This window comes from Rhodococcus sp. 05-339-2 (genome assembly GCF_002258965.1).
Lineage (GTDB): Bacteria > Actinomycetota > Actinomycetes > Mycobacteriales > Mycobacteriaceae > Rhodococcoides.
The window spans coordinates 225,781-282,039 of sequence record NZ_NOYW01000008.1 but is presented as its reverse complement, the minus strand read 5'-3'; the positions used below and the strand labels follow the sequence as shown (position 1 = coordinate 282,039).

The window sequence follows — 56,259 nt, the reverse complement described above, 5'->3', positions numbered from 1 at the left end:
GACGAAGGCGATGACGCCCTCTTCGTCGATCGTGGCACCCTGCTGGCGGACGACGAACGCCTTGGGGATTTCCTCGCCCTCGTCGTCGAGCACTCCGATGACGGCGGCGTCGGCGATCTCCTCGTGCGTGAGCAGCAATGCCTCGAGCTCGGCCGGGGGCACCTGGTAGCCCTTGTACTTGATCAGTTCCTTGAGGCGGTCGACGATGTAGACGACACCCTCGGGATCGACGACGGCGATGTCGCCGGTGTGCAGGTAACCGTCGGAATCGAGGGTTTCTGCGGTGGCGGTGGGGTTGTTGAGGTACCCGACCATCACGTTCGGTCCCTTGACCCACAGCTCGCCTGGCTTGCTCAATCCCTCAGTGGGCAGCTCGATCTCCTCGAGGGTGCCCGGGTCGACGAGCTTGTTCTCGGTGTTCGCCAGCGGCTGACCCACCGAGCTGAGCGGCATGTCGTCGCGATCGAACGGAATGGCGTGGCTGACGGGGCTGAGCTCGCTCATGCCGTAGCCCTGACGCACCCGCGTGTTCAGACGCTTCGCGACGGCCTTGCCGAGTTCCTCGTCCAGCGGTGCCGCGCCCGAGAAGATGGTGTGCACGCTGGAGAGGTCGTACTGATCGATCATCGGGTGCTTGGCGAGCGCGACGGCCACCGGCGGTGCGATGAACAGATACGTGAGCTTCTGATCCTGGATGATCCGCAGGAATTCGACGAGGTCGAACTTCGGCATCGTCACCAGGTGCGCGCGCAGCTTGAGCGCGATGTTGAGCAGCACCGTCAGGCCGTAGATGTGGAAGAACGGCAGCAGCGCCAGAATCGCGTCGTCGCTGTCGATCCCGACGCGCGGTTCCATCTGTGCCACGTTCGCGACGAGGTTGCGGTGGGTGAGGATGACGCCCTTCGGCACACCCGTCGTGCCGGAGGAGTACGGCAGCACCGCGACGTGCGTGGCCGGATCGAACGAGACCTCGGGGGCGGGTGCGCCCTGGGTGAGCAGGTCGCGCAGGTTCGGGTGGCCCTCTGCGCCGTCGAGCACGATGACGTGATCTGCGTCGAGGCCGACCTTCTCCGCGGCGGCCTTGGCCTGCGGGTACAGCGGGGAGACGGTGAACAGGAACTTCGCGCCCGAGCCGGTGAGTTGCTTGGCGATGTCCTCTGCCGTGTACAGCGCGTTGATCGTCGTCGCAGTTCCACCCGCGCGCAGGATGCCGTGCAGCACCGACGCGAACGCGGGCACGTTCGGCGAGTGGAGTCCGACGACGTCGCCGACCTCGAGTCCGCGTGCGGCCAGAGCGCCCGCGATGGCGTCGATCTGGCCGATCAGCGTCTTGTAGGTGGTGACCGCACCCGACGTTCCGTCGATCAGTGCAGGCTTGTCGAGGTCGGACTCGGCGATCGATCCGAACAGGAAGTCGTAGACGCTGAGTTCGGGAATCTCGACATCGGGAAAGGGACTGCGGAAGCTCATGGCTCTCCTTCGAAAAACTGCGGCAACAATGATCGAACCCTACAGTGAAAGCGGTCACAACGGACGTACGACCCTACCGCCGAGTCAGGTAGTGGAGGGCTAACTTCGCGACGCGTACGGTTTGCCCGCTGCGGCCGGTCCCCGGACGTGGCCCACCAGGCCCGCGACGGCGAAAATGGTCACCACGTAGGGCAGCATCAGCATGAACTCACTGGGTACCGGCGAGCCGATGATGCCCAATACGTTCTGCAGGTTCGACGCGAATCCGAACAACAGTGCGGCCAGCGTCGCGCGTACCGGATCCCAGCGCCCGAAGATCACGGCGGCGAGAGCGATGTAGCCGGCACCGGCCGTCATCTCCTTGCCGAACGCTCCGACCGAACCCAGGGTGAAGTACGCACCACCGAGGCCGGCGATGGCACCGGCGAGGCAGACGTTCCAGAATCGGGTGCGGGCGACATTGATTCCGACGGTGTCGGCAGCTTGCGGGTGTTCACCCACGGCGCGTAGTCGCAGGCCCCACTTGGTGTGGAACAACCCGAGGAAAACCAGAGCTACCGCGACGTACATCAGGTACACGATGAGCGTCTGCCGGAACAGCACCGGGCCGAGAATCGGAATCTGCGAGAGCACCGGAATGTCGATGCGCGCGAAGCGCGGTGGTGAGTTGAGTGTCTCGGCGTTCTTGGTGAGCACCACCGAATACAGGAAGCTGGTCAGTCCGACCACCAGCACGTTGAGCACCACACCCACGATGACCTGGTTCACGAAGTAGCGAATGGAGAACACGGCCAACAGGGACGCGGTCAACGCTCCGGCGATCAGTGCAGCGAGTAGCGCGACGTACGTGGAGCCGGTGATCGACGCGACGACGGCGCTGACGAACGCACCTGCCAGCAACTGTCCTTCGATGGCGATGTTGATGACGCCGACGCGTTCGGAGATCACGCCGCCCATGGCACCGAAGATCAGCGGGGTACTCAGAGCGACCGCGCCGATGAGCAATCCGGGAACGGGAATGGTCTCACCGTCCGCGGCCCAGGCCAGGAACCCGAAGACGAACAGCACGGCGAACACTGCGAGCAGCCACAGCGGTGCCGAGCGGTACTGCGAGGCCAGGAACGCCGCGTATGCGGTGATGACGGCCAGCGCGACGACCACTGCGAGACCGGTGCCGAACGACGGCACGCCCACGGCGGGCAACGCGAAGAAGTCACCCTCCGACGCCAACGCGAATGTGCTTGTGCCCGAACCCTTCTTGACGACGAACAGCACCAGAGCGAGCAGGGTCACCACCCCGAGGATCGTGGGCACCTTCCAGCTGCGACCCAGCACCGCCTCGGCGGGGGCACCGACGGCGTCGGTAGAGGTGGTCACAGCGCACTCACCTTCGCGGTCTCGGCTTTCGCGAGTTTCTCTTCACCTGGTTTGGGCAATCGGAACACCGCTCGCACCAGTGGCGGCGCGGCGATGAACAACACGATCACCGACTGCACGACCAGCACGATGTCGATCGGTACGCCCTCGGCTGCCTGCATTGCGAACCCGCCGGCCTTGAACGCGCCGAACAGAATTCCCGCGAAGAACACGCCCCAGGGTTTCGATCGGCCGAGCAGTGCGACGGTGATGGCGTCGAACCCGATTCCGGCGTCGATGTCGGCGCTGAAGCCGGTGGTGACGGTGCCGAGCACCTGCGCCACTCCTGCCAAGCCGACCAGGGCGCCCGACAGGATCATCGCGTACAGGTAGATCCGATTGACGTTCATGCCTGCGACGCGCGACGCGTGCGGATTCTCGCCGACGGCGCGGAAGCGGAATCCGAGACTGGACCGTTCGAGCAGCCACCACACCGCGACGGTCACGACGATCACCAGCACGAATCCGAGGTGCAGACTGTAACGGTCGCCGAAGAGCTTGGGGAACACCGCAGTCGACGCGATGGGCGGGGTCTTGGGGTTGTTCGATCCCGGTGCCTGCAGAGCACCGGGGGTACGCAGCAGATACGCGACGAGGTAGAACGCGATGTAGTTGAGCATGATGGTGACGATCACTTCGTGAGCGCCGGTGCGTGCCTTGAGGAATCCGGCGATACCGCCCCACACTGCGCCGCCCAGGACTCCGGCGACGACGGCCACGAGGAGGTGGATCCCGGCCGGCAGGTTCACTCCGAAGCCGACCCAGCCTGCGCACGCCGATGCGATGAGCATCTGGCCGCGGCCACCGATGTTGAACATTCCGACGCGGAAGGCCAGTGCCACACCGAGTCCCGCGACGATCAGCGGAGTGGCGAAGGTCAGCGTCTCGGTCAGCGGACGGATGCCGTTCTCGAATCCCGGACGCCGGAAGTTGTACACCGAGCCCTGGAACAACGACGAGTACGCTCCGGCGACGGAATCCCAGACTGCCTCGAGCATGTCCGAGGGACGGGAGAAGAAGTACCCGGCCGATTCCTGCACGGCCGAGTTGGTGGCGGCGATGAGCACGGCCCCGACGATCAACGCGAGCAGTACCGCGAGAACCGAGATGATCGCGCTGCCGGTGAAGATCTGCCGCAACACGACATGCGACTTCGACGGCTCCTGAGATACCGACGGCCGCTCGGCCTCACTCACCGCGTTCACCGCCCATCATCAATCCGAGTGTTTCGCGGGACGTATCCCCGGGGACGATTCCCACGATTGCTCCTCGATACATGACGGCGATGCGGTCGGCCAGTGCGGCAACCTCGTCCAGTTCGCTCGACACCACGATGACCGGGATCCCCGAATCCCGGGTGGCGACGATGCGTTTGTGCACGAATTCGATGGATCCGACGTCGATTCCGCGAGTCGGCTGCGCAGCGACGAACAGTCGCAGATCGCGGCTCAGTTCTCGCGCGAGCACCACCTTCTGCTGGTTGCCACCGGAGAGGCGTCCGACGGCGGTGCCGATTCCCGGTGCGCGAACGTCGAATTCGCTGAGCTTGTCCGATGCGAACTTCTCCAGATACTCGCGTTGCACCGCGCCGCGTCGCACGAACGGCATGCTGTTGGAGCGATCGAGCATCAGGTTCTCGGCGATGGAGAATTCGCCCACCAGTCCGTCGACGGTGCGGTCCTCGGGGACGAAGCCGACGCCTGCGTCGAGCACGTCCTGAACCGTCGACCCGACGAGCGAGTTGCCGTCGAGGCTGATCTTGCCAGATACGTTGTCCTGCAACCCGAGTAGGGCTTCGACGAATTCGGTCTGACCGTTGCCCTGCACGCCTGCGATGGCGAGGATCTCTCCCGCCGCGACTTCGAGGCTGACGTCGTCGACGGTCTTGTTGCCCTGGGCGTCGAATACGGACAGGTTCTCGATCACCAGTGCCGCGTCCCCGGGCGTGGCCGGGTCCTTCGAGACGGTCAGCTGCACATCGCGTCCCACCATCAGTGCCGCGAGCTCGGTGTTGCTGGCGGTCGGCTTCGCTTCGCCGACGACCTTGCCGAGCCGGATGACGGTGATCTTGTCGGCCACTTCGCGTACTTCGCGCAGCTTGTGGGTGATGAAGACGATCGTGGTGCCCGACGCCGCGAGTTCGCGCATGATCCGCATCAGATCGTCGGTCTCCTGCGGCGTCAGGACGGCTGTCGGCTCGTCGAACACGAGCACCTTCGCCTCACGAGAGAGTGCTTTGACGATCTCGACCCGCTGCTGCACGCCGACGGGGAGGTCGTCGACGAGAGCATCGGGATCGAGGTCGAAGCCGAACCTCGTGGATATCTCCCGCACCAGCTTCCGCGCTGCCACGAGGTCGAGTCGTCCACCGAGCGAGGTGGTTTCGTTGCCGAGCACGATGTTCTCGGCGACGGTGAACACCGGAATCAACATGAAGTGCTGATGCACCATGCCGATTCCGGCGGCCATCGCCTCGCCCGGTCCGGCGAAGTTCTGCTCGACGTCGTCGAGCAGAATCTGGCCCTCCTCGGCGCGATACAGGCCACTGAGCACGTTCATCAACGTGGACTTGCCTGCACCGTTCTCGCCGAGGAGACAGTGGATCTCGCCGGATTCGACGCTCAGATCGATGTGGTCGTTGGCGATCAACGAGCCGAATCGTTTGGTGATACCGCGAAGTTCGAGCTTCATATCCCTTTACGACCGCTTGGTGCTACTTGGGTGCCGACGGCGACTCGACGGTGATGGACCCGTCGATGATGCCGGCCTTGATCGTGTCCAGCTCGCCCTGCAGCGCGGGGTCGACCTTGGACTCGAAGTCGTGGAACGGTGCGATACCGACTCCGTCGTTCTCGAGAGTGCCCACGTACGGGGTGTTGTCGAACGCATCGGCACCGGAGTTGGCGACGACCTCGTCGACGCTGGTCTTCAGTCCCTTGGTCACCGAGGTGAGCAGCAGGTCACCGACCGAGGGGTCGGACTCGAACACGTCGGCGTCGGCACCGATGAGGGCGACCGGGCGCGAGGAGTCGCGAATGGCCTGTGCCGCACTCTGATAGATGGGACCGCCGACCGGGAAGATGACGTCCGCGTTCTGGTCGATCAGACCCTGGGCGGTGTTCTTCGCGACCTCGTTGGCGGTGAATCCGCCGGTGAACGAGCCGTTCTGCGAGGGTACGTCCCAGCCGATGACGCGGACCGCTTCGCCCTTCTGCTCGTTGAAGTAGTTCACGCCGTCTGCGAAGCCGTCCATGAAGATGGTGACGGTCGGCAGCTGGGAGCCACCGAACGTACCGACCACGCCGGTGGTGCTGTAACTCGCGGCCGCGTAGCCGGCGAGGAATGCGGACTGCGATGCGTCGTAGGTCAGCGGCTTGACGTTCGGCAGATCGATCGTGGAGTCGTCGATGATCGCGAAGTCGATGTCGGAGTTGGCCTCGGCTGCCACCTTGGTGGCGTCGGCCAGATCGAATCCGACGGTGACGATGAGATTGCAGCCCTGATCGACGAGGTTGTTGATGTTGGGGCCGTAGTCGGTGGGCGATGCGGACTCGACGGTGCGTGGCTCGACGCCGAGCTCTTCGGAGGCTTCGGTCAAGCCCTCGAACCCGAGCTGGTTGAACGACTTGTCGTCGAATCCGCCACTGTCGGAGACCATGCAGGGCAGGAAGTCACTCGATCCGCCTCCGCCCGATCCTTCGTCTTCGGGGGCGGATCCACAGCCTGCGATCAGGGCGATGGCACCGAGCGACGCGACGCCGCCGAGTGCTGCCTTCCGCGTACTCGTGCGGGTAACGAATGACAAGATGTCCTCCAATTTAGGTGTACTTCGTCTGGGTCGGGACGCTACTCGCGCGGGCGAGGGTGCGCAGGATTTCGGTCAGGCATCCCTGTCGGGCTCGGCCTTGTGCGGCTCGGCCTTCGCGGTGGAGACATCGTCGGGCAAGCTGCCGCCTTCACGGAGTATTCGTGCTTCGTCCTCACGCACCATCACTGCCGGCCCCGCTGCCACCACCGAGGGGTTCGGCGGAGTTCCGGGCTTGAACACGTTGAAGAATACGTTGAGTACCACCGCGACGATGCTGGCGGCACTGATTCCGGAGTGGAAGATCGTGACGAACCAGTCCGGGAACTCGTCCCAGAAGTCGCTCGCGACAACAGGTATGAGACCGAACGCCAAGGTCACCGCCACGATGACGACGTTGGAGTTGTTGTCGTAGTTCACCTTGCCGAGAGTGCGGATACCGCTGGCGGCGACGGTTCCGAACAGTGCGATGCCTGCGCCGCCGAGAACCGGAAGCGGGACGACCCCGACGACGGCTGCGAGAATTGGCGAAAGGCCCAGCAGTGCAAGCACGCCACCTCCCGTCGCCACGACGAAGCGGCTCTTGATGCCGGTCATCGCCACCAGACCGACGTTCTGGGCGAAGGCCGTGGCAGGGAAGGTGTTGAAAATCGGGGCGACGGCTGAGGAGACCATGTCGGCGCGCAGGCCGTCGCCGACGCGCTTGGAGTCGACGTCGGTTCCGACCACTTCGCCGACGGCGAGGATGTCGGCGGTGGTCTCGACCATGATCACCAGGATCACGATGGTCATCGACACGATCGCGCCGATTGCGAATATCGGGGAGCCGAAGGCGAAGGGTGTCGGGACGGCCACGACGGACGCATCGGCGACGCCGTCGAAGTCGGTCTTGCCGACGATCAGTGCCGCGATGGTGCCGACGACGAGTCCGAGCAGGATCGACAGCCGCGACAGTCCGGGGATCTTGGTCATCACCAGTACGGCGAGGAGGGTGAACATCGCCAGCCCGATGTTGCCGGGGTCCAGGTAGTTCGGGTTCGGGGCACCGCCCACCAGTTCCTGGCCGGTGATCCAGCGGGCGGCCACCGGCATCAGCGACAGTCCGATGACGGTGATGATGCTGCCGGTCACCAGCGGCGGGAAGAACCGAACGATCTTGGAGAAGAACGGGGCGATCGCCAATCCGATCAGCGCGGCCACGAGAACGGCTCCGAGCACGGTGCGCAGTCCGGTTCGCCCGTCGTCCGCGCCGGCGATGATCGTCAGAACCGTCGAGACCGATGCGAACGAAATGCCCTGTACCAGCGGCAGTTGCGAGCCGAAGAACGGGATGCCGATCGTTTGCAGCACGGTGGCCACGCCACTGACGAACAGCGCGCAGGAGATCAGCAGGGCCTGATCGGCCCCGGAGAGTCCGGCCGCTCCGCCGACGATGATCGGGACGGCGATGACGCCGCCGAACATCGAGAGGATGTGTTGCAGACCGTAACCGAACATCTGCAGCACCGGTGGGCGAGCGTCCTCGGGCCTGGTCATGAATGTCAGGCTAGGAACCGGACGTTACGGGCAGCGGCACCCACCCATTTCCGGCGAGTTACGCTTGCTCGGCCTTACCCGCCTCCACCAGATGCTCGAACGCCTTCAGGTTCGCCAACGATTCGCCGCGCGATACCCGCCACGCCCATTCCCGTTTGATCGATTCGGCGAAGCCCAGCTCGAGCAGCACGTTGAAGTCGCCGTCGGCGGCCTCGAGGGTCTGGCCGAGAATGCGGTCGAGTTCGTCACCGTTGACGGCGTGCAACGACATTCGGCCGACGAGGTAGATGTCGCCGACCTTGTCGATCGTGTAGTGAACTCCGTACAGGCGACGGTTGCGTCGGAGCAGGTATTTGTAGACGCCCTCGAAGTTCTCGTCGGGTTTGCGGCAGACGAACGCCTCGATGCGCACCCCGTGATGCCCGACGGTCAGCATCGTCGTGGTCTTGAGTTTGCGTTCCCCGGGCAGTTCCACGGTGAACACCTCGCCCCGCCGGGTGTAGTCCAGCTCGCGGTCCTTCAGTGCCCGGTCGATCAGTTCGGCGGTCTCGCTCATGCAGTCACAGCTCCTGATCTGCGTAGTTTCGACAATCCTCGGACGCGTCGCGGAGAGAACTCGCTCGGTCCCTCGCCTCGGTCGAAGTGGAACTTGGCCTTGCGGTAGCTCTCGATGAGTCCGTCGGCGGTGTGCTCCCACGAGAAGTTGCGGGCGTGCTGCGGTGCCGCGGTCGCCATGTCTGCCAAGGCAACTGGATCCGCCAGCATCGACGAGAGCGCATCGGCCCAGTCCTCGGTGCGGTGGCCCTGAACCAGGCGTCCGGTCTCGCCCGATCGCACCGCCACGCCGAGTCCGCCGACGTCCGCGGCCAGGACCGGAGTGCCGCAGGCCTGGGCTTCGATCGCGACCAGGCCGAACGATTCGTTGTAGCTCGGAACGGCGACGATGTCCGCAGCCCGGTAGACCTGGGCCAGGCGCGCCGACGGTTGCGGCGGCATGAACGTCACTCGGGCAGTTATCCCCAGGTTCTCGGCCAGATCGATGAGAGCGTCCGGTCGATCCAGTCCGCTGCCGGACGGGCCGCCGACGATGAGGACGCGCAGCGGTGTCGTCGGATTGCGCTGCAGAACTTCGGCAGCCGCGGCGATCAGCACGTCGGGGGCCTTGAGCGGTTGGATGCGTCCGACGAATGCGACGATCGACTCGTCGGGATTCAATCCGAGCTCGGCGCGCGCCGCACGCTTGTCACCTGGATTGTATTGCGCCAGATCGGCTCCCGGCGCAACGACGTCGATCGAACCCTGCGACGCCCCGTAGATCTCGACGAGAGACTTCGCTTCCTCGGTGGTGTTGGCGATCAGCCGGTCCGCCTCGGCCACCACCTGCTGCTCACCGATCTGACGCGCGGCGGGTTCGGGTGAGTCGCCCTGCGCCAGAGACGCGTTCTTGACGGCGGCGAGAGTGTGCGCGGTGTGTACCAGCGGCACTCCCCAGCGATCGCGCGCCAGCCAGCCGACCTGACCCGAGAGCCAGTAGTGCGAGTGCACCAGATCGTAGTAACCGGGTTCGTGGCGAGCTTCTTCTCGCAGCACCCCGGCTGCGAATGCGCACAGCTGAGTGGGTAGATCGTGCTTGTCCAACCCCTCGAACGGACCGGCGACGATGTTGCGCACCAGCACTCCGGGAGCTGCCTCGACGACGGGCGCGTCGGTCGACGCCGTCGCACGGGTGAAGATCTCGACCTCCACGCCGCGCTTGGCCAGCTCTTTCGCGCTCTGCAGCACGTAGACGTTCATGCCGCCCGCATCGCCCGTTCCCGGCTGCGCCAGCGGGGAGGTATGCAAGGACAACACAGCGACCCTGTTCAGCTGGCGTCCAGTCACTTCTTCAGTGTGCACGCCTCCACATTACGTCTCGATAACTACCCCTTCCGACGACCGGGCAGACTCGGACCGTCCACGAACTCGGTCACCTCGGTGAAGAAGCGCTGCGGATCGGCGACGAACGGCCCGTGGTCCACACCCTCCCAGTACGACGCGACCGCCGTGGGAATCAGCTCCGCAGCGTGCCGTCCGGCGGAGACGTCGACGACGGTGTCCTCGGTCCCGTGCAGCACCAACGCCGGGATGTCGAGGCTGCGCAGCAGGTCGTCGTGGCCGACCGCTCGATCGAACAGGGCTGCGCGAACCCGTGGCCTCGTGGACAGCGTCAACCCGAACAACGCCTGCGCCTCCGTGCCCTTGCCTTCTGTCGGCCCGGTCAGCGCGTGCCCGAAACTCCCGAGCGCTTTGATCGCGACGCGGGGCTCCTCGGCCATCGCACCGGGGATCGCAGCGCGCATGGCCGTTCCGACGCGGCCGCCTGCCTCTCCCCTGCCGATGCTGGTGATCGCACCGACGAGCACGATGCCCGCCACCGCGCCCGTACCGTGTTCGGCGAGGTAGTCGCAGATCACCAGTCCGCCGTACGACCAACCCAGCAGCACCGCGTCGGATGTGATGCCCTCGGCGGCGAGTACCGCGTCGACATCGCCTGCCCATGTCCTGGGATCGTCGTAACCGGCAGGCGGGGCGTCGGAATAGCCGTGTCCGCGCAGATCGACGGCGACGACGCGGTAACGCTCCGCCAGGTCGGCCAGCAGTCCCTCGCCCCAGCAGGCCGAGCTCTGCGCCCACCCGTGCAGCAGGATCAGTGGTCGCGCTGCTGGGTCACCGCTGACGCGGTAGACGATGTTGGCTCCGTCGATGCCGGTGGCCTGGCGAATCGGTCCTGCTGCACGGGTGCTCGTATCGGGCTGGCTCATAGTGGGTCAACCTACGCGGCAGCCTTGCGCATCGAGGCGAGCGGATCGGAGTACAAGGCGCTCAGAGAGACCACGGTTGCGGCGTACTCCTGCACTTTGTCGCCGAAACCGCTCACCCGAATATCCCTGCGCTCCAACGTCGAATGCGTCGCGAAGGCCTCCCCCACGTGCGGAATTCCGGCCGGGTACGCGGTGAACGCCTGGCCTCCGAGTACCACGCGGTCCGGATTGAACATGTCGCGCAGCAGCGCCACCGTCCGCCCCAGAATCTGCGCTCGCTCGACGAGCAACTCCCGCGCGGCCTCGGAGCCTGCCTGCGCCGCCTGATACACCGCGCCGATACTCGGGTGAGGCTGCGGTCCGACTATTTTGCGATCGACGGCGGCGGCAACCACGGCTCGATCGCTGACGGAGGCCTCGAGGCATCCCCGATTGCCGCAGCTGCACAGCGCCGACGATCCGGTGGGCAGGTGTGCGATGGACCCCGGGCCGCTCGTGGGGGTGTGCACGCGGCCGTCGATGGTCAGCGCCATGCCTGCGGTCTCGCGTGCGTAGAAGTACAGAGAAGTTCCGCTGTTGCTCTGCGACGCAACACTGTCCGACAGGCGCGGTGCGAGGAGCAGCTCCGAGGCCGCCATGGCCTCGACGTGCCCGGAGACCGAGATCGGCAGTCCGAGTCCACCGCCGATGATTCCGGCGACGCGGCCGTTCTCCCATCCCAGCCGCGGATGGTCGACGGTGCCGGTCGCGGTGTCGACACGTCCACCGATCGCCACCCCGACCCACAGTGGGGTGCGGCGGTGCCAGCGTCCGGCGAAGGCACCGGCACTGCGGGTGATCGACGCCAACGCTGTCTCCGAAGACCCGGCGGGCGTTGGTATCTCGATGGCACCGAGGATGCGTCCCCGCAGATCGCTGACGATGATGCCGGTGACGACGGCTCCGATGTGGATGCCGATGGTCGAGAACGGTTCGTGGTTGACCTCGAAGGGCACCCGCGGGCGGCCGATCGCCCCCGGTGCCGTCAGGTCTGCGCGCTCACGGAGCAGCCCGACGGTGAGCAGGGCCGACACCTGGCGATTGACTGTGGCGATGCTCGATCCGGTTGCGCGAGCGGCACGCTCGCGCGAGATGGGCCCCTCGACGCAGGCCACCCGAAGCACCGACGCGGCGGGACTGTCGGCGATCCGCAGATCCGGTGCGACGAGTTGGACGCGCGATCGAGGCCTCGGGAGAGACCGCCGAGAGGTAGGGCCGGTGTGGTGGTGCAGGGTTGATACAGACATCCGTTGTGATCCTCAGCAGTGGCAGATTTCCGTCGTGAATGGACAACGACGGAAGTGCGAAGTGATGCAGGTCAAGGAAGGGGCGCGGTGGTCGTACGGAACCACGACGCGCGAATCGACTGTCTGCAGCTCGAAACGGAGAGCTAGAGACGGATTCCTTGGCCGGGACAACACAGTTCCCGAGGAAGCGGCAAGCGAGAACCGAGAGATGCGGTCACATAGGTGACCCGCATCGCGGTGGTCTCACTGGCGGACATGGAATCAAAATTAGCACCCTTGCGTCCGATGTCCAATCGGGCATCGGACAGCACGGGGCACGCCGGGCATAGAATTTCGCCATGACCTCGTCCGAACACATTTCCCCCGATGCCCGAATCGCCGTCGTCACCGGAGCGAGCTCCGGCATCGGCGCGGCCACCGCCCGCCAACTCGCCGCCGACGGCTTCCACGTCGTGATCGGTGCCCGCCGACTCGACCGGCTCGAGGAGTTGGCGTCGGAGATCGGTGGCACTGCCCTGGAACTCGATGTGACGGACGAGGATTCGGTCGCCGCCTTCACCGCGGTCGTTCCCCGTGTCGATGTGTTGATCAACAATGCCGGGGGCGCGAAGGGCTTGGCCCCGGTGATCGACGCCGACCTCGACGACTGGCGCTGGATGTGGGAGACCAACGTGCTCGGTACATTGCGGGTGACGAAGTCGTTGCTGCCCAAGCTGATCGACTCCGGGGACGGTCTGATCGTCACCATCACGTCCGTGGCTGCCTTCGAGGCCTACGACAACGGATCGGGCTACACCTCGGCCAAACACGCTCAGGCGGTGCTGCATCGGACGTTGCGCGGCGAGCTGCTGGGCAAGCCGGTGCGATTGACCGAGGTCGCGCCGGGCGCCGTGGAAACCGAGTTCTCGCTCGTCCGGTTCGACGGCGACGCCGCCAAGGCCGACGCGGTCTACCAGGGCATCACACCACTCGTGGCGAGCGATATCGCCGAGGTCATCGGCTTCGTCGCATCTCGTCCGTCGCACGTCAACCTGGACCAGATCATCATCAAGCCCCGGGATCAGGCCGGTCCGGGGCGCTTCTCCCGCAAGTAGCGGCTTCGCCGCAGGTGAGCGGAACTTCGTAGTGGGCTACGAAGTTCCGCTCACCTGCGCGTAGTGCTCACAGCGCCGACATCGACTCCCACGTCGGCCAGTCGATTGCCCAGTCGTACAGGTCGCCGTCTGCTGCCGAGAGGTCGATGCGCGTGCCGGTGACCTCGACGGGATCGCCGTACATCGCCGTCTGGAAGTACTGCTGAGCGTCGGCGTCGGAGAGATTGATGCATCCGTTGGTGACGTTCGAGGCCCCCTGCACTCCGGTTGTCAGCGGATTGGCGTGGATGAACTCACCGTTGTTGGAGATGCGCACCGCCCAGCGTTCGCGGACGTTCTCGTAGAACGGCGGGTTGGACATCAGGAAGTCATCGTGCTTCTCGGTGACGACGTGGATACCGCTGCGGGTGACGTTGCGGTCCTCGTTGCCCTCGCCGTAGCTGACCGGAATGTCCATGATCGTCGCGCCGTCGCGGACCACCTGCATGCGGTGGCTGGTGGCGTCGGCGACGACGACCTGACTGCGTCCGATGCTGAAGTTCAGGGTGACATCGTCGGCTCCGTATGCACCGTCGCCGTAGTTCACGCCGTACAGGTTGGCAACCACCGAGACGGTCGTGCCGGGAGCCCAGTAGTTGGTGGGACGCCAGTGGATGCGCGAGCCGTTGTCGTCCGGAAACCATGCCCACGCGCCGGGAGTCGGCGGGTTGGTGGTCACCGTCAACGCCTTCTCGACGGCGGCCTTGTCGGCGATCGCCGAGTCGAACTGCAGGATGATCGGGGCGGCGATGCCGACCTCCTGGCCGTCGCCGATGTTGGTGCTCACCGACGTGCGGCTGTCGGGTTCGACGGTGGTGAAGGCACCGGTGATCTCGACGGCCTTGTCGTCGCTGCCCACGGCCGAGCCGGACCACGTGTACTGCACGCCGTAGCCGAGAGGCTCGGTGATGGCGTACGAGGTCTTGTCGGGCGAGAGCGCGCCCTGGACGACCTTGCCGTCGGGGTTGGTCAACGCGACCTGGGTGAGCGTTCCGTCGGCAACGGAGACCGAGATCGGTGCGACGGGACTGACGTCGACGGCACCTGCGACCGGGTTCTCGGTCACCCGTGCGACGGGCGCTGCTTCCGTGGTCGGGGCTGCCGTGCCCGAGCCGGCATCGCCCGATCCGACGGTGCAGCCTGCCACGAGTGCCACCAAGGCGACCAGCACGGCGATCAACCACACCGTGCGAGTCCGTTTTGTCTGTTCTACCTGCTCATGCACGTTATCCAACGTACCTGCGTCGGCGAACCACCCCGATTTTTGGGGGCAGTCTCACAGCTGCAGGAGTGGAGCCCGCGGAATGACTCACAGCTGCAGGAGTGGAGTTCTGCGGAACGACTCAGAGTTTGCGCGTGCGCAGTTCGTGCCCCTTGGACGTCAGACAGCGCCCGGAATCGAGGCTCCAGTCCCACCCGTGCAGATTGCAGGTGAGCTTGTTGCCCTCGACGATGCCGAACTTCGTCAGGTCCGCTTTCAGGTGCGGGCAGCGGCGTTGGATCTCGTAGCCGCCCATCGTGATCGTGGCGGTGTCGTCGTGCGCCTCGGCGAACCAGCCGTCGGCGTAGGCGATGCGCTCGTCGGTGAGGCACTTGAAGAACGTGTAGAGGAATTCGTTGTAGCCGCCGACGCGTCGGGCACGGAAGCGGGTGGACAGGAAGATCGAGTTGACCCAGTCCGGCTCCCGGTCGCGTATCGCGGTGCGCACCAGTTCCGGCGGGATGGTGAAGCTGTAGCGGAACTTCTCGTTCGAGATCGGTTCGCGCACAATTCTTTTCGGAAAGTCCAGCACGACGGTTTCGTCGCCCATGGTGATTCCGACGGGATAGCCGATGCCGTCGCAGATCAGGTCCGTCTGCGCCATGATCGGCTCGAACAGGCCCCTCATCGGCTCGAGCAGTGGCTCGCCCTCGGCCGGAGCCCACGCCGCCTTCTCCGCGGCGATGACCGATGCCTGACGCTGGGCATAGGCCTCGATGTACTCGGCCTTACCGGTGGTGAAGATGGCCTCGGCCTCGGCCGTCGGAATCGGGTGCTCGTGGGAGATCAGCTCGGAGCCGTCGAACGTGGCGGCGGTGCCCGGCATCATCAGCAGGCCCTTGTCGTGCCCGTGCAGTCGCATCTGCTCGAGAAACACCATCTGGTCCGGGAACACATTGGCCGGGTCGCCGTAGACGTCGTTGAGCGAGCGCAGTTCGTCGTCGAGGAAACACGGCGGGCCTGCCGACGGGACGACCCAGGTGGAGCCGACCTGCTCGATGTACTGGCGCGCCCGATCCATCTGCCGTTGACGCTTCTGGATGCCGAAGTTCTTCTTCGCGCGCGAGACCATGTCGTAGACCATCGGATACCAGATCGCGCCCGAGTACTGCAGCATGTGCACGTCCACGGGACCGAAATTCTCGGTCATCACGTCCAGGTCCACCGGCCTCGCGTCGTTCATGTTGAACGCGACGGTCTTGCCGTCCGAGACGACCAGACCCGAGTCGCCGATCGGCCCGTCGGCGGGCGCACGCAACGCGATGATCATGATGTCCAGATCGCCCTTGGGACCGGAGATCGTGTGCTTGACCGAGTCCGTCGTCTCGTAGAACTTGTGGAAGCCGAGCTTCTCCAGCTCGTGCTTGAGATCGAGCACCGGGTAGTCCGGCAGCAGGACCGTGGCGTCCTTGTTGACGTGCTCGGCCAGGTTCTTCGGGTCGAAATGGTCCTTGTGCAGGTGCGAGACGTAGAGGTAGTCGCAATCACCGAGGGCGTCCCAGTCCAGACCCGAGTTGTCGGGGAACGGGAACCACGACGCGTAGAACGACGGGTTGACCCACGGGTCGCACAGGATGCTTCCGGCGTCGGTCCGAATATGGAATCCCGCATGTCCCACGCTGGTGACCTGCACTGATTTACCTCCCTGGAGCCTTCACTTGCAAAGCTTCATCGTATGCGCCGTTTCGACCGGCCCTAACCCAGCGCGCAGTTGACGAGGTCACACTCGGGCGTGAGCGTGATGCCGAACTTCTCCTGAACCCCGTCACGGACGTGCGCGGCCAGCGCCATGATGTCCGACGCGGTCGCCCCACCCCTGTTGGTGATCGCCAGCACGTGTTTCGAGGAGAGCGCCGCGGTGCCGCGCCCGAATTCGGTGCCGTACCCGCGTGGGAAGCCCGCGTTCTGGATCAGCCAGGCGGCCGGGATCTTGGTGCCCGCGGGGTCGGGGAAGTTGGGCGCGTGTGCGGCGGCCTCGGGCACCTCGGGCAGGACCGGGTTGAGGAAGAACGATCCGACGCTCCACGTGTCGTGGTCGCCCGCGTCGAGCACCATGCCGCGTTCGCCCCGCAGAGCCAGCACGGCAGCGCGCACGTCCGGCACCGGTACGACGTCGCCGATCTGCACGTCGAGACGCTCCGACAACGCCGCGTAGCGCACCGGAAGCGACTCGGTCGTCTTCTTCAGTGCGAACGTCACGTCCAGAATCACGTAGCGCGAGGATCGCTTGAACACCGACGACCGATGCGTTCCGAAACCGCACTGCTCCGGCGTCCACACCGCCGTCCGATCGGTGTCGCGGTCGTAGACGGTGAGGCTGTGCAGCAGCTCGGACGTCGACGCGCCGTACGCTCCGACGTTCTGGATGGGCGTCGCGCCGGTGGTTCCGGGGATACCCGAGAGCGCTTCCATGCCCGACAGTCCCGCGTCGATCGTCGCCTGCACGACGGCATCCCACTCGACGCCCGCATCGACCGTCACGATTTCGCCGTCGATGTCCAGCCGGGACCCGGTCACCCGAACCACCCGGCCGTCGAAGCCGTCGTCGCCGACGACCAGGTTGGATCCGCCGCCGATGACCAGCACATCCGTCCCCGAGCGGTCCGCGTCACGCACCAGCGAGACCAACTCGTCGGCGTTCGTCGCGACAGTGAATTCCCGGGCCGGGCCGCCCACCCGGATGGTGGTGAGCTCCGAAATTGCAGTAGGCACGGACTCTCACGCTACCGGTCGCGCACCGGGTCTTCGGTCACCCGGTAACCTGCGGGGATGCCTCGCCCCATTGAGCACAGCTCGACTGTGCCCGCCTCCGCCGACAAGGTCCACGCCGCGCTGACGTCCGAGCAGTACTGGAAGGACCGCATCGAGCAGATCGGCGGACCGGGTGCCAGCCTGAAGAGCGTCACGGTCGGCAACGGAACCATCGACGTCGTCATGACCCAGTCCGTTCCCGAAGAGGAGCTGCCGTCCGCGGTGACCGCCTTCAAGAAGGGCGACCTCATCATCGAACGCACCGAGAGCTGGGGACCGTTCGACGGCACCCACGCCGACGGCACGTTCGGAGCGACCGTCGAAGGCGCACCGGCGCGCATCACCGGCACCACCACGCTCGACGCCGGCGGCGACACAACCACCATCGCGTTGGCAGGCACCACCGAGGTCAAGGTCCCGATCTTCGGCGGCAAGATCGAAGCGATGATAAGCGAGCAGGTGCTCTCCCTCATCGACAACGAACAGGACTTCACCGGTAACTGGATCGCCGCGAACCCGAACGGCTAACCTGGCGCACTATGGCTCGCCGAATGAACTACTCCGCCCGGTTCACCCACTCAACGCAGCAGGTCTATGCAGCGCTCTCCAGTCGCGATCACTGGGATGCGCGCATCGAGGAGATGCGTAAGTACTCGGAGAACGAGCTGAAGAGCTTCGAGGTGTCCGACGCCGGAATCGACATCGTGATGCACCACGTCATCCCGCGCACCGAACTGCCCGACATCGCGCAGACGGTGATGAAGAAGGACATGATCATCACCCGCAACGTGCACTTCGATGCCTTCGAGGAAGTCACCGCGGGCCACTACGACGCGTCGATTCCGGCCGGACCGGGCTCGCTCAAGGGCACCACCTCGCTCTTCCCCACCAACGGCGGATCGACCCTGCGCACCTCCTCCGAGGCCAAGGTCTTCCTGCCGTTCATCGGTGGCAAGCTCGAACAGCTGATGCTCGTCAACCTCATCGACCTGTGGCGCGGTGAAGGCGAAGTGACCGCCGACTGGCTCGAGAAGAACGCCTAGCCCTGAGCCCGGTCCACAGAGGTCGTTCCGCAGGCTCCACTCCCCATCTGGGTCGTTCCACAGGCTCCACTCCTGCCCCCGAAGGTGTCATCACTCGCGGCACCACCGGCATCAATCGGTTGCGTCGTAGCGACCGGTGGCTGATGCACCACCCCGATGTTCGACGCGTTCTGCAGAGCTCGGCGAATCCTCTCGTCGTCGACCTCGGGTACGGCGCGATGCCGAACACGACGCTCGAGCTGGCCGGTCGATTGCGCACCGTCCGGCCCGACCTCCGAGTCACCGGTCTCGAGATCGACCCCGCTCGCGTCGTCCCCGGAAAAGACGGCGTGCAGTTCGCCCGCGGCGGTTTCGAGCTGGCGGGCCTGCGCCCCGACCTGGTGCGGGCGTTCAACGTACTGCGCCAGTATCCCGAGGATGCGGTACCCGCTGCCTGGCAACGCATTCTGTCGGGCCTGGCACCCGGTGGCCTGCTGATGGACGGCACCTGCGACGAGCTCGGCCGACGGTGCGCCTGGGTGTTGCTCGACGCCGAGGGCCCCCGTTCCCTGACGCTGGCATGGGATCCGTTCGACGTCGAGATGCCATCGGACATCGCGGAGCGGCTTCCGAAGGTGTTGATACATCGCAACATCGAGGGCGAGCTGATCCACGATCTGCTTCGACGGGCCGACAGAGCGTGGTCGGTCTCGGCCCCGCTGGCCCCGTTCGGGCCTCGAATTCGGTGGCGCGCAGCCATGAAAGTGCTTGCCGAACAGGGTCTTCCGATCACACTCCCGCGCCGACGGATGCGAGACAACGTACTTACGGTCCCGTGGTCGACGGTCGCACCGGCAACGCGAGTCGACTAAGTGCAGGCGGACAGTGCCAGTTCGACGCGTTCGGCTACTCGGTCCGTGCTGTTTCCGGCCTCGGAGTACAGCGCCTGCGGGTCGACGCGACCGATCGCGACGGCGTCGCACACCACCTCGTCGAGGGTGATCTGGGAGATGCCGCCTGCGGCGAGGTCGAGCACCGTCCGCACCGGGGTGGTGAGGTTGAACGTGCCTGCCGATTCGACGTCCCGGGGCTCGAGTCGTAGGCGATGAACCGCCAGTCTGGTGTCGGTCAGTCGTAGGTCGCCGAATGCGCAGACGTGCACGAATTGCGGGTGCAGGTGCCCGAATCCGTGTAGCTCCGCCGCGCTCTGGTGCGAGATCACGGCCTCGCCGCCGAACCAGGCACACCACATGGCGAACACTTCGAGTTCGCTGTGTGGCCACTGGCCGAGTCGGAACAGGTTGCGCTCGACGCGAGTCCACGTGTTGGTGGCCAGATTGACGCGCGCCATCGCAGAATCGAAGCCGAGCTCGCCGGCCTGCTCGGCCGTGAAGTAACCGTCCTGGCGAGTGGCTAGCGAGTGCAATTCGTGCACGCTCGGTCCTGTCGTACTCATGACGCAAGCCTACGTCACAATGTGTTACAGGTCACAAAGTTTCGATCGAGAACGCGGGTTCGGCGAGTTTCACAGAGCTTGCTCAGAATCATCGGGAAGACTGCCAGGAATGTCATCCACAGCCAGGCGCAGCACCGCACCGCTGATCGCAGTCTCCGTCGTCGTCGTCGTCCTCCTCGTCGCCGTCATCGGTGGCGAGTTGTTCGTCCGTCAGCAGATCAAATCCTGCCTCGCCGGCCAGCTCGAGTCCGAGCTCGGCAGCCAGGTCGAGGTCGGTCTCGGCCTGAAGCCGGTCCTGCTCTCGCTGGTGGACAAGAAGGTCTCCTCGGTCACCGTCGACAGCGACGACGCGCGCTTCGGTCCCGCCGAGGGCATGGTCGTGCACGCCGAGGCACGTGACCTGAACCTGACGCAGACCGCCGACTCCGGAGGCACCATCGGCAGCTCCAGTGCCGACATCTCGTGGTCGACCGACGGCATCACCCGCACCCTGCAGAGCCAGGGCATCGGCGCGATCGTCTCGGGCGTCACCTCGGACGCGTCGGCGGGCACCCTCGACTTCGCCGTCGGAGCACTGGCGAATCTGACCGTCAAGCCGCAGGTTGCAGACGGCAGGGTCGACTTCCAGACCGTCGACGCATCGATTCTGGGTCTCGGCATCCCCACCGATCTGGTCGACTCCGTCGTCGGCGTACTGACCGACAGTCTGCAGGCCTACCCGCTGGACATGGCTCCGACGTCGCTGACTGTCACCGACAGCGGCATCGAGCTCACCCTCGAAGGCGGGCAGTACACGATTCCGGTGACTCAGCAGGATCAGAATCAGCCGACACCCGAGGGTTGCTCGCTGGTCGCGTAACCCACGTGCACGGTAATTCGTAGCAGGCTACGAATTACCGTGCACGTGCGACGCAGTCGCTCTAGTTCAGACCGTCGAGCACCGCACGCGTTCCCGAAAGCCCCAATCGTGTTGCGCCCGCGTCGATCATGGCCAGGGCGGCCTCCGTGGTGCGGATGCCGCCACTGGCCTTGACGCCCAGTCGTCCGCCGACGGTCTCCGCCATCAAGCGCACCGCTTCGACGCTCGCGCCGCCTGCGGGGTGGAATCCGGTGGATGTCTTGACGAAGTCGGCACCGGCTTTCTCGGCGGCGCGGCACACCTCGACGATCGCGTCGTCGGACAGTGCGGCCGATTCGATGATGACCTTCAGGACCGCGGTTCCGGCGATCCCCTCGCGGACGGTGACGATGTCGGCCAGTACCGCGTTGTAGTCCCCCGCGATGGCCGCGCCGACGTCGATCACCATGTCGACCTCGTCGGCGCCTTGCTGCACCGCGAGCCTGGCCTCGGAACCCTTGATCAGCGAGTGATGCTTGCCCGACGGGAATCCGGCGACGACGGCAGTGAGCATTCCCTCGGCCTGAATCGGCAGCATCGACGGCGATACGCACACCGCGAGCACTCCGAGTTCGCGGCCTTCCTCGATGAGAGCGGCCACGTCGGCCGTCGTGGCTTCGGGCTTGAGCAGCGTGTGGTCGACCATTCCGGCGAGGGCGGAGCGGGTGAGTGTCATGCGGTCCAGCTTTTCACAGCACGCCCTTTCGTAGCCGTGTCGGTCTACGATTTTCGTTCATGACAGCAGCCTCGCTCGCCGCCACCTTCAACGCCACCAGCAGGGAGTTCGACGCGGTGACGCCACAGGTCTGGGGGCCGGCCGGGCAGTCGCTCGCCTTCGCGCTCGGGTTGGCGACCGGGGACACCGTTCTGGACGTGTGCTCCGGCACCGGGGCATCGGCGATTCCCGCGGCGGCCGCCGTCGGCCCGGACGGCCTCGTGCACGCCATCGATCTCGCCGACGACCTGCTCGAGGTCGGGCGGGTGAAAGCCACCGAACGCGCCCTGCGCAACATCGACTTCGTGCTCGCCGACGCCACCGAATGGGAGCCGCCGTCGACGGTTCCCGATGCCGGATACGACGCGTTGGCCTGTTCGTACGGCATCTTCTTTCTGCCCGATCCCGAGGGGGACTTCGCTCGTCTGGTGTCGTTGGTTCGTCCGGGCGGTCGCGTCGGGGTGACGGTGTGGCGCAAGGGTGCGTTCGAGGCGTTCGCGGGCACGTTCTTCGAGGTGATCGGTGCGCATTCGCCGCCGAGCGAACACGACGGGCCACTCGCGCAGGACGGTTACGACAAGCACCCGATCCGGCGGATGGAGACGGCGGATCTTCTGTCGGCATGGCTCGCCGCGGCCGGCACCACCGATGTCGAGGTCGTGGAGCTGTCGAATCACGTTCCCGCGACGGAGTCGTTCGTGTGGGATCTCGTGCTGGGCAGTGCGATGCGGGGAGCGCTGACACCGTTCGACGATGCGACCCGGACGCGGATCCGTGCCGAGTTCTCGGAGCTGCTGACCGAGCGCGGAATCGATTCGATCGATCTGGGGACACTGGTGGCAACCGGGGTGCGGACGCCCTGAGACAATCGGCGGTATGAGTTCTTCCGTATCCGAGGATCGCCGTTACGTTCTGTCGCTCGGTTGCCCCGACAAGACGGGCATCGTCGCCCGCATCTCGACCTTCCTCGCCGAGGTCGGTGGATGGATCGTCGAGGCCGCCTATCACGCCGATCCCGACACCGGTTGGTTCTTCACCCGGCAGGCGGTGCGCGCGTCGTCGGTGGACATGAGCATCGAGGAGCTGAGGACGCGCTTCGCTGTGGTGGCTGCCGAGCTCGGCCCGGAAACCGAATGGACACTTCACGATTCGGGTGAGCCCAAGCGCGTGGTCCTACTCGTCAGCAAGGAGGCGCACTGCTTGCACGACCTCCTCGGGCGCGCTGCGGGCGGCGAACTGCCCGCTCAGATCTCCGCGGTGATCGGCAACCACAAGTCGCTCGAGCCGATCGCCGCGGCGCACGGCACCCCGTTCCATCACGTCGAGTTCGCCAAGGATCCGGCCGAGCGCGGGCCGGCCTTCGAGGAGGTGCGGTCGCTGGTCGATTCCTACGACCCGCACGCGGTTGTGCTGGCACGCTTCATGCAGGTTCTGCCCGAGTCGCTGTGCGCGCACTGGGCGGGCCGAGCGATCAACATCCACCACAGCTTCCTGCCGTCGTTCGTCGGCGCGCGTCCGTACCACCAGGCGTTCGCGCGGGGCGTGAAGCTGATCGGCGCGACATGCCACTACGTGACGGCCGAGCTCGACGCGGGTCCGATCATCGAGCAGGACGTCATCCGCGTCGACCATTCCGACGAGGTGGCCGACATGGTGCGTCAGGGCCGCGACATCGAGAAGCTGGTGCTCTCCCGTGGCCTGCGGTGGCACCTGGAGGATCGTGTCCTGGTGCACGGCCGCAAAACCGTGGTGTTCAGCTAGATCACAAGTTCCGGAGCCGAACCACTTCGGTGTTGAATTCGTCGATTGCCTCGACGGAGCTCATGTGTCCGATGCCGGGGATCACGATCAGTCTGCTCAGGTGGTCGTGATCGTCGAGGGCGCGGGCGAGTTTGCGGGCGTGCACGGGTGGGGTCAGTCGGTCGGCCGATCCGACGAGCACGCTGGTGGGAACGGACATGTTCTCGAGCGCTTCGTGGATGTCGAGGTCGCTGAGTGCGGCACCCCAGATGCCGCGGGTGCGCGGAGCGCATTCGAGCACGATCTTCTCGCAGAACGCCACCTCGGCCGGTGTCGCTCCGGGTGCCATGGAGATGTACTTGATGGCCTGGCGGGTCACCGGCGACGGCCGCAGCGGAAGTGCCGAGCTGAGCACGGCTTTGCCCACGGGGGTCGGGAGGCGCGGGAAGCGCTGCGGCAGTGGGATGACGGTGGTCTCGCGGACGAGTGAGTCGGTCGCGGTGCTGGCGAGCAGCACGGCACTGACCAGGCGATCGACCTGTTCGGGATAGTTTCCGGCCCAGGCCATGATCGACATGCCGCCCATGCTGTGACCCACCAGCACAGCTTTGTTGTCCTCGTCGACGGTGGCGGTGAGAACCGCTGCGAGGTCGTCGGCCAGCACGTCGGGGCTCAGTGGTCGCGTTCCCACGTCGCTGCGGCCGTGGCCGCGCTGGTCGTACGCGATGACGCGGTAGCGGCCGGCGAGGGCGTTGATCTGCGGGTACCAGTAGTCGGCCGAGCAGGTCCAGCCGTGGCTGAAGACGATCGGCGCGGCATCGGAGTCACCGTAGCTACGGACGTGCAGGTGGGCACCGTCGTCGGTGACCACCTCGGTGATGTGCGGCTCGAAGGTGGGGTACTGCAGCAACTCGTCGGGCTGGACGTCGGTCGTCTTGGTGAACGAGTGCAGGCGACGCCGCCGAACGACGAACGTACCGATGCCTGCCGCGACGGCCGCACTGCCGACTCCGAACAGCGCGCGTTCGATTACCTTGCGTGAAACCACTGATTCCCCTCCACCTGTATCCCCCGAGCGGGTGCGGTAGAGGCTACGCCCAGAACCGAACGGGCGTCGACGCGGCTGGTTACCAGCGAGGTCCCCGCTGGATGCTGTCGATCTTGGGCCGTACGTCGACGAGGTACACGCACACGGCAACCACGCCGATGATGCCCAGGAATCCGATCACTCCGGAGACGAGAATGAGGAGCAGGCCGACGAACAGGATGGCCAGCCACGCGTTCTTGGTGAGCTTGTCCACGGCAGGAAAGGCGTCGGCGCGCTGACGCAATGCGTGGAAGATCGCGAATCCTGCACCTACCACTCCGAGGATCTGAAGAAAGGTCAGGATGTAGTAGCTGAAGCTGCCGGCGATGCTCACGCGGTCAGTCTACGAGAAACGACCCCCGCGCCGCTCGGCGCAGGGGTCGTTTTCTTTACGAGTGCTTTAGCGAGTGGTCTTCTTCGCCGGAGCCTTCTTGGCCGGAGCCGGGGTGGACTTCTTGGCTGCCGGTGCCGGTGCGGTCTTCTTGGCCGGTGCCGGAGTCTTCTTGATCGGCGAGTTGGCGTTGCTGCGGGTCTTGGCCTCGACCGTGCCCGCCGCGCCGCTCACCTTGTCGGACGCCTTGATGGCCTTGTCCTTGGCCTCGTCGCCTGCTTCGTCGATGTTCTCGGCGAGCTCGTCGGCTGCCTCGGAGATCTCCTCGGCACCCTCGCGGACCTTGTCCGATGCGAGACCGGCCAGAGCAGCGGCACGCTCACCCACTGCGCGGGTCTGCGAGGCGACGGTTCCGAGGGCCTGCTCGGTGAGGTCGACGACGTCGTTTGCAGCGGCGTTGGCGCGTTCGAGGCGTTCTTCGACGGCGGGCGTGCGGCGGATGCGCTCGACGGTCTCTTCGCCGCGCTCGGCGAGCGAGGTGTAGAGGTCGGATGCCACCTTCAGGTATGCCTCGGCAACCTTGCGCAGCTCTTCGGGGGTGAAGCGCTCACGCAGCTCGGCGATCTCGTCGGGGAGCTCTGCGGGCAGGTTCGCCAGCCGCTCGCGCAGGCTCTCGACGCCCTCGGTGACGTCTTCGGAGATGTCGGCGATGCGGGCGTTGACCTCGCTGGTGCGGCTCTCGGCGCGCGAGCGCACCTGAGCGACGACGTCGGCTACGGCCTGGACGACGGCGTCGCCTGCACCGACGGCTGCGAAGATCGGGGTCTTGACGTTCTCGAAGTTCTTGGAATCAGACATCGGGTGTCTCCTGTTCGTCGGGTTCGGGCTCCTGCGTCGACTCGTTCTCACGACAGAACGAGTCGTAGATCTCGATCAGCACTTGCTTCTGCCGTTCGGTGATGTGCTCATCGCCGAGCAGAGCTTCGCGCACCGGACCGTGGGGACGCGCTTCCAAGATCCCGGCCCGGACGTACAGCACCTCGGAGGAGACGCGCAGACCCTTGGCTATCTGCGCTAGCACTTCTGCGGACGGGTTGCGCAGTCCGCGTTCGATCTGGCTCAGGTAGGGGTTGCTCACTCCGGCCCGGCTGGCGAGTTGCCGCATGGATACCTGCGCGGCTTCTCGTTGGGACCGGATGTAGCTGCCGATGTCCTGGGCCGCAGTGGTGACCACTGCAGCGACCAGATCCCCCGCCTCGGCGACGACCTGCGTCGCCTCGGTCGCTTTGGCGACCAGATCCCCCTCGTTCTCGGCCATATCGGCCTCCTGTTTCGGTGTCCTACTGGACGGTACCGAAGGGTGCTAACTATTGCAAGCACTCTGCTAGCACTAGTGCCCGAAGATCAGATCCGAGATCGTGTAGATGGCGAGACCGGCGATGGAACCGACGACGGTTCCGTTGATGCGAATGAACTGGAGATCGCGTCCGACCTGCAGTTCGATCTTCTTGCTCGCCTCCTCGGCATCCCACCGCGCGACGGTGTCCCCGATGATCGTGGTGATCTCGTCCGCATAGTTCGCGGCGATGTAACTCGCCCCACCGAGGAGCCAGCCGTCGACCTTGCCGCGCAATTCCTCATCGTCGCGCAAGCGCACCCCGAGGTTGGCGGTGTTCTCCTTGATCTTGGTGCGCAGCGTGCTCGTCGGATCGTCCACCGACTCGGTGATCAGCCGCTTGGCCACCTTCCACGTCGCCGCGGCGAGGCCGGTGATCTCCTCGCGCCCCATGATCTGCGCCTTGAGCTTCTCGGCCTTCTCGATGGTGACCGGGTCATGCTGCAGGTCGTTGGCGTAATCGACGAGGAACTTGTTGGCGGCCAGGCGTACGTCGTGTTCGGGGTTGGAGCGGATCTTCCAGGTGAACTCGACGAGCTCCTTGTAGACCTTCTCGCCCAACAGGGTGTCGACGAACTTCGGCGACCAGTTCGGGGAGTCCCGCGCGACGACGCGATCGATCATCTCCTGGCTGCCGAGCGCCCACTGGTGAGCGCGCTCGGCGAGCATGTCGATCAACGGCAGCTGGCGATTCTCGCGGAGCAGTTCGTCGAGGATGCGGCCGATCGGCGGTCCCCACTGCGGGTCGGCGAGTCGACGCACGATGGTGCTGTCGATGACGGCGGTGATGTCTTCGTCGTTGAGGACGTCGACGACGCCGTGCAACACGGTCGCCGCCTCGGCCGCGACCCGTTCGGCGTTGTCCGGCTGAGCGAGCCAGGTACCCAACCGCAGGGGAACCTGCGCGGACGCGACCTTCTCCGACACGACCTCGGGCGCGAGGAAGTTGCTGCCGACGAACGAACTCAGGCTCGCGCCCAGCTGGTCCTTCTTCTTCTTGATCAAGGCCGTGTGCGGAATCGGGATGCCGAGCGGGTGCTTGAACAGGGCCGTCACCGCGAACCAGTCCGCGAGTGCGCCCACCATTCCCGCTTCCGATGCCGCGCGCACGTAGCCCACCCAGGCACCTGCGCCCGTCGACTCCTGCCAGCGGCAGAAGATGTAGACGATAGATGCGAAGACGAGAAAGCCCGTCGCGACCGTCTTCATCTTGCGGAGGTCGCGGCGTTTGGTGTCGTCGTCGAAGTTCATCAGCTGCACAACCGACATTGTGCCCAGAAATACCTCGGACCAACCGGACGCACCCTGCGACGGTGTCCGAGCAGGCGCATAGGGTGGTGGTCGTGGCAAGAAATACGACGGAGGCAAAGCTGGACGAGTCCGAGCCGAGCGAGGACAAGCCCAAGGCCGAGAAGCCGGACGGCCGCAAACGTCGGTGGCGTGAGCACAAGATCGCGCGACGCGAGGAGTTGGTCGACGGCACGCTGGCTGCGATCCGGTTGCGAGGCCGCGAGATCGGAATGGACGAGATCGCGTCGGAGATCGGTATCTCCAAGACGGTGCTCTACCGCTACTTCACCGACAAGAACGACCTGACGAGCGCGACAATGTCGCGGTACGTCGAGACGACCCTCGCCCCTCGCATCTATGCGGCCATCTCGCACGAGCTCGACGAGTACGAGCTCACCCGCGTGGTCGTGACCGCCTATGTCGAGACGGTGGCCACCGATCCCGAGGTGTACCTGTACGTCATGGCGAACAACGCCGGCAACAATCGCGACGTCGTCGCCGAGTCCGAGCGCATGATCGCCGAGTTGCTCTCCACCGTGTTGGGTGAGCGCCTACGGCAACGCGAGATGGACTCGGGCGGTTCGGTTCCGTGGGCCTTCGCGATCGTCGGCGCGGTTCAGTTGGCCACGCACTGGTGGATCTCCAACAAGTCCATGTCCGCGGACGATCTGATCGACTATCTCTGCATGATGATGTGGGGCGGCATCCACGGAGTCGCCATGGCCGACGGCTCCCCCGCGAAATTCAAGTCGCAGCCGCACCCTCTCGTCGTCGAACCCGGCACGACCTAGCGCTCGTCGTACCCGTCGTCGTCGAGCGGGACCTCGGCTCGTTGATCCAACACGTCCCGGACGTCGGCCTCGACGGGCAGATCACTCGTACTCGGCTCGCCGGACTCGTCGACGATCGGCAGACTCTGCTCGACCCGATCCTCGGTGGGCGTTTCGATGGGTGATTCGCTCATGTCTCCATTCGTACCATCACTCGTCAGTTTGAGATCCGGTCCGGTCGGACATTCGAACAGGTATGACTACCGATACATTGACCGGACGCCGCATCGCCATCCTCGCTACAGACGGCGTCGAGCAGGTCGAACTGGTTCAGCCTCGTGAAGCCGTCGAAAATGCCGGAGCCACGGTCACATTGGTGGCACTCGACCATGGTGACATCCAAGCGATGGAGAGCGACGTCAATGCCGCCGACACCTTCACGGTCGACCGCGTCGTCGCCGATGTCTCCGCGGACGACTTCGATGCGCTGATCCTGCCCGGCGGCACCACCAACCCCGACCAACTTCGCGTCGACGCGGACGCGGTGGCGTTCGTGCGCGCATTCGTACAAGCCCGCAAACCGGTCGGCGTCATCTGCCACGGTGCCTGGACTCTCGTCGAGGCGGACGTCGTGAAGGGCCGGACGTTGACGTCCTACCCGAGCATCCGAACCGACATTCGCAACGCGGGAGGAACCGTCGTCGACGAGGAAGTGGTCGTCGACGGCAACCTGGTGTCGAGCCGCAATCCGGACGACCTGCCGGCCTTCTGCGCGAAGATCGTGGAGCATTTCAGCGCTTGATAGGTTAGCGTGCCCTATGCACATTTCTCGTTCGTTGGCTCTGCCTGCGGCAGCCCTCGCCCTCGCCTTCACTCTGACCGCATGCAGCTCCGACAACGGCGACACCACCGACTCCTCGGAGGCCGGTGGTGTCGTCGTCACCGACATGTTCGGCGACGTCGAGGTCCCGGCGAATCCGCAGCGCGTGGTTGCACTCGGCTGGTCGGACGCCGAGACCGCACTGGCGCTCGGCGTCCAACCCATCGGAGCGAGTGACTGGCTCGGAGTCGGCGGAAACGGCCTCGGCCCGTGGGTCGACGAAACCTACGACACCGACCCCACGATCGTCGGCACCTTCGACGTCGACATGGAGTCGATCGCGGCGCTGGCACCGGATCTGATCCTGTGGACTCGCAGCACCAACGACAAAGCCGTCTACGACGACCTGTCCGAGATCGCCCCGACTGTCGCCGCGCCGCCGGGAACCGACGTCGCCTACGGCACCACGTGGGACGGCCAGACCGAGATCGTTGCCCAAGCGCTCGGAAAGGTCGACGAGGGCAAGAAGCTCGTCGACGACACCCAGGCACTGGTCGACGACACCATCGCCGCCAACCCCGAATTCGCCGGCAAGACCGTCGCCGTCGGCACGCTCTACAGCGGACAGGTCGGTGCCTACGTCCGCGGCGACACCCGCGTCGACTTCCTCGAGTCGTTGGGCATGGAGAACACCCCGGCCGTCCAGAACCTCGCGCAGCCGGGAGCATTCAGCATCGAACTGTCCGAGGAGAACATCTCCGCACTCGATGCCGACCTCACCGTCATGTTCCCCATCGGCACCGGACCCGAGGTGATCACCGACAACCCGTCGATCCAGGGCCTGCCGTCGGCACGCGACGGACGCCTCGTGGTGCTCGGAGATCAGAACCTCTCCAACGCATTCTCGGCAGCCTCGGTCGCAGGCACCCGATACGCACTGGAGAACGCAGTGCCGCTCGTCGCGGCACCACTGAAGGGCTAGATCACACCCTCCCCGGGGGGCTTGTCACACTCTCCCCGGGGGGCTTGTGACTCTCCCCGGCGGGCTTGTCACACTCTTCCCGGGGGGCTTGTCACACTCTCCCTGGAGGGAAGCCACCCGCGGCGATCGGTCCCCAGGTGTCGATCACGATGCGTATCAACGACTTTCCCTGCTTCACCATCGCCGCGCGGTACTCGTCCCAGTCCGAGTGCTCGCCGGCGATGCTGCGGAAGTACTCCACCAAAGGCTCGACCGCGTCGGGAAGATCGATGATTTCGGCGGTACCGTCGACCTGGACGTAGTCGCCGTTCCAATCGTCACTGTGCACCAACACCGTGACGGCGGAGTTGCGGCGAATGTTGTGCACCTTCGCACGCTCGGGGTACGTGGCGATGACGATGCGGCCTTCCGAGTCGACCCCGGCCGAAACCGGGGAGACCTGCAGGCCGTCGTCGCGCTTGCGGGTGATCAGGGTGTGGTGGTGCCGCGGAGAGACGAATTCGAGCAATTCCTCACGCGACACGGTCTCGGCTTTTGCGATGGTAGGGGCCATGATCCCCATGGTAGAGAAGTAGTCTCATCGGTCATGGCCGACAACTCGAAATTGTGGACGCTCTCTCCCGTCGAGGTGCTGCGTGCCGGCGCGTCTTCACGCGTGGAGGACATCGATTTCACCGCAACTCCGGGATTCGACGGCAAGAAGGCCCACGGCAACGACGTCCTCGAACAGCGGGGTGCGGTACTGGCCGCGCTGCAGGAGAAGCTCTACGCCCACGGGCGCGCGGGTGGAACCAGGTCGGTTCTGCTGGTACTCCAGGGCATGGACACCGCAGGCAAGGGCGGAATGGTCAAGCACGTCATCGGCATGGTCGATCCGCAGGGCGTGGACCTGGCGTCGTTCGGGGTGCCGACTCAGGAAGAGAAACAACACCACTACCTGTGGCGAATCCGCAAAGCACTTCCGCGGGCCGGCCGCATCGGGGTGTTCGATCGCTCCCACTACGAGGACGTCCTCGTCGTCGCGGTCCACGACCTGGTGCCACGGCAGGTGTGGGAGAAGCGATTCGACGAGATCAACGCCTTCGAGAAGGAATTGACCGAAGAGGGAACCGTCGTGGTGAAGGTCGCGTTGTTCGTCTCTGCGGACGAGCAGAAGAAGCGGTTGCAGGAGCGGCTCGATCGGCCCGACAAGCATTGGAAGTACAACCCGGGCGACGTCACCGAGCGCGGCTTCCTACCGCAGTACCGGGCGGCGTATCAGCGGGTGCTGGATCGGACCGACGTCGATCATGCACCGTGGTACGTCGTCCCGGCCGATCGGAAGTGGTACAGCCGCCTGGCTGTCACGGAGATCCTGATCGACACGTTGGAGAAACTCGATCTCGATTGGCCCGCAGCCGATTTCGACGTCGAACACGAGAAGAAGCGTCTCGCCGAGAGCTGAACGAGAAGGGCCCGCGACACTGCGTCGCGGGCCCTTCTCTCATGCTGGGTACAGCTGGGTGAAGATTTACAGAGTGGCTGCGTCGATCACGAAGCGGTAGCGCACGTCGGACTTGACGACGCGGTCGTATGCCTCGTTGATCTTCTCGGCCGGGATGACCTCGATCTCGGCACCGATGTGGTGCTCGGCGCAGAAGTCGAGCATTTCCTGGGTCTCGGCGATGCCACCGACCATCGAACCGGCGAAGGAGCGACGGTTGGCCAGCAGGTTGAACGCGGGCACCTCGAGGGGCTTCTCGGGAACACCGAGCTCGACGAGGGTGCCGTTGCGGGCGAGCAGTCCGAGGTACTTGCCCATCGGCAGGTTCGCGGAGACCGTGTTGAGGATCAGGTCGAACTTGCCCTGCAGATCCTTGAGGGCGGTGGTGTCCTTGGTGGCGTAGTACTCGTCGGCACCGTAGGCCTTGCCGTCGGCTTCTTTGGCGTCGGTCTGGCTCAGCACGGTGACGTGTGCTCCGAGTGCGTGCGCGATCTTGACGCCGATGTGGCCGAGGCCGCCCATGCCGATGATGGCGACCTTCTTGCCCGGTCCTGCGCCCCAGTGCTTGAGCGGCGAGTACAGGGTGATGCCTGCGCACAGCAGGGGTGCGGCGACGTCGAGCTCGACGCCCTCCGGGATACCGAGAACGAACTTCTCCGTCACGACGATCTGGGTGGAGTAGCCGCCGTGGGTGAACTCGCCCTCGTAGGTCTTCGAGTTGTACGTCTGGACGACGCCCTTGGTGCAGTACTGCTCGTCGCCGTCCTTGCACGCCTCGCACTCGCCACAGGAGTCCACGAAGCAGCCGACGCCGACGCGGTCGCCCACCTTGCGGCTGGTCACCTCGGAGCCGACCTCGGCTACGATGCCTGCGATCTCGTGACCGGGAACGACGGGGTACGTGGTGCCACCCCACTCGTTACGGGCGGTGTGGATATCGGAGTGACAGATGCCGGCGAACTTGACGTCGATGAGGATGTCATGGGGTCCGACAGCGCGTCGCTCGATCGTCGCCTTCTCGAGCGGGGCGTCAGGAGCGGTGGCCTGGTAAGCGGTAGCTGAAGTCATAAGTACATTGCTACCTACGCATCGGTGCAAGCGCAAGGCAGCTACCGCCTCGACCAGGCTATTCCTACTCTAAACGAGTCGTTCGCAACAGTAACGTCAGCTGTTCTTGGCGATGTTGCCGCCGAGCCACAGAACGTATGCTCCCAGACCGATCAGTCCGATCTTGCGAGTCTTGGGGTATGCGATCGCGGCACCGACCGCCAGTTCGGTGGCTCCGTTGCGACTGATCCAGGTCCGAGTGTCCTTGGGGAACGGAAGCTTGGTGATTCCTTCGAACGCCTCGGGCACCACGAAGTGGGCGGCGCCGGTGGCCGCCAACCCGATCCCGAATGCCTTGGGAACCACACTGTTCGACTTCGTGGACTTGCTCACTGACATGCTCCTGTGATCGAAGTGACTGCATTCGCAGACCGACAATAGCGGTCCGGTGACCGTCGCGGGGCAACCCGCCCGCGGCGGTGTCTACTTTGCGATTCGGCCGTTCTCGTAGCGGTAGAAACCGGCTCCGGCCTTCTTGCCCATGTGCCCCGATTCGACCATTCGCAGCAGCAGCGGCGGTGCCAGGAAGAGAGGTTCCTCGAACTCCGAGTACATGGAATCGGCAATGGCTTTGACCGTGTCGAGGCCGATCAGATCGGCGAGTGCGAGCGGCCCCATGGGGTGCGCCAGACCCAGCACTGTCGCCTTGTCGACGTCCTCCTTGGTGGCGAATCCGGATTCGACCATGCGAATCGCGGAGAGCAGATACGGCACGAGCAACGCGTTGACGACGAAGCCCGAGCGATCTGCCGAGCGCACGACCTGTTTGCCGAGAACATCGCCCGCGAAGCGCTCGGCGCGGTCTGCCACTGCCGGTGACGTCAGGTCGGTGGTGACGAGCTCGACGAGTGGCAGTACCGGGACCGGGTTGAAGAAGTGCAGACCCACGACTCGGCCGGGTGCCGTCGTGGCGGCTCCCAGGCTCACGATGGGAATGGAGGACGTGTTGGAGGCGATGACGGCGTTTGGGTCGGTCACCACCGAGTCGAGTTCGGCGAAGATGTCGGTCTTGATCTTCTCGTCTTCGAGCACTGCTTCGACGACCAGTTGACGATCACCGAAGTCGGCGAGGTCGGCGGTGAATCGCAGCCTGCATGCCGCTTGCTCACGCTCACGTTCGGTGATCTTGCCGCTGCTGACGCCGCGGTCCAGCGATTGCAGGATGCGGCTGCGACCGGCCGTCGCCAGTTCGCGGGTCTGTTCGTGGACCAACACGTCGACGTGCGCACGGGCGCAGACCTCCGCGATTCCTGCACCCATCTGCCCCGCTCCGACGATCCCCACCCTCTCGACCGTCACAGGAGGCTCCTAGTCATTGATGTTGCGGCACAACAGGTTGAAGTGAGATGCGGGTAACTCTTACCGGGTACGCCCAAAACCTTCGTCGTACAGAACAGGCGGCCCGCAACGAATGTTGCGGACCGCCTGACTAGTGCGCTGAAAATCCGGAGAGGCGGAACTGCTTAGTGGAACTGGCCTTCTTCGGTGGAGCCCTTCAGTGCTGCCGTCGAGGTGTTGGGGTCGACGGTGGTGGCGATGCGGTCGAAGTAGCCTGCACCGACCTCACGCTGGTGCTTGATGGCGGTGAAGCCGCGCTCTTCGGCAGCCTTGAACTCGCGCTCCTGCAGGTCGACGAACGCGGTCATGCCTTCGCGGGCGTAGCCGTGTGCCAGGTCGAACATGCCGTAGTTGAGCGAGTGGAAGCCTGCGAGGGTGATGAACTGGAACTTGAAGCCCATGGCACCGAGTTCCTTCTGGAACTTGGCGATGGTCGCGTCGTCCAGGTGCGCCTTCCAGTTGAACGAAGGCGAGCAGTTGTAGGCGAGCAGCTGGTCCGGGAACTCGCTGCGAACCGACTCGGAGAACTTCTTGGCGACCTCGAGATCCGGCACGCCGGTCTCCATCCAGATGAGGTCGGCGTACGGGGCGTAGGCCTTCGCACGGGCGATGCAGGGCTCGATGCCGTTCTTGACGCCGAAGAATCCTTCTGCGGTGCGGGTTCCGTCGAGGAATTCACGGTCACGCTCGTCGACGTCGGAGGTGATCAGCGTGGCTGCCTCGGCGTCGGTGCGGGCGATGATCACCGACGGGACGTCGGCGACGTCGGACGCGAGGCGTGCCGAGGTCAGGGTGCGGATGTGCTGCTGGGTGGGGATGAGCACCTTGCCGCCGAGGTGGCCGCACTTCTTCTCCGATGCGAGCTGGTCCTCCCAGTGCACGCCTGCGGCGCCGGCCACGATCATGGCCTTCTGCAGCTCGTAGGCGTTCAGTGCGCCACCGAAGCCGGCTTCGGCGTCGGCGACGATCGGTGCGACCCAGTTCTTGACGGAGGTATCGCCCTCGATCTTGGCGATCTCGTCGGCGCGCAGGAGTGCGTTGTTGATGCGACGGACGACGGACGGCACCGAGTTGGCCGGGTAGAGGCTCTGGTCCGGGTAGGTGTGACCCGAGAGGTTGGCGTCGCCTGCGACCTGCCAGCCGGAGAGGTAGATCGCCTGGAGGCCGGCGCGAATCTGCTGCACGGCCTGGTTGCCGGTGAGGGCACCGAGCGAGTTGATGTAGTCCTCGTTGTTGACGAGGTCCCACAGGATCTCGCTGCCGCGGCGAGCGAGGGTCGCTTCTTCGACGACGGTGCCCTGGAGGTCGGAGACCTGCTGTGCGGTGAAGTTACGGGTGACGCCCTTCCAGCGGGGGTTGGTGTCCCAATCCTGCTGGATCTCGGCGGTGGTCTTCGGGGTGCCGGTGGTCGACATCTTCAGCTCCAGTCTCTTCTGCTTCTCGGCCTGCCTCGAGACGAATCTTCACATCGTTGCCAGGCCCTTCTGGTGTACTCCAGAACAATGGCACACCCGAAAACATGCGTCTACCAGTTGTTAGTGCCAATCTTGGCTAGCTTTACGGGCGTCGTTGCTAATGTTGCAAATTTTTGGTCGACACAAACCTCTCCGATCGGACAGCGTGGTTACTCGCCAGTAGCGATGAATCCCCAGTTGATGAACGGAATGAACAAAATTCTTTACCGGACGCTTGTACGGTTTGACGAGGGCGTCTGAATCGAGTCAGAAACCGAGCATTATGTGATCGACATCACAACTACCCCATCCCACAATGTGAGCATGGCACGGGTTGCTCCCCTCGACACCACTTTCCGCGGGGATCCCCCGACCGACGCCACCGAGTGGAGCAGAAGTTGCACTCATCCACAGGCTGGCACCTGTCCACAGGGCTTTCGATTTCCCCAGGTCGAGCATCGAAGACCATCCACGCCATCGCCGACGCTGCACCCATGACAGCCAGCTCCACTCCCGCCCAACCCGGTCATTCCGCAGGCTCCACTCCCGGCCCCGCCACATTCCGACAGCTCGTCTCCTCCGGACTCCATCCCAGCACCGTCTCGCGACGCTTCACCCGCGTTCTGCCGACGGTCCATATGCGCGGGGAGCCGTCGACGATGGATCGGTGTCGGGCCATCGCCCTGTGGCGACCCGATGCCGTACTCAGTCACCGTTCGGCCGCATACCTACGCGGCTGGACGACCGAGCCGTCCACTCTCGATGCAACCGTCCCCCGCTCGGCCCGGTTGCGACCACCGCCATGGCTCCGACTGCACCGTCGCGCACTCGATTCCCGGCTCGTCGACGAGGTCGAGTCACTGCCTTGCACCACTCCTGCGCAGACGATGCTCGATTGCCTGGCGGTACTCCCTCGCGAAGAGGCCGAGTTGCTGATCGACGAGCGTCTGAAGTTCGGACTCGACCCTGCGTCGCTCATCTGCCTACTCGAGCGATTCCCGGGTCGACGCGGCAACGCAGAGTTGGCCCGTCAGGTCCGGCTGGCAGTGACGAGGTTCGCCTCGGAACCGGAGCGGGCCCTCGGCCGGGCATTGCATCGGATCGGCCTGTATCTGGAGATGAATGCGACAGTCGGCTCGTTCGTCTGCGACCTCGTCGACCGTCGCAGCCGAACGATCATCGAGGTGGACGGACGCGAATTCCACAGTGCAGCAGAGGTATTCAGAAAGGATCGACGTAGACAGAACGCCCTGGTACTGGGTGGCTGGTTGGTGCTGCGCTACTCGGCGTTCGATGTGCTTGCCGCGCCGGATGTGGTGGCTGCCGAAATCGCGTCGGTTGTCAGGCGGCGTCGGGAATCGCGGCGATGAGAGCACACAATGCTCCACTCGCCGGTCCGCACGAGGGATTTACCGGATCCACCGCGCCGAGTGGAGCACCCATTGCATCAGGCGCCGCGATGAACCCACAGAGCAGAAAATGCTCCACTCCCGGACCCGCGTACGACATTCATCGCACGCGGCCCCGGGAGTGGAGCACCGGTTGCCGAGATCAGATGCGAACGCCGGTTCGGTCGTCGCTGTGTGCAATCACCTGCGACGTGATCGGCGTCCGACGCGAGGCCAGCACACCGAGGCCGCCCATCGCGGCGATGACGAGTCCTCCGACGATCGCGAACAGATCGGCAGCGAGCAATCCGGACGGGAACACCATCAGCGCGGGCGAGACAGCGAGCAGCAACCCGAGGCCGACGTGGGTCCAATGACTCTGTCTCGACGAGGATCCGATGGCCCAGAGTGCAGACGACGCCGCAAGGATGCCGAGCACGAGGATGGCACCGGTGACTTCCTGGTCTCCCTGGACGGGAAGCCAGACGGTCGATGCGACGAGCACGGCTCCGGTGACGAAGACGACGACGTCCCTGACGATTTCCGATGTGCGTTGACGATTGGACATGACCGCTCCTCGTGGTGCGTGGTGAATAGCTCGTACACCGGTATACGCCCTTACTTCGGCTAATGTTCCCGTTGGCTGTCGAATTGTGACCCAGTAGCCGATTGCGAACGGTGTTAACCCGATTCTTCGCAGGCGTAGCCTGGCGATATGTCGAAAACCTTCGTCGGCGTGCGGCTTCGGCAGCTCCGCAGCGAACGCAGCATGAGCCAGGTGTCACTGGCACAGAAGCTCGGGATCTCCGCCAGTTATCTCAACCAGATCGAGCACGACGTGCGTCCACTGACGGTGCCGGTGTTGCTGCGGATCTCCGAGGTGTTCGGCGTCGACACGTCGTTCTTCTCCTCCGAGGACGACACCAGGCTGGTTGCCGAACTCCGCGAGGTGGCGCTCGATCAGGATATGGGGATCGATGCCGATGCCCACGAGATCGCGCAGATGGTCAGCTCTCACCCGCAGTTGGCACGGGCGATGGTCAACATGCACCGCCGATACCGCAATACGACGGCTCAGCTGTTGGCCGCTACCGAGGAGCGGTTCTCCGACGGCAGTGGCAGTGGTTCGATCAGCAAGCCGCACGAGGAAGTGCGTGACTACTTCTATCAGCGACAGAACTATCTGCACGAATTGGACACTGCGGCAGAGGCTCTGACCTCGAGAATCCGGTTCCATCGCGCCGACGTCGGTGGCGAGATCGCCAAGCGGCTGCGGACGGTTCACGACGTGCAGATCGTCAATCGCATCGACCTCGGCGAGAACGTGCTGCATCGGTTCGATCCGCAGACGCGAGTGCTGGAGATCTCACCGCATCTGTCCGGCGGGCAGAAGGTGTTCAGGTACGCCGCCGAACTCGCCTATCTCGAATGCGGGGATCTGCTGAAGAAGATGGCCGACGAGGGCAACTTCACCAGTGAGTCGTCGAAGAAGTTGGCGGTGCTCGGTTTCGCGAACTACTTCGCGGCCGCGACGGTGTTGCCGTACCACCAGTTCCACGACGTCGCCGAGGATTTTCGGTACGACATCGAGCGGCTCTCGGCCTTCTTCTCGGTCAGCTACGAGACCATCTGCCATCGCCTGTCCACCTTGCAGAGACCCGAGCTGCGGGGTGTTCCGTTCTCGTTCGTGCGCGTCGATCGCGCTGGGAACATGTCGAAGCGCCAGTCCGCCACAGGCTTTCACTTCTCGTCCAGCGGTGGCACGTGCCCGCTGTGGAACGTGTACGAGACCTTCGCCTATCCGGGCAAGATCATGACGCAGATCGCCGAGATGCCCGACGGCCGCAGCTACCTGTGGATCGCACGCACCGTGGAGCGGCGTGCCGCGCGATACGGACAGCCCGGCAAGACCTTCGCCATCGGCCTCGGATGCGAACTGCGCCACGCCGGACGGCTGGTGTACGCCGACGGTCTGGACGTACAGGGCTCGGCGGCGGCGACACCGATCGGAGCGGGCTGCCGGGTGTGCGAGCGTTCCAACTGCCCGCAACGCGCGTTTCCGCCACTGGGCAAGGACCTCGACATCGACGAGCATCGAAGTTCGGTGTCGCCGTATCTCGTTCGCTGAGAAGAAAGGAACACTGCATGACACGCATCGGCGTTGTACTGCGACCCGAACTTGCGCCGGAGGATCTCGTCGACGCGGCTCGTGCGGCCGACCGCGCAGGCGTCGACGAGGTGTGGTTGTGGGAAGACTGCTTCTACTCCGGTGGATTGTCGACTGCTGCACTGGTTCTCGCGAACACCGAACGCATGAGCGTCGGCATCGGGGTGCTACCGACTCCGATGCGGAACGTGGCAGTCACAGCCATGGAGATCGCTACCGTGGCCCGTGTCCATCCGGGGCGGCTCCGCGTGGGGCTCGGACACGGTGTTCAGTCGTGGATGGGGCAGATCGGGGCGCGAGTGCAGTCGCCTCTGACGTTGCTGACCGAACAGATGACAGCGCTCACCGCACTGTTGGCGGGCGAGAGCGTCACCGTGCAGGGGCGGTACGTCTCGCTCGACAACGTCACGCTGAACTGGCCTCCGCTGCAACCGCCGCCGCTGCTCGTCGGTGCGACGGGGCCGAAGACTCTTGCCCTGAGCGGACGCACCGGTGTGGGAACCATCCTCACGAGTGAGACGTCACCGGATCAGGTGCGAACGGCCATCGAGCACATCGATGGTGGGCCGGACCACGAGATCGTCGTCTACATTGCCGCCGCGACCGATTCCGATGCCGCGCTGAGCAACCTGCAACGCTGGATCGATGCCGGTGCCACCACCGTCGTACTCGAACCCCCTGCGGACCGAGCGGATCCGACCACGTTGTTCACCCACGCCGCGGCATTGACGGCACAGGTCAGCTCGCAGTGAATCCCCTGGCACGATCTTTGTCCTCGGTCGTCCACAGTGTGGTCGTCACCTCGGCCCGCACCAATGGAATCACTTCTTCGGCGAACTGTCGTAACGTGTCCTTCTGACGCTCGAAGTCCAGTACGTGGTTGATCGAAACCGATTGCAGATCATGGCCGTACGCGTCGTGGTAGTCGAGTATCTTCGCCGCGACGCGTTCGGACGAGCCCACCAGTGCGGGCCCCCGCGCTACCGCGTCGTCGATGGTCCGAAAGCTCGTCACCTTGCCCTTGGCCGCCGGGTCGTGTTTGCGCTTGTCCTGCTGCGCGACGATGCCCTCGTAGATCGGCCGATACTCGGCAACGGCAGCCTCGGTCGTCGTGCCGAGGAACAACCCCCCGGAGCCAGAACCCACGTACGCCTTGTCCGGGTCATGACCGTGATTGCGATACTGCTCGCGGTAGCGGTCGATGAGTTCCTTGTAGTTCTCCCTCGGCTGCAGTGCGTTGGCTGTCACGATGGGGTCTCCCCACTCGGCCGCCAGATCGACCGCTTCGATCGAGGTGGCCGAACCGTGCCAGATTCGAAACGGCCCGTCGAAGGGCCTGGGCAGTGTGGTGGCGTCGGACAACGGATGTCGGTGGCGCCCGGTCCAATCCACGTGCTCCTCACGGATCAGCCTGCGGAGCAGTTCGTAGTTCTCGGTGAGGTACTCGTACTGGCGCGCGATGTCGAGTCCGAACAGTGGGTACTGCAGTACTTCGTTGCCTTTGCCGATGACGACTTCGAGGCGGCCTCGACTCAGTTGATCGACGGTGCCGAGGTCTTCGGCGACGCGGATCGGGTCCAACACCGACAGGACGGTGACGCCGGTGGACAACAGAATGCGATGCGTCGCCTGGGCGAGCGCGCCGAGAAGCACCGTGGGAGCGGACGAGAGCACGTCTCCCGCGTGCCGTTCTCCGACAGAGAACGAATCGATGCCCAGTTCTTCTGCAAGAACGGCGAGTTCGATCAACCGGTCGAATCGGTCGGCCGGGTGCACGACTGCACCGGTGACCGGGTGCGGAGGGTTGAAGACGATGTCGAGAACCTGAAAGCGCATAGTTCTACCGGGACTTCCAGCCGAGGGACTCGAACGATTGTCTGAGCGTCACACGCGAACCGATCGCCTCACCGCTGCGCAGGCGCGATAGTACCGACGAGATCCAGGATGCCGTACGTCCCTGTGTCACATAGTATTCCGATAATCGTTGCTCGTAGACAGGCACCGCAGCGTCGGCCACCACGGCGTCGTAGTTTTCGTGGTGGAGCACCGAGGAGATGGGCAATCGCGGCTTCACCCCGGCCGTATCCTCGCCCGCTCGGCCCAGCGCCAAGCCCACCACCGGAACCGATTGTTCGGCCAATGCCAGCTCGGCAGCAATCTCGTCGGGTGCGTTGCGCACCGCCCCGACATACACCGTCCCCCATCCCAGCGACTCCGCAGCGACGACGGCGTTCTGCGCGGCCAGCGCTGCATCGATGGCACCGAGAATCGTACTGTCGAAGTAGTCGGCACCGCCGAGTTCGGCGTCGTGCGCTGCGGCGAGCCGTCGGGCCCGCCCGAGATCGGCCACGAACACCAGGAACACCGCAGCCTCGGCGATGAACGCCTGGTTGCCGGCCAGCGCCGCCAGACGCTTCTTGCGCGCCGGGTCTCGTACCGCGATCACGCTCCAGGCCTGCAGGTTCGATGACGTCGGCGCGGATTGGGCTGCGGCGACGATGGTCTCGATCGTCTCGGTGTCGATCGGATCGTCTGTGAACGTCCGCACCGAGTGATGCGACAGCAGAACGTCGATCGTCTCGTTCGTGTACGCCAATGCCGTCAGAGCAGGATCGCGGTAGCGCTGCTGAACCCACGAGGCCGAAAGGGAGGTCACGTGTCCCACGCTCCTCCGAACGACGCCGACGCGCCACAGTTGCGCTCGCCGTGATTCGAAAGCTAGGTCTTTCGGAGCCGATGCTGCCGGAGGTAGCGTCCCGCGTCGGCGAACGCGCGTGCTCGACGCGTGAGTGTGGGTGGGGCGGGCTTCTCACCTCGCCACAGGCGGTACAGGGTGCTCATGCTCAGGATGAGTCGTTCCGGTGAGTCCCAGTGTGAGTACTGCCCGAATTCAGGAGATTTCAGCAGGTTGAGGGCAGCTTCGGTTGGACCGAGCCCGGCGTCGAAGCAGCTGCGTCCGGCCTCGGATACCCAGGTCCAGTAGTTGTGGAGCGCCCGGATCTCGCCGGTGCCGCACAGGGGGCCGTGGCCGGGAACGTAGACGGCGGCATCGAGTTCGAGGAGGTGGTCGAGGGCATCGATCCAGTTCTGCAGAGGTCCGTGCCAGAGCACCGGGGTGGCGTCGATGAACAGAAGGTCGCCGGCGAACACGACTCCGACGTCGGGGAGATGGGCAATGAGGTCACCTTCGGTGTGTGCCGGGCCCAGGTACCGCAGGTGGACCGGCCGCCCCGCCACGTCGATGGTCTCGGTGGTGTCGAAGGTGTGGTCGGGCAGTCTCGGCAGACTCGTGGGGAAGGTGGCGTCGCCGCGGACTCGGTCCATGTAGGAGCCCATCGCCCCGACCGGCCCCGGCACCCAACCGATCTTCGCGCCGACAGATGCGAACGCGTCCACCCCTTTCGGCGGTGTTTCCTCTTTCATCGCGTGCAGCGACGCGGTACTGGTGGTGATGCGGGCGGTGGCAGGGACGGTGTCGTTTCCCCACCAATGATCGCCGTCGGAGTGGGTGTTGAGTACCTCGGTGATCGGTGCGTCGGCGACCAGCTCGGCGGTGTCGGCGACGACTCGCTGCGCCCAGTTCACATCCCAGACGGTGTCGATCAGCATCGACGCCGAACCCGGTGCCACGATCAGTCCGGTGTTGGTCTGTCCCCAGCTGCCGGGCGGCCGCATGAATGCCCAGGTGTCGTCGGCGATCTGTCGATACCCCACCTCTGTGTCTGCCACCGCCACAGGCTAGCCGGTGAGCAGCTCCTGCGGGCTCGAGTTGGACCGACATTCGGTCCTGATCGGTGAGGGGTAGTTGGACATCTTGTCGGGTGGCGAAGTCTCGTCCGTAGGTGCAGGCTTTGCAGAACCGAAACAGTCGACGCTAGGGGTTCAGTGATGACGGTGCCTGTCCTGCAGAACTACATCGACGGGGCGTTCGTGACGCCGTCGGGCACCGAGATGCTCGATGTGGTGAATCCGGTGGACGAGTCGATCGTCGCTCACTCCCCCGTCTCCGACGCCGCCGATGTCGATGCCGCGATGTCGGCCGCTGCCAGAGCATTCGAGACCTGGGGCAAGACGACGCCGAGCGAACGGCAGAAGGTGCTGTTGAAGCTCGCCGACGCCATCGAAGCGCACAGCGACGAGATCGTCGAGGCGCAGAGCCGCAACACCGGTCAGCCCAAGGCCACCATCGCGGCCGAGGAAGTCACTGTCGGTGCCGATCAGATCCGATTCTTCGCAGGCGCGGCACGGATGCTCGAGGGCAAATCTGCGGGCGAGTACATGGACGGCTTCACCTCCTATGTCCGACGCGAACCGATCGGCGTCGTCGGGCAGGTGACCCCGTGGAACTACCCGTTCATGATGGCGATCTGGAAGATCGGTCCCGCGCTGGCCGCGGGAAACACCATCGTGCTCAAGCCGAGTGACACCACCCCCGAGAGCACGCTGGTGCTCGCGAAGCTCTCGAAGGGCATCGTGCCCGACGGGGTGTTCAACGTCGTTCTCGGGAACGGCGGCACCGGTGCGGCGATCGTGGAACACAAGACTCCCGGCCTGGTCTCGATCACCGGATCCGTTCGCGCCGGCATCGCTGTTGCCGTGGCCGCCGCCAAGCAACTCAAGCGGGCGCACCTCGAACTCGGCGGCAAGGCACCGGCAATCGTGTTCGACGACGTCGACATCGCCAAAGCCGCCGACGGTATCGCAGAGGCCGCGTTCTTCAACGCCGGCCAGGACTGCACCGCTGTCACCCGCGTCCTGGTCCACGAGTCGGTGCACGACGGACTCGTCGATGCCCTTGTCGCCAAGGCGAAGACGCTGAAAGTCGGCCTGCCCGACGACCCCGATACCTTCCTCGGGCCACTGAACAACGTCAACCACTTCGGTCAGGTGAGCGCCAAAGTCGACGGCATCGGCGCGCATGCCACCATCGTCACCGGCGGCAAGCGCATCGGCGACAAGGGCTTCTTCTTCGAGCCGACCATCATCACCGGCGTGCAGCAGTCCGATCCCATCGTGCAGGAGGAGACCTTCGGCCCGGTGCTCACGGTACAGAAATTCGGCGACGAGGCGGAGGCGATCGCGCTGGCCAACGACGTCGACTTCGGTCTCGCGTCGAGCGTCTGGACTTCCGATCACGCACGCACACTGCGCATCTCGGCAGCTCTGGACTTCGGAGCCGTATGGGTCAACTGCCACATCCCGTTGGTGGCCGAAATGCCGCACGGAGGATTCAAGTACTCCGGCTACGGCAAGGATCTCTCGGCCTACGGGGTCGAGGACTACACCCGCATCAAGCACGTCATGAGCTCGACGGAGACTCTTCGATGACCTTTCACCCCCTCGATCCCCTGTCCAGCGACGAATTCGCCACCGTGGCCGAGGTTCTCGGTCGCGACCACGGAGTCGGCGACGGCTGGCGCTACGCCTCGATCGAGATGATCGAACCGGCCAAGTCCGAGATCGCCGCATTCGACGCGGACGGTACCGTGCCTGCGCGTCGAGCAGTCTCGGTGGTGTTGAACCGCAACGAGAACACGACGTTCAAGGCCGTGGTGTCACTCGACGATCGCACCACCGAATCGTGGACGCACATTCCGGATGTGCAGCCCAACTTCACCGTCGACGAGTGGGAGGAGGCCGACGCGGCCCTGCGTGCCCACCCCGATGTGATTGCCGCCCTTGCCGATCGCGGTATCACCGATCTGGATCTGGTGTTCATGGACACCTGGACCTACGGCGAGGCAGTGACGCCCGAGAAGTACAAGGGTCGACGCCTGGGCTGGTCCGACACGTGGGTCAAGGCCTCGGAGGGTGCCAATCCCTATGCCGGGCCGGTCGGCGGTTTCCACTGCGTCATCGACGTGAACACGATGGAACTGCTCGAGATCGAGGACACGTATCGCGTCGAGCGACCGGAGATCATGGGTGAGTACGTGCCCCGCCACATCCCGGAGCGAATCAGGAACGCGAGCACACGCCCACCCCTGAAGCCCCTCGAGATCACTCAGACCGACGGGCCGTCGTTCGAGCTCGACGGCAACAAGCTGACGTGGCAGAACTGGTCGCTTCGCGTGGGGTTCAACTATCGCGAGGGCATGACGCTGCACGCCGTCAGCTACAACGACAACGGGAACGTGCGGTCCGTTGCCAATCGAATGTCGTTCGCGGAGATGGTCGTTCCGTATCGCGATCACACCGAGGACCATTACCGACGCACCGCGTTCGACATCGGCGAATGGGGCCTGGGCTTCATGACCACCTCGCTCGAGCTCGGCTGCGATTGCCTCGGCGAGATCCGGTACCTCGATGCAGTGCTGCACAACAGCAAGGGTGAGCCGTACACGATCACCAACGCGATCTGCATTCACGAGGAAGACAACGCCGTGCTGTGGAAGCACGTCGATCACGACGCCGGAGCCGAGGTGCGACGGATGCGTCGGCTCACGGTCAGCTTCCATGCAACGGTTGCCAACTACGAGTACCTCGTCTACTGGCGGTTCTATCAGGACGGCAACATCGAGTGCGAGGTCCGCGCGACGGGCATCATGGTCGTCACCCACTTCGACGAGGGCGGCTCCCACCCGTCCGGAACGCTGGTCGACAACCGCACGTATGCGCCCTACCACCAGCACTTCCTGGTCGCCCGGCTCGATCTGGACATCGACGGCACCGAGAACACCGTGTATTCCAGTGAAACCCAACGTGTTCCGATGGGACCGGACAACCCTTACGGTCTCGCGCTGACTCAGGTCAACACTCCGCTGACCACCGAGTCCGAAGGCAAGCAGGATTACGACTGGCACACCCAGAAGGCGTGGAAAGTCGTCAACGACAACGTCACCAACGGCCTCGGCACCCGGCCCGCCTACAAGTTGGTTCCGGGAGCGGCCATCCCGTCGATGTTCGATCCCGCATCGCCGATCTTCCAGCGCGCCCAGGTGATCGGCCACACCGTCTGGGTCACCCCCAACTCACCCGACGAGCGTTGGCCCAGCGGCGAGTTCGTGAACCAGAGCGGCATCGACCACGGGCTACCGGAGTGGACCGAGAAGGATCGCAGCATCGAGAACACCGACGTCGTCGTCTGGTACACCTTCGGCATCCACCACATCACGCGACCGGAGGACTGGCCGGTGATGCCCGCGGACACGGTCTCGTTCTGGCTCAAGCCGTTCGGGTTCTTCGATCGAAATCCATCGCTCGACGTCACACCGTCGGAACCGAAGTCGTGCCACACCGATCCCGGTAGCACCTGCCATTAGCTCGCCCAACCTCAGGGAAGGTCCGCCCATGCGTCTGATCGTGGGGTACCAGGCAACACCGAGTGGAGCAGACGGAATCGCTCTGGGGGCAACGCTCGCGCGTTCGCTGCAGGCATCGCTGGACATCTGCCTGGTCTTGCCCCAGGAGCGGCCGGTGCCGTCCAAGGCACCGGTCGAGGCCGGATACGACGACATCCTGATCGATCGGGCCACCGGCTGGCTCGACGAGGCACTGACCCTGGTACCCGAGGACGTACAGGCACGCGCGCACCTGTTGTTCGACGAGTCCTTCGCACAGGGCCTGCTCGACTGTGTGGACGAGTGTGACGCCTACATGATCGTCGTCGGTGCGGCCGGTGACGGTCTGCTCGGACGCCATTCGATCGGCACCGTCACCAGCGATCTTCTGCATGTGTCGCATGTGCCGCTCGCGCTGGCTCCGCGGGGGTATCGGCACTCGCCGCCGCAGCGCATCCGGGAGATCACCTGTGCCATCGGAAATCGGCCGGGGGCAGCCGAACTCGTGCGGGCAGCCACCGACCTGTCCGTCACCGCCGAGTTGCCGCTGCGGCTGCTCTCCCTCGTGTCCGCAGAAGAGCAATCGGCACGGGGTCCGGACGGTCTCGCCAAGGCCGAGGAGGTGCTGCGGACCGTGCAAGCGGAACTGCCCGCAGGGTCGGACGTGCAGTTGACGGTGGCGGAGGGCTCCGGCATCGAGAAGGCCGCCTCGTCGCTCGACTGGCACGACGGCGACGTGTTGATGGTGGGGTCGTCTCGACTCGCCCAGCCTCACCGGCTCTTCCTGGGATCGGTTGCCGCCAAGATGCTTCGGGTCGTTCCCGTTCCGATGATCGTTGTTCCGAGAGAGGCCGACGATGAATGAGCACAAGGTAGTCGACGTCGAGTCCAAGGGCCTGTCCGCCGGCCAGCTCGGGCTGCTCGCCAGTGTGGTGCTGGGCATCTCGACCATCGCACCCGCGTATGCACTCACTGCGTCGCTCGGGCCGACCGTCACCGAAGTCGGAGTACATCTGCCCGCGATCTTCATCGTCGGCTTCATCCCGATGTTGCTGGTGGCCTTGGGCTACCGAGAGCTCAACGCGGCGGAGCCCGACAGCGGCACGTCGTTCACGTGGGCGTCGAAGGCCTTCGGCCCGTACGTCGGCTGGATGGGTGGCTGGGGCCTGATCGCGGCCACCATCATCGTGCTCTCGAACCTGGCCGGAGTGGCCGTCGACTTCTTCTATCTCTTTCTCGCCCAGGTCACCAGCAACGACTCCTTGGCCGACCTGACCGGCAACAAGCTCGTCAACATCGTCACGTGCCTGGTGTTCATGGCGTTGGCGGCGTGGCTCTGCTATCGCGGCATGCAGGAGACCAAGCGCGTGCAGTACACGATGCTCGGCTTCCAGCTGCTGGTGATGGCGTGGTTCATCGTTGCCGCATTCGTCAAGGTCGGTGCCGGCGATGGGGCCGAGGACATCTCGTTCAGCCTGGACTGGTTCGACCCGTTCGGCATCCCGAGCTTCTCTGCCTTCACCGCCGGCCTGTCGCTGTCGATATTCATGTACTGGGGTTGGGACGTCTGCCTGACGGTCAACGAGGAAACCTCGGGCAGCGCAAAGATTCCCGGGCGTGCAGCGCTGGTCACGGTGTTCTTCATCATCGTGCTGTATTTGCTCACCGCAGTGGCAACCCTGCTCTTCGCAGGCACTGGTGACACCGGAAACGGACTGCAGAATCCCGACACCACCGACAACGTGTTCGCCGCCCTCGCCGGGCCGGTGATGGGCCCCTTCGCGATCCTGCTGTCCCTGGCCGTGTTGAGCAGCTCCGCCAGTTCGCTGCAGGCCACGTTCATCTCACCGGCGCGTACTCTGCTCGCGATGGGTCACTACCAGGCCCTACCGAAGCGGTTCGCCTCCATCACACCGAGATTCAGCACTCCGGGCTTCGCGACGCTCGTGGCAGGCGGGGCGTCCGCCGGCTTCTACGCCGTGATGCGGGTGGTGAGCGACAACGTTCTCACCGACACCATTGCCGCGCTGGGACTGATGATCTGCTTCTACTACGGCATCACGGCATTCGCCTGTGTCTGGTACTTCCGCGAGGAGCTGTTCACCAGCACCCGCAACTTCTTCTTCAAGTTCCTGGCCCCGCTACTCGGTGGCGTCGGGATGGCCGTGGTGTTCGTGCAGACCTCGGTCGACGCCTGGGACCCCGAATTCGGCAGCGGCTCATCACTGTTCGGTATCGGCATGGTGTTCCTCATCGGCGTCGGCATCATCGTTCTCGGCATGGTCGTCATGGCAGTGGTGGCACTGCGCAAGCCGGAGTTCTTCAAGGGCAACATTCTCCGGCGCGACACTCCGTCACTGATCGTCGAGGACTGACGACCCACCCGGACTTCACCGATGCCCGGGGCCACGATGTCGCTTCCGGCGATCAGCCGTCGAGCATGTTCGCGGGCACCGGATCGAATCCGGCCAGCAGCGCGCGGAGTCCGTACTCGAAGGCCTCGTCGGAGCGGGAGGACTTGGAGGACGCGGTGTCGAGGGCTGCGCGCAGTGCGTGACCGACTTCGACACTCGGTCGCCACGGGGCCTCCGGTGCCGCCAGGTCGAGTGCCGAGCCGAGGACGAAGCTGTCGAGAACCGTGATGATGTTCAGCACGTCGGCGGGTCCGAATTCCGCCGCTGTGAGGGCATCTGCCAGCGCGTTGTACATGCCGAAGGCGTGAGCACTGTTGACGGCATGCTCGGTGAGCAACGGAATGAGACGTGGATAGCGGGCGTAGCTGTCGCGGTACGCGCGGGCGATCTGCGCGACGGTCTCACGCCAATCGAGCCCGTGTCCCGGTAGCGCGACCTCGGACATCGCGCGTTCGCGCAACAACTCGACTATCTCTTCGCGTCCCGACACATGGTTGTACAGCGACGACGGGCTGACGCCGAGTTTCTTGGCGAGGAGCGGGATGGTGAAGCCACCGGTATCGGCCACCAGCGCGAGGGCTGCAGTGGTGATTCGTTCGGTGTCCAACAGTGACACGGACGGTCTCCCCACGGTGCGCACCCTTCTTCCTCTTGCGGTTCCGATCGCAGTCGACAATACTTAACGAATCACATTCGTTTTATCGGAGGTCCCATGCTGACGATCACCGCACTCACCGCGCCCGAGGCCCTGACCCGCACCACCCCGACCGATCGGGCACCGCTCCGCCTGGGGTTGGTTCAGCATCGCTGGAACCCCGATGCCGCGGCGTTGAAAGCCGAATTGCTCGAGGCCATCTCCGCCGCCGCGAACCTCGGGGCGAAGGTCGTCTTCCTGCCCGAGATCACCCTGCTGCGCTACCCTGCCGACACCCGTGCCGGAGCCAACCCGGGCAAAGAAGCCGAGGATCTGCTGACCGGGCCCACGTTCACACTCGCTGCCGAGGCCGCCGCCGCGAACGGCATCGTGGTCCATGCTTCGCTGTACGAGAAGTCCGAAGCAGCGGACGGATTGGGCTTCAATTCCGCCATCATGGTCTCACCGACGGGCGAACTGCTGGCGCGAACCAGAAAGCTGCACATCCCCATCTCGGCCGGGTACTACGAGGACACCTACTTCCGCGCCGGTCCGGCCGAGGACCCGTATCCCGTGTACTCCCCGGCGGAACTCGGCGGTGCCAGAGTGGGCCTGCCCACCTGCTGGGACGAGTGGTTCCCCGAGGTCGCTCGCAGTTACGCACTCGGCGGCGCGGAGATTCTCGCGTATCCGACGGCCATCGGGTCCGAGCCCTCGTTCCCGGCCTTCGACACCCAACCGCTGTGGCAACACGTCATCGTCGGCCACGGCATCTCGAACGGCCTGTTCATGGTGGTACCCAACCGCTGCGGCGACGAAGGCGAGATCACCTTCTACGGTTCGTCGTTCATCTCCGATCCCTACGGCCGCATCCTGGTTCAGGCACCCCGCGACGAATCGGCCGTCCTCGTCGCGGATCTCGACCTCGATCAGCGTCGAGAATGGTTGGAGCTGTTCCCCTTCCTCCTGACACGCAGACCCGACACGTACGGCCGCCTCACCGAGCCGGTGAACGCCGACGCACCGTACGGTGACGGACACGCCGCGACGCCGGTGATCAAATGAACACCGCCGCAACGACGTTCACGATGCCGTCGGAGACCGCGCCGCAGGACAAGGTGTGGATGGCGTTCCCCTGCGAGGGATACTCACTCGGCGACGACCCGGAGGCCAAGCACGAGGCCCGCTCCACATGGGCTGCCGTCGCCCACGCCGTTGCCGAATTCGAGCCGGTGACCGTCGTCGTCGATCCGGCCGAACGCGCCGTCGCATCGACGTACCTCTCGCGTGACATCGACATCGTCGAAGCACCGTTGAACGACGCCTGGATGCGCGATATCGGTCCGACATTCGTTCATGCACAGGACGGTTCGGTCGCCGCCGTCGACTGGGTCTTCAACGGCTGGGGTGCACAGGACTGGGCGCAGTGGGACAAGGACAGCCGTATCGGCGAGTTCGTGGCGAATCAGGCTGCAGTACAGCGAATCACGTCGCCGATGGTCAACGAGGGCGGCGGCATCGCGGTCGACGGCGTTGGCACGGTGCTGGTGACCGAAACCGTGCAACTCGATCCGAGCCGCAACCCCGGACTGTCGAAAGCCGACGTCGAAGCGGAACTCGCACGAACCATCGGTGCGCGGCACGTCATCTGGCTGCCGCGCGGACTGACGCGCGATTCCATGCGTTTCGGTACTCGCGGGCATGTCGACATCGTCGCGGCCGTCCCGTCGCCGGGAACGGTGCTGGTGCATCGGCAACACGACAGGGCTCACCCCGACTACGAGGTCAGTTCACTGATCGTCGACGCCTTGCGTGCCACCCACGACGGCTCGGGTGAGGATTGGAACATCGTGGAGGTGCCGGCTCCGCGGACACTGCGTGATGCCGACGGCTTCGTCGACTACAGCTACATCAATCATCTGGTGGTCAACGGCGGCGTGATCGCCTGCAGTTACGACGACCCGTCCGACGCCGACGCGGCAGCGATCCTGCGCGAGGCGTACCCGGCCCGGGACGTGGTGACCGTGGACGCGAGACCACTGTTCGAGCGAGGCGGTGGGATCCACTGCATCACCCAACACCAGCCTTCGGCGAAGAATCTCGGCTGACAGTCGGGTCCTACGAGCTACGACGAACCTCGAGCTGCTCGCCGACGGTGACGGTGTGCGCTTCGGTCACGCAATCCAGGCGTCCGTCGAGACGCAGGGAGACGTTGTATTCACCCTGCTTGAGGTTGAACGTGGTGATGGTGATGCCGGTGGCATTCTCGCCCACGATCACGCGCTGGCTCAGCGACAGCATCCCGTTGTGAAGAACTTCGCACATCTGACCCGGCAGAACGTTCTCGACGTGAACGGTGATGGCCTTCGGTCCACCGACAACCTCGATGGTGGGCTCCGGCGTGCTCGATCCGACGAGTCTGAGGTAACTCTTGTCTCTGCGCACGGCCTCGACTTCCCTGTTTGTGTACTCCACCCTGAGGTGAACGCCCGACGTGGTCTCAACGGTAGTTCGTGGCGCGGTTGAAGACGGATTGGTTTCACACGCCGTCATCGGCCTCGCCCCGAGCCTCTCTTTACATCGAGGGCCGAACCGTCCGCGTTACGAACCCGCCTCCGACCAGCCCACCCACAGCCGCGCACATCCAGGGAATCTCGATGTCACCGGTCAGAACATACCCCCCGGACCGCGGATCTGCGAGCGGACTGATCGAACCGATATCTTTACGTATCTTTGCACCCTGTAATCCGCGTACGCGCCGTCCGGCTAGTGAGGTCTGTCCGTTTCCTCGAAGCCGAGCAGTTCGGCCTTCTCGGCGGCGAGCTCGGCGTTGTGCTTCCGACGCTGGTGTCCTTTGACACCGAGCGCAGCGGCCGTTGCTCCCAGAGCCGCTCCGGCGGCCACGCCGATCCAGGTCGACACACCGACGTCACCGCCCTGAACGAGCAATCGCACCAGCACACCACCGAAGCCCAAGAGATACAGAACGCCGACGATCGCCATCCGCGGCCGCCGAAGCTTCTGCACCGTGTACATGTCGACCCCCCTAGCCCGGGCATACCCGATGACCACGAAGGCGACAGTGACGAGCGCGACGATGATCCCGATCGCAATCCACGCCCCGGTGACTCCCGCCGCGTAGGGCAGGATCGCCGCGGCGACGAGTCCGATCCACAGCAGCGACTGGAATCCGACGGCCGAGGCCTCGTTCCAGGCGTCGCGTTGGAGTTCGTCGGTGTAGAACTCGTCGTCGAGGTCGCCGACGAATCGAGCGGCTCTGACGAATGCGCTCATGATTCTTCCTCTCCTTCGTCTCCGAACAGTGTCTCCACTGTCGTATCGAGTGCGCGGGCCAATCGCAGCGCCAGGTAGACGCTCGGCGCATAGTCGCCACCTTCGACGGAGACGATGCTCTGACGGCTCACGCCGCAGATGCTGCCGAGTTCGGCTTGGGTGATGCGTGCCTGTTTGCGATGTGCGCGAACGTTGTTCGTTCCGGACATACGTGAAAGTCAAGCCTGCTTGTCATTTTTTGTCAAGCCTGCTTGTCATTTGAAGGCATTTACGTCTGCGTAACGCGGGAAACAGACTCGTCACCGCAGAAAATACCAACGCAATACGCGGCCTTTACTGTTCGCAATCGCGAATACAACTCCGTATACAAAACTTCCGAAAGGGCCGTAGATGCCTGCTGTCTCGAAGCGCATGTCCGTCAAGCGCGTCATGGTCGTTCCCGCAGCGCTGGCTGCATTGAGCCTGGTCGCCACCGCATGCGGGAGCAAGGCCAGCGACACCACCTCTGCCGACGGCGGCGGCGGTTCTGCCACCTCGTGTGTCGACACCTCCGGTGACACCATCAAGGTCGGCTCGCTCAACTCCCTGTCCGGCACCATGGCGATCAGCGAAGTGACTGTTCGCGATTCGATCGCACTGGCCGTCGAACAGATCAACGCGGCCGGCGGAGTCAACGGCAAGCAGATCGAGATCGTGGCCGAGGACGGCGCATCCGAGCCGACGGTGTTCGCCGAGAAGGCCGAGAAGCTGATCAGCAGCGACTGTGTCGCAGCGGTATTCGGCGGCTGGACCTCGTCGAGCCGCAAGGCCATGCTGCCCGTGTTCGAGGACAACGACGCTCTCCTCTACTACCCGGTGCAGTACGAGGGACTCGAGGCGTCGAAGAACATCTTCTACACCGGTGCCACCACCAACCAGCAGATCATCCCGGCGCTGGACTACCTGAAGGAGAAGGGCGTCAAGTCCCTCTACCTGGTGGGCAGCGACTACGTCTTCCCGCAGACCGCCAACCGCGAGATCAAGGCATACGCTGCCGCGAACGGTATCGAGATCAAGGGTGAGGACTACACCCCGCTCGGTTCGACGGACTTCTCCACCATCGTCAACAAGGTGCGCTCCGCCGACGCAGACGCGGTGTTCAACACCCTCAACGGCGATTCCAACGTCGCGTTCTTCCGCGAGTACACCAACGCCGGCCTCAAAGCTGCTGACATGCCGGTCATCTCGGTCTCCATCGCCGAAGAGGAAGTCGCCGGTATCGGTGCGGCCAACATCGAGGGTCAGCTGACCGCCTGGAACTACTACCAGACCGTCGACACCCCGGAGAACAACAAGTTCGTCGCCGACTACAAGGCGAAGTACGGTGCCGACAAGCCGACCTCGGACCCCATGGAAGCCGCGTACACCTCGGTCTACCTGTGGAAGAACACCGTCGAGAAGGCCGATTCCTTTGCCGTGGCCGACATTCAGGCTGCTGCCGACGGCGTCAGCTTCGCCGCTCCCGAGGGCGAGGTCGTCATCGACGGGGACAACCACCACATCTCCAAGACTGCCCGCATCGGTGAGATCCGCCCCGACGGACTGATCTACACGGTGTGGGAATCACCCGAAGCGATCGCACCCGACCCGTTCCTGGAGACCTACGACTGGGCCGCCGACCTCAACTGACCACCACCCATGTGAGTGGAACTTCGTAGCCTGCTACGAAGTTCCACTCACATGCTCCGAAGGAGCTCCCCTATGGACGTCGTGATCGGACAGTTGTTCACCGGCCTGTCGATCGGATCCATTCTTCTCCTCGCCGCCCTCGGGCTGTCACTGACATTCGGTCAGATGGGCGTCATCAACATGGCGCACGGCGAGTTCATCATGGCCGGTTCGTACACGGCCTACGTGGTGCAGCAGATCGTCTCCACCGGCGGTGCATCACTGTTCATCTCTCTGATCGTCGGCTTCCTCGTCGGCGGTGCGATGGGAGTCTTGTTGGAGGTCACGCTGATTCAGCGCATGTACCACCGACCACTCGACACCCTGCTCGTCACGTTCGGCGTCGGGCTCATCCTGCAGCAGCTCGCTCGCGACATCTTCGGAGCACCCGCGGTCAACGTCGTCTCCCCGGGATGGCTCAGCGGCGGCGTCGACATTTTCGGTGCCGTGGTTCCCAAGACCAGAATCTTCATCCTCGTGCTCGCGATCGTCGCCGTTCTCGCACTGTCGGTGGCACTGAAGAAGACCGCAATGGGTCGACGCATCCGCGCGGTGGTGCAGAACCGTGATCTCGCGGAGACCTCGGGTATCTCGAGCCGTAGGACGGATATCTCGACGTTCTTCCTCGGCTCCGGTCTCGCCGGTGTCGCGGGCGTCGCGCTCACCCTGATCGGTTCCACCAGTTCCACTGTGGGACAGAGCTATCTGATCGACGCCTTCCTGGTGGTAGTGGTCGGCGGACTCGGCCAGATCAAGGGTGCGGTCATCGCGGCCTTCGCCCTCGGGATTCTCAACTCGTTCATCGAGTACAGCACCACGGCCTCGATCGCCAAGGTCATCGTGTTCGTGCTCATCGTGATCTTCCTGCAGGCCCGCCCGCAAGGCTTGTTCGCCGTCAAGACAAGGAGCCTGGTATGAGCGAGTTCATCGCCAAGCGCGGTGCCCTACTGGGATTCGCGCTCGCCGCGATCCTGCTGTTCGCCGTCGCTCCGGCCGTTCTCAGCGACTTCCGGCTGAACCTGCTGGGCAAGTTCATCTGTTACGCGATCGTGGCCGTCGGTATCGGATTGGCCTGGGGCCGAGGCGGAATGCTCACTCTCGGTCAGGGCGTCTTCTTCGGCATCGGGGCCTACATCATGGCCATGCATCTGAAGATCTCCGACGCCGATCTCCGCGGCGACGACGTACCGGACTTCATGTCGATCGCAGGCATCCGTGAATTGCCCTCGTACTGGGTGCCGTTCACCTCACCGATCACCACGATCCTGGGCATTCTGTTCCTGCCGGCCCTGGTGGCACTGGTACTCGGTCTCGGCGTGTTCAAGCGTCGGGTCAAGGGCGCGTACTTCGCGATCCTCAGCCAGGCACTCGCCGCCGCGTTCGCGATTCTGCTCATCGGTCAGCAGACCACGGGCGGCTCCAACGGCCTCAACAGGTTCCGCACGTTCTTCGGGTTCAATCTCAACGACCCCGCGAACAAGCAGATGCTGTTCTTCATCGCCGCAGGCGTGCTGCTCGTGGTCGTCGCCATCACCCGCCAGCTCATGTACTCGCGCTACGGCGAGCTGCTGGTCGCGGTGCGGGATCAGGAGGAGCGCGTGCGGTTCCTCGGATACGACCCCGCCAACGTCAAGATCGTGGCCTACGTGGCCGCGGCGTTCTTCGCGGGTCTCGCAGGCGCACTGTTCGTTCCGATCGTCGGCATCATCTCCCCCAACGACGTCGGCATCGTCCCGTCCATCGCGTTCCTCATCGGTGTCGCCATCGGCGGTCGCACCACCCTGCTCGGCCCGGTCCTCGGCGCGCTCGGCGTCGCCTGGGCTCAGACCACACTGTCCGAGCAGTTCCCGTCGGGCTGGACGTACGCGCAGGGTCTGCTGTTCGTGGTGGTCGTCGGGTTCTTCCCCGCCGGTATCGCGGGACTGTTCGCGCTGCGCAAACGAAAGCAGGAATCCGAACCGGTTCCCGAACCGAGCGAAGAGCCAGAGAAGGAACTGACGCGATGATTCATGTAGAAGGTCCGCAAC

58 protein-coding genes (2 of these 58 cut by a window edge) are annotated in these 56,259 nt (G+C 64.7%); 24 read left to right on the top strand and 34 right to left on the bottom strand.

Annotated elements, in window-relative coordinates; translation table 11 throughout:
- The 10 genes from CH273_RS07610 to CH273_RS07565 all read right to left on the bottom strand — a co-directional run.
- Positions 1-1,470: the 5' portion of an AMP-binding protein gene (locus tag CH273_RS07610; RefSeq protein ID WP_032393865.1), read on the bottom strand. Its footprint begins 120 nt before the window's first position; only the first 1,470 of its 1,590 coding nucleotides appear in the window; it begins with the start codon at positions 1,468-1,470; its stop codon lies beyond the left edge, outside the window.
- A 99-nt stretch (positions 1,471-1,569) separates the two neighbouring features.
- Positions 1,570-2,847, bottom strand: a complete 1,278-nt coding sequence (locus CH273_RS07605; protein ID WP_045198883.1) for an ABC transporter permease — start codon at positions 2,845-2,847, stop codon at positions 1,570-1,572.
- Entirely contained in the window at positions 2,844-4,082 is a 1,239-nt protein-coding gene (locus CH273_RS07600; protein WP_045200973.1) for an ABC transporter permease, read from the bottom strand. Before CH273_RS07600 ends, CH273_RS07605 begins: the two co-directional genes overlap by 4 nt.
- Positions 4,075-5,577, bottom strand: a complete 1,503-nt coding sequence (locus tag CH273_RS07595) for an ABC transporter ATP-binding protein (protein ID WP_032393864.1) — start codon at positions 5,575-5,577, stop codon at positions 4,075-4,077. Before CH273_RS07595 ends, CH273_RS07600 begins: the two co-directional genes overlap by 8 nt.
- 22 nt (positions 5,578-5,599) lie before the next feature.
- On the bottom strand, positions 5,600-6,691 hold the full coding sequence (locus tag CH273_RS07590) for a BMP family lipoprotein (RefSeq protein WP_230596611.1): 1,092 nt from the start codon (positions 6,689-6,691) through the stop codon (positions 5,600-5,602).
- A gap of 75 nt (positions 6,692-6,766) precedes the next feature.
- Positions 6,767-8,227 (bottom strand): nucleobase:cation symporter-2 family protein, encoded by a 1,461-nt coding sequence (locus tag CH273_RS07585; RefSeq protein WP_032393862.1) that lies wholly within the window; start codon positions 8,225-8,227, stop codon positions 6,767-6,769.
- Between the two features lie 58 nt (positions 8,228-8,285).
- Positions 8,286-8,783, bottom strand: a complete 498-nt coding sequence (locus tag CH273_RS07580; RefSeq protein ID WP_032393861.1) for a type III secretion system chaperone family protein — start codon at positions 8,781-8,783, stop codon at positions 8,286-8,288.
- On the bottom strand, positions 8,780-10,108 hold the full coding sequence (gene mshA, locus CH273_RS07575) for a D-inositol-3-phosphate glycosyltransferase (RefSeq protein WP_032393860.1): 1,329 nt from the start codon (positions 10,106-10,108) through the stop codon (positions 8,780-8,782). The genes CH273_RS07580 and mshA overlap by 4 nt, the downstream gene beginning before the upstream one ends.
- 38 nt (positions 10,109-10,146) lie before the next feature.
- On the bottom strand, positions 10,147-11,028 hold the full coding sequence (locus tag CH273_RS07570; RefSeq protein WP_045198878.1) for an alpha/beta fold hydrolase: 882 nt from the start codon (positions 11,026-11,028) through the stop codon (positions 10,147-10,149).
- 11 nt (positions 11,029-11,039) lie between these two features.
- Positions 11,040-12,314, bottom strand: a complete 1,275-nt coding sequence (locus CH273_RS07565) for an ROK family protein (protein WP_179275433.1) — start codon at positions 12,312-12,314, stop codon at positions 11,040-11,042.
- Positions 12,315-12,652: 338 nt separating this feature from the next.
- Here CH273_RS07565 and CH273_RS07560 point away from each other — a divergent pair, with 338 nt between their 5' ends.
- Entirely contained in the window at positions 12,653-13,408 is a 756-nt protein-coding gene (locus tag CH273_RS07560) for an SDR family NAD(P)-dependent oxidoreductase (RefSeq protein ID WP_032393858.1), read from the top strand.
- Positions 13,409-13,475: 67 nt separating this feature from the next.
- On the opposite strand, the gene CH273_RS07555 is transcribed toward CH273_RS07560, so the two are convergent.
- The 3 genes from CH273_RS07555 to CH273_RS07545 form a co-directional block, all read right to left on the bottom strand.
- On the bottom strand, positions 13,476-14,672 hold the full coding sequence (locus tag CH273_RS07555; RefSeq protein WP_052049241.1) for a L,D-transpeptidase: 1,197 nt from the start codon (positions 14,670-14,672) through the stop codon (positions 13,476-13,478).
- Between the two features lie 118 nt (positions 14,673-14,790).
- Positions 14,791-16,341, bottom strand: a complete 1,551-nt coding sequence (locus CH273_RS07550) for an MBL fold metallo-hydrolase (protein WP_032393856.1) — start codon at positions 16,339-16,341, stop codon at positions 14,791-14,793.
- Between the two features lie 62 nt (positions 16,342-16,403).
- A complete protein-coding gene (locus CH273_RS07545; RefSeq protein ID WP_032393855.1) occupies positions 16,404-17,420 on the bottom strand; it encodes a UDP-N-acetylmuramate dehydrogenase in 1,017 nt (338 codons plus the stop codon).
- 57 nt (positions 17,421-17,477) lie between these two features.
- On the opposite strand from CH273_RS07545, the gene CH273_RS07540 reads away from it, so the two are divergent.
- The 3 genes from CH273_RS07540 (at position 17,478) to CH273_RS07530 (ending at position 19,353) form a co-directional block, all read left to right on the top strand.
- Entirely contained in the window at positions 17,478-17,987 is a 510-nt protein-coding gene (locus CH273_RS07540; protein WP_032393854.1) for a DUF2505 domain-containing protein, read from the top strand.
- Between the two features lie 11 nt (positions 17,988-17,998).
- Positions 17,999-18,502, top strand: a complete 504-nt coding sequence (locus tag CH273_RS07535) for a DUF2505 domain-containing protein (RefSeq protein WP_032393853.1) — start codon at positions 17,999-18,001, stop codon at positions 18,500-18,502.
- A gap of 143 nt (positions 18,503-18,645) precedes the next feature.
- Positions 18,646-19,353, top strand: coding sequence for a class I SAM-dependent methyltransferase (locus tag CH273_RS07530; RefSeq protein WP_032393852.1), 708 nt, complete (start codon positions 18,646-18,648; stop codon positions 19,351-19,353).
- Here CH273_RS07530 and CH273_RS07525 read toward each other — a convergent pair.
- A complete protein-coding gene (locus tag CH273_RS07525; RefSeq protein WP_032393851.1) occupies positions 19,350-19,937 on the bottom strand; it encodes a type IV toxin-antitoxin system AbiEi family antitoxin domain-containing protein in 588 nt (195 codons plus the stop codon). The genes CH273_RS07530 and CH273_RS07525 overlap by 4 nt on opposite strands.
- 109 nt (positions 19,938-20,046) lie before the next feature.
- Here CH273_RS07525 and CH273_RS07520 point away from each other — a divergent pair, with 109 nt between their 5' ends.
- Positions 20,047-20,796, top strand: coding sequence for an LmeA family phospholipid-binding protein (locus CH273_RS07520; protein WP_052049240.1), 750 nt, complete (start codon positions 20,047-20,049; stop codon positions 20,794-20,796).
- A gap of 61 nt (positions 20,797-20,857) precedes the next feature.
- On the opposite strand, the gene deoC is transcribed toward CH273_RS07520, so the two are convergent.
- Positions 20,858-21,511: a deoxyribose-phosphate aldolase gene (gene deoC / locus CH273_RS07515; protein ID WP_032393850.1), complete on the bottom strand. Its 654-nt coding sequence runs from the start codon at positions 21,509-21,511 to the stop codon at positions 20,858-20,860.
- Between the two features lie 59 nt (positions 21,512-21,570).
- Here deoC and CH273_RS07510 point away from each other — a divergent pair, with 59 nt between their 5' ends.
- Positions 21,571-22,413 (top strand): class I SAM-dependent methyltransferase, encoded by an 843-nt coding sequence (locus CH273_RS07510; protein ID WP_032393849.1) that lies wholly within the window; start codon positions 21,571-21,573, stop codon positions 22,411-22,413.
- 13 nt (positions 22,414-22,426) lie between these two features.
- Positions 22,427-23,311 carry a formyltetrahydrofolate deformylase gene (gene purU / locus CH273_RS07505; RefSeq protein WP_032393848.1) on the top strand — a complete coding sequence of 295 codons (885 nt, stop codon included), beginning with the start codon at positions 22,427-22,429 and terminating at the stop codon, positions 23,309-23,311.
- A 1-nt stretch (position 23,312) separates the two neighbouring features.
- On the opposite strand, the gene CH273_RS07500 is transcribed toward purU, so the two are convergent.
- The 5 genes from CH273_RS07500 to CH273_RS07480 all read right to left on the bottom strand — a co-directional run bounded on the left by CH273_RS07500 (position 23,313) and on the right by CH273_RS07480 (position 27,373).
- The gene (locus CH273_RS07500) at positions 23,313-24,338 is read right to left on the bottom strand and encodes an alpha/beta fold hydrolase (RefSeq protein ID WP_032393847.1); all 1,026 of its coding nucleotides are present in this window, start codon (positions 24,336-24,338) and stop codon (positions 23,313-23,315) included.
- A 79-nt stretch (positions 24,339-24,417) separates the two neighbouring features.
- Positions 24,418-24,705 carry a DUF2516 family protein gene (locus CH273_RS07495; protein WP_371828356.1) on the bottom strand — a complete coding sequence of 96 codons (288 nt, stop codon included), beginning with the start codon at positions 24,703-24,705 and terminating at the stop codon, positions 24,418-24,420.
- A gap of 72 nt (positions 24,706-24,777) precedes the next feature.
- Entirely contained in the window at positions 24,778-25,566 is a 789-nt protein-coding gene (locus tag CH273_RS07490; RefSeq protein WP_032393846.1) for a hypothetical protein, read from the bottom strand.
- Positions 25,559-26,026 (bottom strand): helix-turn-helix domain-containing protein, encoded by a 468-nt coding sequence (locus CH273_RS07485; protein ID WP_045198858.1) that lies wholly within the window; start codon positions 26,024-26,026, stop codon positions 25,559-25,561. Before CH273_RS07485 ends, CH273_RS07490 begins: the two co-directional genes overlap by 8 nt.
- Before the next feature lie 72 nt (positions 26,027-26,098).
- Entirely contained in the window at positions 26,099-27,373 is a 1,275-nt protein-coding gene (locus CH273_RS07480; RefSeq protein WP_032393845.1) for a DUF445 domain-containing protein, read from the bottom strand.
- A gap of 74 nt (positions 27,374-27,447) precedes the next feature.
- Here CH273_RS07480 and CH273_RS07475 point away from each other — a divergent pair, with 74 nt between their 5' ends.
- Positions 27,448-28,185, top strand: a complete 738-nt coding sequence (locus tag CH273_RS07475) for a TetR/AcrR family transcriptional regulator (RefSeq protein ID WP_032394154.1) — start codon at positions 27,448-27,450, stop codon at positions 28,183-28,185.
- On the opposite strand, the gene CH273_RS27610 is transcribed toward CH273_RS07475, so the two are convergent.
- The gene (locus CH273_RS27610) at positions 28,182-28,358 is read right to left on the bottom strand and encodes a hypothetical protein (RefSeq protein WP_155290782.1); all 177 of its coding nucleotides are present in this window, start codon (positions 28,356-28,358) and stop codon (positions 28,182-28,184) included. The genes CH273_RS07475 and CH273_RS27610 overlap by 4 nt on opposite strands.
- Positions 28,359-28,420: 62 nt before the next feature.
- On the opposite strand from CH273_RS27610, the gene CH273_RS07470 reads away from it, so the two are divergent.
- Together CH273_RS07470 and CH273_RS07465 are read left to right on the top strand one after the other, a co-directional pair.
- Positions 28,421-28,966, top strand: coding sequence for a type 1 glutamine amidotransferase domain-containing protein (locus CH273_RS07470; RefSeq protein WP_032393844.1), 546 nt, complete (start codon positions 28,421-28,423; stop codon positions 28,964-28,966).
- Between the two features lie 16 nt (positions 28,967-28,982).
- Positions 28,983-29,966, top strand: coding sequence for an iron-siderophore ABC transporter substrate-binding protein (locus CH273_RS07465; RefSeq protein ID WP_032393843.1), 984 nt, complete (start codon positions 28,983-28,985; stop codon positions 29,964-29,966).
- Between the two features lie 91 nt (positions 29,967-30,057).
- On the opposite strand, the gene CH273_RS07460 is transcribed toward CH273_RS07465, so the two are convergent.
- Positions 30,058-30,519 carry a PPOX class F420-dependent oxidoreductase gene (locus CH273_RS07460; protein ID WP_032394153.1) on the bottom strand — a complete coding sequence of 154 codons (462 nt, stop codon included), beginning with the start codon at positions 30,517-30,519 and terminating at the stop codon, positions 30,058-30,060.
- A 33-nt stretch (positions 30,520-30,552) separates the two neighbouring features.
- Here CH273_RS07460 and CH273_RS07455 point away from each other — a divergent pair, with 33 nt between their 5' ends.
- Positions 30,553-31,410 carry a polyphosphate kinase 2 family protein gene (locus CH273_RS07455; protein WP_032393842.1) on the top strand — a complete coding sequence of 286 codons (858 nt, stop codon included), beginning with the start codon at positions 30,553-30,555 and terminating at the stop codon, positions 31,408-31,410.
- Between the two features lie 66 nt (positions 31,411-31,476).
- Here CH273_RS07455 and CH273_RS07450 read toward each other — a convergent pair whose 3' ends face one another.
- From CH273_RS07450 to aceA, 4 genes are all read right to left on the bottom strand, one after another.
- Positions 31,477-32,517 (bottom strand): NAD(P)-dependent alcohol dehydrogenase, encoded by a 1,041-nt coding sequence (locus tag CH273_RS07450; protein WP_032393841.1) that lies wholly within the window; start codon positions 32,515-32,517, stop codon positions 31,477-31,479.
- Positions 32,518-32,613: 96 nt separating this feature from the next.
- Positions 32,614-32,895, bottom strand: a complete 282-nt coding sequence (locus CH273_RS07445; protein WP_371828351.1) for a hypothetical protein — start codon at positions 32,893-32,895, stop codon at positions 32,614-32,616.
- 84 nt (positions 32,896-32,979) lie between these two features.
- Positions 32,980-33,855: a 3-hydroxybutyryl-CoA dehydrogenase gene (locus CH273_RS07440; RefSeq protein ID WP_032393839.1), complete on the bottom strand. Its 876-nt coding sequence runs from the start codon at positions 33,853-33,855 to the stop codon at positions 32,980-32,982.
- 164 nt (positions 33,856-34,019) lie between these two features.
- Positions 34,020-35,309 carry an isocitrate lyase gene (aceA, locus tag CH273_RS07435; protein ID WP_027498404.1) on the bottom strand — a complete coding sequence of 430 codons (1,290 nt, stop codon included), beginning with the start codon at positions 35,307-35,309 and terminating at the stop codon, positions 34,020-34,022.
- A 533-nt stretch (positions 35,310-35,842) separates the two neighbouring features.
- Here aceA and CH273_RS07430 point away from each other — a divergent pair.
- Positions 35,843-36,718 carry a DUF559 domain-containing protein gene (locus tag CH273_RS07430; protein WP_094637974.1) on the top strand — a complete coding sequence of 292 codons (876 nt, stop codon included), beginning with the start codon at positions 35,843-35,845 and terminating at the stop codon, positions 36,716-36,718.
- A gap of 181 nt (positions 36,719-36,899) precedes the next feature.
- Here the strand turns inward: CH273_RS07430 and CH273_RS07425 are convergent, their stop codons facing one another.
- A complete protein-coding gene (locus CH273_RS07425; protein ID WP_032393838.1) occupies positions 36,900-37,304 on the bottom strand; it encodes an SPW repeat domain-containing protein in 405 nt (134 codons plus the stop codon).
- Positions 37,305-37,451: 147 nt separating this feature from the next.
- Between CH273_RS07425 and ramB the strand changes: the two genes are divergently transcribed.
- Entirely contained in the window at positions 37,452-38,864 is a 1,413-nt protein-coding gene (ramB, locus tag CH273_RS07420; protein WP_032393837.1) for an acetate metabolism transcriptional regulator RamB, read from the top strand.
- 17 nt (positions 38,865-38,881) lie between these two features.
- Complete coding sequence (locus CH273_RS07415) at positions 38,882-39,655, top strand: LLM class flavin-dependent oxidoreductase (protein ID WP_032393836.1); 774 nt, start codon at positions 38,882-38,884, stop codon at positions 39,653-39,655.
- On the opposite strand, the gene CH273_RS07410 is transcribed toward CH273_RS07415, so the two are convergent.
- The 3 genes from CH273_RS07410 to CH273_RS07400 all read right to left on the bottom strand — a co-directional run bounded on the left by CH273_RS07410 (position 39,642) and on the right by CH273_RS07400 (position 42,632).
- Positions 39,642-40,739, bottom strand: coding sequence for an LLM class flavin-dependent oxidoreductase (locus CH273_RS07410; RefSeq protein WP_032393835.1), 1,098 nt, complete (start codon positions 40,737-40,739; stop codon positions 39,642-39,644). The two genes, CH273_RS07415 and CH273_RS07410, sit on opposite strands and share 14 nt — an antisense overlap.
- A 4-nt stretch (positions 40,740-40,743) precedes the next feature.
- Positions 40,744-41,559, bottom strand: a complete 816-nt coding sequence (locus CH273_RS07405; protein WP_032393834.1) for an NADPH-dependent oxidoreductase — start codon at positions 41,557-41,559, stop codon at positions 40,744-40,746.
- Between the two features lie 62 nt (positions 41,560-41,621).
- A complete protein-coding gene (locus tag CH273_RS07400) occupies positions 41,622-42,632 on the bottom strand; it encodes an MBL fold metallo-hydrolase (RefSeq protein ID WP_032394151.1) in 1,011 nt (336 codons plus the stop codon).
- A gap of 159 nt (positions 42,633-42,791) precedes the next feature.
- On the opposite strand from CH273_RS07400, the gene CH273_RS07395 reads away from it, so the two are divergent.
- The 4 genes from CH273_RS07395 to CH273_RS07380 are packed head-to-tail and all read left to right on the top strand — an operon-like array spanning position 42,792 to position 48,558.
- Complete coding sequence (locus CH273_RS07395; RefSeq protein ID WP_032393833.1) at positions 42,792-44,231, top strand: gamma-aminobutyraldehyde dehydrogenase; 1,440 nt, start codon at positions 42,792-42,794, stop codon at positions 44,229-44,231.
- Positions 44,228-46,165: a primary-amine oxidase gene (locus CH273_RS07390; RefSeq protein WP_032393832.1), complete on the top strand. Its 1,938-nt coding sequence runs from the start codon at positions 44,228-44,230 to the stop codon at positions 46,163-46,165. Before CH273_RS07395 ends, CH273_RS07390 begins: the two co-directional genes overlap by 4 nt.
- 28 nt (positions 46,166-46,193) lie before the next feature.
- Positions 46,194-47,048: a universal stress protein gene (locus CH273_RS07385; RefSeq protein ID WP_032393831.1), complete on the top strand. Its 855-nt coding sequence runs from the start codon at positions 46,194-46,196 to the stop codon at positions 47,046-47,048.
- Complete coding sequence (locus CH273_RS07380; RefSeq protein ID WP_032393830.1) at positions 47,041-48,558, top strand: APC family permease; 1,518 nt, start codon at positions 47,041-47,043, stop codon at positions 48,556-48,558. The genes CH273_RS07385 and CH273_RS07380 overlap by 8 nt, the downstream gene beginning before the upstream one ends.
- Before the next feature lie 52 nt (positions 48,559-48,610).
- Here CH273_RS07380 and CH273_RS07375 read toward each other — a convergent pair whose 3' ends face one another.
- Positions 48,611-49,228: a TetR/AcrR family transcriptional regulator gene (locus CH273_RS07375; RefSeq protein ID WP_032394150.1), complete on the bottom strand. Its 618-nt coding sequence runs from the start codon at positions 49,226-49,228 to the stop codon at positions 48,611-48,613.
- Positions 49,229-49,309: 81 nt separating this feature from the next.
- On the opposite strand from CH273_RS07375, the gene CH273_RS07370 reads away from it, so the two are divergent.
- Together CH273_RS07370 and CH273_RS07365 are read left to right on the top strand one after the other, a co-directional pair.
- Positions 49,310-50,296, top strand: coding sequence for a nitrilase-related carbon-nitrogen hydrolase (locus CH273_RS07370; RefSeq protein WP_032393829.1), 987 nt, complete (start codon positions 49,310-49,312; stop codon positions 50,294-50,296).
- Positions 50,293-51,339, top strand: a complete 1,047-nt coding sequence (locus CH273_RS07365) for an agmatine deiminase family protein (protein ID WP_032393828.1) — start codon at positions 50,293-50,295, stop codon at positions 51,337-51,339. The genes CH273_RS07370 and CH273_RS07365 overlap by 4 nt, the downstream gene beginning before the upstream one ends.
- 10 nt (positions 51,340-51,349) lie before the next feature.
- Here CH273_RS07365 and CH273_RS07360 read toward each other — a convergent pair whose 3' ends face one another.
- The 3 genes from CH273_RS07360 to CH273_RS07350 all read right to left on the bottom strand — a co-directional run bounded on the left by CH273_RS07360 (position 51,350) and on the right by CH273_RS07350 (position 52,734).
- On the bottom strand, positions 51,350-51,676 hold the full coding sequence (locus tag CH273_RS07360; protein ID WP_045200962.1) for a hypothetical protein: 327 nt from the start codon (positions 51,674-51,676) through the stop codon (positions 51,350-51,352).
- Between the two features lie 321 nt (positions 51,677-51,997).
- On the bottom strand, positions 51,998-52,525 hold the full coding sequence (locus tag CH273_RS07355) for a hypothetical protein (RefSeq protein ID WP_032393827.1): 528 nt from the start codon (positions 52,523-52,525) through the stop codon (positions 51,998-52,000).
- Positions 52,522-52,734 carry a helix-turn-helix transcriptional regulator gene (locus CH273_RS07350; RefSeq protein WP_032393826.1) on the bottom strand — a complete coding sequence of 71 codons (213 nt, stop codon included), beginning with the start codon at positions 52,732-52,734 and terminating at the stop codon, positions 52,522-52,524. The genes CH273_RS07355 and CH273_RS07350 overlap by 4 nt, the downstream gene beginning before the upstream one ends.
- A 181-nt stretch (positions 52,735-52,915) precedes the next feature.
- Between CH273_RS07350 and urtA the strand changes: the two genes are divergently transcribed.
- From urtA to urtD, 4 genes are all read left to right on the top strand, one after another.
- On the top strand, positions 52,916-54,193 hold the full coding sequence (gene urtA, locus CH273_RS07345) for an urea ABC transporter substrate-binding protein (protein ID WP_032393825.1): 1,278 nt from the start codon (positions 52,916-52,918) through the stop codon (positions 54,191-54,193).
- Positions 54,194-54,265: 72 nt separating this feature from the next.
- Positions 54,266-55,150 carry an urea ABC transporter permease subunit UrtB gene (gene urtB / locus CH273_RS07340; protein ID WP_032393824.1) on the top strand — a complete coding sequence of 295 codons (885 nt, stop codon included), beginning with the start codon at positions 54,266-54,268 and terminating at the stop codon, positions 55,148-55,150.
- Positions 55,147-56,238, top strand: coding sequence for an urea ABC transporter permease subunit UrtC (gene urtC, locus CH273_RS07335; protein ID WP_032393823.1), 1,092 nt, complete (start codon positions 55,147-55,149; stop codon positions 56,236-56,238). Before urtB ends, urtC begins: the two co-directional genes overlap by 4 nt.
- Positions 56,235-56,259, top strand: the beginning of a protein-coding gene (gene urtD, locus CH273_RS07330) for an urea ABC transporter ATP-binding protein UrtD (protein WP_032393822.1). 806 nt of this gene lie beyond the right edge of the window; 25 of the gene's 831 nt are visible here — the first part of the coding sequence; its start codon is at positions 56,235-56,237; the stop codon falls past the right edge of the window. The genes urtC and urtD overlap by 4 nt, the downstream gene beginning before the upstream one ends.

Coding starts and splice junctions, on each gene's coding strand:
- CH273_RS07595 (WP_032393864.1), bottom strand. CDS start 5,577: ATGAAGCTCGAACTTCGCGGTATCACCAAACGATTCGGCTCGTTGATC.
- CH273_RS07585 (WP_032393862.1), bottom strand. CDS start 8,227: ATGACCAGGCCCGAGGACGCTCGCCCACCGGTGCTGCAGATGTTCGGT.
- CH273_RS07580 (WP_032393861.1), bottom strand. CDS start 8,783: ATGAGCGAGACCGCCGAACTGATCGACCGGGCACTGAAGGACCGCGAG.
- CH273_RS07570 (WP_045198878.1), bottom strand. CDS start 11,028: ATGAGCCAGCCCGATACGAGCACCCGTGCAGCAGGACCGATTCGCCAG.
- CH273_RS07565 (WP_179275433.1), bottom strand. CDS start 12,314: ATGTCTGTATCAACCCTGCACCACCACACCGGCCCTACCTCTCGGCGG.
- CH273_RS07560 (WP_032393858.1), top strand. CDS start 12,653: ATGACCTCGTCCGAACACATTTCCCCCGATGCCCGAATCGCCGTCGTC.
- CH273_RS07540 (WP_032393854.1), top strand. CDS start 17,478: ATGCCTCGCCCCATTGAGCACAGCTCGACTGTGCCCGCCTCCGCCGAC.
- CH273_RS07535 (WP_032393853.1), top strand. CDS start 17,999: ATGGCTCGCCGAATGAACTACTCCGCCCGGTTCACCCACTCAACGCAG.
- CH273_RS07530 (WP_032393852.1), top strand. CDS start 18,646: ATGCACCACCCCGATGTTCGACGCGTTCTGCAGAGCTCGGCGAATCCT.
- CH273_RS07525 (WP_032393851.1), bottom strand. CDS start 19,937: ATGAGTACGACAGGACCGAGCGTGCACGAATTGCACTCGCTAGCCACT.
- CH273_RS07520 (WP_052049240.1), top strand. CDS start 20,047: ATGTCATCCACAGCCAGGCGCAGCACCGCACCGCTGATCGCAGTCTCC.
- deoC (WP_032393850.1), bottom strand. CDS start 21,511: ATGACACTCACCCGCTCCGCCCTCGCCGGAATGGTCGACCACACGCTG.
- CH273_RS07510 (WP_032393849.1), top strand. CDS start 21,571: ATGACAGCAGCCTCGCTCGCCGCCACCTTCAACGCCACCAGCAGGGAG.
- purU (WP_032393848.1), top strand. CDS start 22,427: ATGAGTTCTTCCGTATCCGAGGATCGCCGTTACGTTCTGTCGCTCGGT.
- CH273_RS07490 (WP_032393846.1), bottom strand. CDS start 25,566: ATGTCTGATTCCAAGAACTTCGAGAACGTCAAGACCCCGATCTTCGCA.
- CH273_RS07485 (WP_045198858.1), bottom strand. CDS start 26,026: ATGGCCGAGAACGAGGGGGATCTGGTCGCCAAAGCGACCGAGGCGACG.
- CH273_RS07480 (WP_032393845.1), bottom strand. CDS start 27,373: ATGTCGGTTGTGCAGCTGATGAACTTCGACGACGACACCAAACGCCGC.
- CH273_RS27610 (WP_155290782.1), bottom strand. CDS start 28,358: ATGAGCGAATCACCCATCGAAACGCCCACCGAGGATCGGGTCGAGCAG.
- CH273_RS07470 (WP_032393844.1), top strand. CDS start 28,421: ATGACTACCGATACATTGACCGGACGCCGCATCGCCATCCTCGCTACA.
- CH273_RS07465 (WP_032393843.1), top strand. CDS start 28,983: ATGCACATTTCTCGTTCGTTGGCTCTGCCTGCGGCAGCCCTCGCCCTC.
- CH273_RS07460 (WP_032394153.1), bottom strand. CDS start 30,519: ATGGCCCCTACCATCGCAAAAGCCGAGACCGTGTCGCGTGAGGAATTG.
- CH273_RS07455 (WP_032393842.1), top strand. CDS start 30,553: ATGGCCGACAACTCGAAATTGTGGACGCTCTCTCCCGTCGAGGTGCTG.
- CH273_RS07450 (WP_032393841.1), bottom strand. CDS start 32,517: ATGACTTCAGCTACCGCTTACCAGGCCACCGCTCCTGACGCCCCGCTC.
- CH273_RS07445 (WP_371828351.1), bottom strand. CDS start 32,895: ATGTCAGTGAGCAAGTCCACGAAGTCGAACAGTGTGGTTCCCAAGGCA.
- aceA (WP_027498404.1), bottom strand. CDS start 35,309: ATGTCGACCACCGGCACCCCGAAGACCACCGCCGAGATCCAGCAGGAT.
- CH273_RS07430 (WP_094637974.1), top strand. CDS start 35,843: ATGACAGCCAGCTCCACTCCCGCCCAACCCGGTCATTCCGCAGGCTCC.
- CH273_RS07425 (WP_032393838.1), bottom strand. CDS start 37,304: ATGTCCAATCGTCAACGCACATCGGAAATCGTCAGGGACGTCGTCGTC.
- ramB (WP_032393837.1), top strand. CDS start 37,452: ATGTCGAAAACCTTCGTCGGCGTGCGGCTTCGGCAGCTCCGCAGCGAA.
- CH273_RS07415 (WP_032393836.1), top strand. CDS start 38,882: ATGACACGCATCGGCGTTGTACTGCGACCCGAACTTGCGCCGGAGGAT.
- CH273_RS07410 (WP_032393835.1), bottom strand. CDS start 40,739: ATGCGCTTTCAGGTTCTCGACATCGTCTTCAACCCTCCGCACCCGGTC.
- CH273_RS07395 (WP_032393833.1), top strand. CDS start 42,792: ATGACGGTGCCTGTCCTGCAGAACTACATCGACGGGGCGTTCGTGACG.
- CH273_RS07390 (WP_032393832.1), top strand. CDS start 44,228: ATGACCTTTCACCCCCTCGATCCCCTGTCCAGCGACGAATTCGCCACC.
- CH273_RS07385 (WP_032393831.1), top strand. CDS start 46,194: ATGCGTCTGATCGTGGGGTACCAGGCAACACCGAGTGGAGCAGACGGA.
- CH273_RS07380 (WP_032393830.1), top strand. CDS start 47,041: ATGAATGAGCACAAGGTAGTCGACGTCGAGTCCAAGGGCCTGTCCGCC.
- CH273_RS07370 (WP_032393829.1), top strand. CDS start 49,310: ATGCTGACGATCACCGCACTCACCGCGCCCGAGGCCCTGACCCGCACC.
- CH273_RS07365 (WP_032393828.1), top strand. CDS start 50,293: ATGAACACCGCCGCAACGACGTTCACGATGCCGTCGGAGACCGCGCCG.
- CH273_RS07355 (WP_032393827.1), bottom strand. CDS start 52,525: ATGAGCGCATTCGTCAGAGCCGCTCGATTCGTCGGCGACCTCGACGAC.
- CH273_RS07350 (WP_032393826.1), bottom strand. CDS start 52,734: ATGTCCGGAACGAACAACGTTCGCGCACATCGCAAACAGGCACGCATC.
- urtA (WP_032393825.1), top strand. CDS start 52,916: ATGCCTGCTGTCTCGAAGCGCATGTCCGTCAAGCGCGTCATGGTCGTT.
- urtB (WP_032393824.1), top strand. CDS start 54,266: ATGGACGTCGTGATCGGACAGTTGTTCACCGGCCTGTCGATCGGATCC.
- urtC (WP_032393823.1), top strand. CDS start 55,147: ATGAGCGAGTTCATCGCCAAGCGCGGTGCCCTACTGGGATTCGCGCTC.